A 57,671-nucleotide genomic window follows, 5' to 3' on the forward strand; every position below is an offset into this window, starting at 1 on the left:
CCCATAGCTGGAGTAACTGACCACCACTTCCAATTGATCTGAAAACTGCTTCTTGATCATGGTACAATGATTCAGGACATCACTGGCGCCGCCGCCATAAGCTCGGATCAGGCCGCCAGTCCCCAGCTTCACGCCGCCAAAATAGCGAATGACCACCACCAATATATCTTTGAGCTCACGATGATCAATGACCTCCAGAATCGGTTTTCCGGCGGTGCCGGAAGGTTCGCCGTCATCACTGGCTTTTTGACGCCGGGGATTAGTGTTAAGCACATAAGCCCAGCAGACATGGGTGGCCTTATAGTGCTTCTTGCGGATTTCAGCCAGAATCGCATCTGCTTCCGCTTCGGTTTCAATATGAAAAACCATATTGATAAAGCGGGACTTTTTGACTTCAATCTCCGTTTCATCAGAAATTAATACTGTTTTATAATCTTCCACACTTATACCTCTGTCACCTGATACTTTTCAAAAATATGGGTTGGAAAATCATCAGTCATTTCGATGGTCACCAAATTGCCATCTGTCTGATAATCGATCTCCAAAACCACCTTCATCTCATGCAGAAGTGCCAGAGATCTATTGTCATCATAAGGGATCAGCAGCTGCATTTCCCATTTTTCTCCTACCAGCACCCGATTGATAATTTCAAAGAGGCTCTCGATTGCCATTCCTTCTTTCGCCGAAATATACAGTGCGAGTTCCTCAACCGCCACCTGATTCTTTAGCAACAAGGCATCCTGTTCTTCCAGAGTCAGCTTGTCAATTTTATTATAAATCATTATGACTTTTTTATTACCGGCCCCAATATCTGAAAGCACTTGATTGACCACCTTGATCTGAGCTTCATAATTATGATTGGACACATCCACCACATGCAGTAGCAAATCAGCGGTTTCCACTTCCATCAACGTGGTTTTAAAGGCCTTAATTAAGTCATGGGGCAGTTTATCAATAAAGCCGACGGTGTCTGAGACCAAATACTCCCCATATTCGGAATCAACCTTTCGCAGGGTCGAATCGAGGGTAATAAAAAGACCGTCTTTAGTCACCACTTCACTTTGAGTCAGCCGATTAAACAGGGTACTCTTACCAGAGTTGGTATAACCAATTAAGCTGACCGTTTTAATTTTATTTTTGCTGCGCTGGACAGCGTTAAGCTGATTACTTTTATTGATCCGTTCAATCCGGGCTTCCAGCTCTTCTAACTGTTTGCGGATATGGCGGCGATCCGTTTCCAGTTTCTTTTCACCGGGACCCCGGGTACCAATACCGCCGCCAGTCCGGGACATTACAATCCCGAGACCTTTTAGATGACTCATCCGGTATTTCTGCTGGGCCAGCTCCACCTGAAGCTTGCCTTCTTTGGTTTTGGCATGACGGGCAAAGATATCCAGAATAATGGTGGTGCGATCGACAGTTTTGGTGCCGGTGGCAGCTTCAATGTTGGCAATCTGCCGGGAATTGAGTTCGTCATTGGCGACAACCAGGTTAATGTCATGATTCTGAATCACCTTGATCAATTCCTGGAGCTTACCTTTACCCACATAAAAAGTTGGATCGATCTGACTTTTTGACTGACAAACCACTTCCTCCACAATACCGCCGGCCGTCTTAACCAGTTGCCGTAATTCTTCCATCGAATCCACCAGTTCAATGCCCTTATTTCCCGGCAGATCCAATCCGATCAGTAATGCCCGTTCCTCTTCATCCTCAGTATCGAAACAGTTATTCGGGTCATCTTTAATAAACCGGTCAGCCAGCAGGATATAGTGTTCCAGCGGAAACTTATTCAGTTCCTTCAGCGTTTTGAAAAGGCCCTGACCATACTCCATGGTTCCTGCTTCCACCACCGGTACCCCAATGCTAAAGCTGGTCGGTATTTTTTCATCGACACCGATGGCAATAATGCACTGGAGGCTCTGTTTTTTAGCCGCCGAAAAATCTTCGGCCGACAGCCGCGGATTACCACCGGGATGGGTGTGAATGACCCGGTATTTATTGAGAGCCTTGACATGGTAGAGCATTTCCGCATTGCCGATATTAACGGTGGATGCATCACCAATATTTACCCATTGAACCCGGTTTTTATCATTGGTGCAGATCAACACCTCTCGTTTCGTAATCAGGGTCAGCCGTTTTAAAATTTCCAGAACGTATTCATCCAGAAGTACCTGATTTTCCATTTGATAACCAATCAGGTCGTTCAGTTCATTGATATAGCTTTGGCGAATGCCACTTTTATTATTATCTGCCATTATTTTTTCCTTTGATTTATTAGGGTGTCTTATTATAACACAAAAACCAGGCAAAAGGATTGCCTGGTTTTATGTTATAGACAAAGGGCTAGCGTAGTACCGACAATTGTTACATCATGTTGTGTGCCTCAAGGCGAACAGTTGCGGACAATTCGTGTTTGCTTACTCAACACTGATTTTGCAACTGTACGAATTGCGCAAAAGCAATGAGCTAATCACAAGCTTGCATGTAGTTGGCGACTGCTCGCGACTTATGAGAAAGTAGCGTAGCGAATTTCTCATAGTGTGCGCTTACAACAGATTAACAAGGGTCTGACCCCTTGGTCATTGGTCGATACGGGTGTTTAAGTTTCTCCTAGAGTTTGACCACTTCGGATTCGGCCACGGCGGTTTCCATCATCGCACCCATCATTTCCGCAATTTTTTCTTCGGAGCGGAGCATCTCCGAAACCTTGGGTTTGGTTTCCGGATGTTTGGGCACAAAAATGGTACAGCAATCTTCGTAGGGCAGAATCGAAGTTTCAAAGGTGCCGATGGTTTCGGCAATTTTGACAATTTCGGTTTTATCAAAACCAATCAGTGGTCGAAAAACCGGCAGCTCGGCTACCGCATTGGTAGCTCCCAGTCCTTCCATTGTCTGGCTGGCCACCTGCCCCAGACTTTCTCCGGTAATCAGCGCCTTGGCGCCTTCGTTGTGAGCAATCATCTCAGCAATCCGCATCATGTAACGACGCATGATGATGGTGGTTTGCCGTTCCGGGCACATCTCCACAATTTTGGTCTGGATCTCAGTAAAAGGCACTACAAAAAGTTTGATCTTGCCACAATACTGGCTCATGATTTTAGCCAGATCAATAACCTTTTCCTTGGTCCGGTCACTGGTGAAAGGGAAGCTGTGGAAATAGACCCCGATGACTTCCACCCCCCGCTTGGCCATCAGATAGCCAGCCACCGGACTGTCAATCCCGCCGGACAAAAGCAGTGCTGCTTTACCGCTGCAGCCCACTGGCAAGCCGCCGTTACAGGGGATAAACTGGTGATACATATAGGTTTGTTCGCGAACCTCCACCCACAGATTCAGGTCTGGGTTATGAAGATCCACCGTAATCCCTTCAATGTTGTCCAGAACTACTTCGCCCAGACGGCAACACAGATCCGGTGATTTAATCGGGAAGGTTTTATCCCCCCGCTTAGCGGTAATCTTAAAGGTTTTTATTCCTTCGGTGGACCGCACCTGTTCAATGGCATTTTCTTCAATTGTCTTAATTTCACTGTCAATAACAATGGCCGGACTGATGGACACAATCCCAAATACTTTTTGCACCCGTTCCATCGCCCGATCCAGATCTTCATCACTCACATTGACAATCAGACGTCCCTGAATTTTTTTAACTTTCGCCGATGGTAAACTTCTCAGGGTATTTCGAATATTTTTTGCCAATAATTCGATAAAATAATTTCGGTTCAACCCTTTCAGGGCAATCTCCCCATAGCGAACCAGAATAACATGTTCCATTAATTTTTTTGCTCCTGTCATCTATTTTTGTTTGGCTTAATCAACAGCCGCAAGCTACTGACTGCCTGGGCAATGGCGGCCACTGCTGTTTTAACATCATCGTTGGTAATGTCTTTTGAAAAGCTAATGCGAATGGTTCCTTCTTTGTATTCTTCGGCCAGCCCGATGGCTTTAAGGACATACTGTTTCTCCTTTTTATGCGACGAACAGGCTGAGCCGGTGGAAACAAATATTCCCTTGGATTCAAGGCTGTGCAGCAGTACTTCGCCCCGAACCCGGTTAAATGAAACATTAAGTACATAGGGACTGCCGTTAGGATCACCGTTGATTTTGATGTCATCAATTTTTGTCTCTAATTCATTGATAAAGTCAGTACGCAAGTTTCGGATCGCTTCATACTCTTCCATAAATGCGTCACTTCGTAAACGAATGGCTTCACCAAAGCCAACAATCCCCGGAACATTTTCCGTGCCTGAACGAAGATTGTTTTCCTGTCCACCTCCCCGTAGCAGGGGTTTAATGTCGATACCTTTTTTAAGATAAACGGCACCCACGCCTTTTGGCCCGAAAATCTTGTGACCAGACAGAGTCAGGGCATCGAGCATACTGGCCTTCACATCGATGGGAATTTTCATAAAACCCTGAACAAAGTCAGCATGAAAAATACACTTGGCATTAACCGCCTTAACGATTTTGCCAATCGCTTTGAGATCCTGAATGGTTCCCAACTCGTTATTTACCCCCATAATACTGACCAGAATGGTATCTTCATTCATAGCCGCTTGCAGCTTAGTTAAATCAATATGTCCCTGAACATCAACTCCTAGAACCACCACCTCTATCTGATGGTTCTGATAAAAGGTAAACACATCCAGTACCGAGGGGTGCTCGATGGCTGAGGTGATAATCCGCATCCGCTCCCGTTTTTTATTCTCCACCACCCCCTGAATAATCATATTGTTTCCTTCTGTCCCACCGGAGGTAAAATAGATTTCCTGGGTTTGACAGTTCAGGTTTTTAGCGATTAATTCCCGAACTTCCTTAATGGCTTGTTCACTGCGAATCCCTAGGCGATGGAGGGATGAGGGATTCCCATAATTGTTAATCAGGGTGTCCGTCATCTTTTGCGCAACCTGGGGATGAACCCTGGTAGTTGCTGCGTTATCTAGATATATTTCTTTCATTGTATCGTTCCTTCTCTCACACGATCCGGTCTTTGGCAATTTGAATTAGCATTCCTCATCCAAAAAAATCCGGCTTCCCACTGCTGAACGCTGGCCCTGATATTTCCCCTGATAGGGGTTTAATGCCATATCGTCCATTTGGGCAAAAACCAGCTGGCAAATCCGTCGGCCCTTTTCCAGTTTAATCGGTAAACGATTGGCGTTATAAAGCTCCAGGGTAATCTCTCCTTCAAAACCCGGGTCTACCCAACCGGCATTCTGAATAAATAACCCCATCCGACCGATTGAGCTGCGCCCTTCCACAAAGGCAGTCAGATTGCAGGGTAGCTTGATGTATTCCATGGTGGTTGCCAAAAGAAAAGAATTAGACGGAATAATGATTTCATCCGCTTCCATGGAAATATACTTAATTTCATCTGTCAAGGACATAGCCTCAAAATTATTTTCATCCAGCTTTAAAAAACTGGTTCCCAAACGAATGTCCACCGAGGCTGGCTGTACTTGCCCCTGTTCCAATGGATCAATGACCAGCTCCCCACTTTCCAGATATTTATAAATGGTTTTATCCGATAAAATCATAATTCCTCCAAAATTCAATAGGTCTGCAAAATTTTCCCACTAATTGTATTATTAATCGATGTTTCTGTCAATTTTTTGCAAAACGAGTCCTCTGCTTCATGAACATTATCGCTTCGACTGGATCACTTCGCCTCATGCCTAGAGATTGACAATGGTTACCCCAGAGCCGCCTTCGTTCATGGCCCCCAAGCGAAAATCTTCAATCAGCGGGTTTGTTTTTAAGTATTCATGAATAATCTCCCGGAGCCTGCCGGTGCCTTTACCGTGAACAATCACCAGCTGCTTGTTGCCTGAAAGCATCGCATCCCCAATCATTTTATCCACCAAAAACAAGGATTCTTCGCCATTTTTCCCACGAAGATCAAGCTTGGTCTCCATCACATGACGCTCGACCTTTTTAAAGGTCACCTTTTTTTCTTCCGGCTTGGCCAGGGTCGTTGAAATGCTCAAATCCCCGACATCAACCTTCAGCTTAATCATCTCAGACTGAACCATGGCTTTATTCTCGTTGGGAATCAGGTTTAACACCTCTCCCTCACGACGCAGGCTATTGATATAAACCTTCATCCCAACACGCAGGTCATCCATTTCTAAAGCCGCCCCCTGATAATCTTTAGGTCGGCTACCAAACTGATAGAGATTTTTCTCTTTTTCTTTGATCCGCTTGCGAATCGCTTCCAATTCTTTATTGTCTTTGATCGATGCAGTCGTCGTTTCCTGAATGGTTCGAATTTCCCGGTAAATCTCTTCGGTCTCGGCTCGGGTTTTCTTAACAATTTCCATTGCTTCTTCCTGGGCTTTTTGCAGCAGTGCTTTTTGTTCATTTTCAAATTTCTGCTTTTCCTGATCCATTTGGCGTTTCAGCGCTTCGGTTTCCTGCTTCAGGCGAATAATGGCATCATGCTCCGCTTCAGTGCGACGCCGCTTTTCATCAATTTTAATCAGGGTTTCTTCAAAGCGAATGGCTTCATTCTTAATCAGCTCCCGGGCATTTTCAATAATTTCCTCACCCAACCCCAGGCGAATGGCAATTTCAAAGGCATTGGATTTTCCCGGCACGCCGATTAACAGGCGATAGGTGGGCCGCAGCGTTTTGACATCAAACTCGACGCTGGCATTGACAACCCCCGGGGTGACCAGGGCGTATTCCTTGAGTTCGCTGTAATGGGTGGTGGAGACACTGGTTACCCGACGTAGATGAAGGGCATTTAAAATCGAAATGGCCAGAGCGGCTCCTTCGGTCGGGTCGGTACCAGCACCCAGTTCATCAAATAATACCAGTGAGTTATGATCAGCCTTATTCATAATTGTCACGATATTGGTCATGTGCGATGAAAAGGTACTCAGGCTTTGCTCAATGCTTTGTTCATCCCCGATATCGGCAAAGATATCCCCAAAAATCCGGGTTTTGCTGCCCTCCCGAACCGGGATAAACAATCCGGACTGTACCATCAAATTCAATAGTCCGATGGTTTTTAATGAGACCGTTTTTCCCCCGGTGTTGGGCCCAGTGATCACCATTGTATCAATGCCTGCGGAAAAATATATATCCGAGGCGACAACCTGGTCTTCAGGAATCAAGGGATGTTTGGCTCTAAGCAGCTCAATGGCCCCGGTTTCCGAGACACTGGTGCGGACTCCATTAATGGTCAAACCATACTTGCCCTTCCCAAACTGAAAATCCAGATCCACCAGCACATCATAATTGCAGATAATTTCATCCCGCAAATCAGCGACTTTCTGAGTCAGATCTTTGAGAATCCGGGTGATTTCGTGTTCTTCTTCGGTAACTAGAATTTTAATATCGTTATTCAGTTCCACCACTGCCATCGGCTCAATAAACAGGGTTGCTCCACTGGCCGATTTATCCAGTACAATTCCCGGCACCTGGCTACGGTATTCCTGTTTAACCGGAATGACATAGCGATTGTTCCGAATCGTCACGATTTTTTCCTGCAGGACTTTTTCATAGGTGGTAGAACTAATCATTTGATTCAGTTTTTCAGTGATCCGCTTGTATTTAAACTGCATCTCCCGTCGAATCCGGGACAGCTCACGAGAGGCGTTGTCGGCCATTTCTTCGGGTCCCAGGATTTTGCGGCTGATTTCTTTTTCCAATTCTTCACAGGGTTCCAGTGAGGTAAACAGATCCTTGAGCAAAACAAGGGTATCCATCTGGGTGTCCCCATGATAATAATTATCCATATCCCGAGCAATCCGCAGTAACGTGGCGATCGACAACAGCTCTTTCATTGACAGCATCGAACCAATGGCTGCACGCTTGACATAATCACTCGTGTTTGGTACATCTGCCAGCGGTGGCCGACCATTGCGAAGGATCATCCCCAGACTTTCATTGGTTAAATCAAGGGCTCGATTAACTGCTGCCAGACTTTCTTGCGGCAACAGATTCTTTGCCTGATCCTTCCCACCCTGAGTGACGCAATGTTCACCCAGGCTTTTTAATATTTTATGATATTCCAAGACCTTTAAGCTTCTTTGATCCATGTATTATTTCACTCCTCTATTTTACGCCTCGTCTAAAACTCCCCCGGGTGGTTCCTTCAGTTCCCAACCCTTCGGGAAGACCCCAATGCTTGTCATAAATTCCCTGTCGGTAATAACTGATGATGGTTCTTAACTTTTCGATATTTTCGTTATGGTAGTAGATGCGCCAGGTGTCAACGGACTTCAATTCAAGGATTTCTTCTCTAAAAAATAGCGTGTCGCCATTATAGACATGAATCAAGCCCTGATCATCCCGCTCCACCGGGAAACTGAAACCCCGCTCATCGAGCAGTTTACCGGACATCTCCCGATGACACAAACCAGTTGTTCCTTTTTTCTTTTCCAGACAATTTTTGCAGCCAAACAGGCATTTTTTACTGACCATCAGCTCCTGAACACCATAAACAGGTAACACCATATCAATCTCAGAATGCTCGGTAATTTCTTGTAACTCGGTTTCAATAAGTTCCGGCGATAACACGGCACCACCAACACCCCACTCTTTTAATGCCCGAGTTGCCAGGGTATTAAACACGTTAAACGACAAATCGGCCTCCACATAAGATGATGTTTTATTCAGCAGTTGCAACGCTTCATAATTACCAATTAAAAAGCCATCCTGATTCAACTCTTTTTTTAATAATTGTCGCACTTTTTTAGTCATCTGGTCATCCATAATTTTAGGCGTCTTCAATAAAACTTTAATTCCCCGATCCTTCAAGCGAGCAGTCTTTTCTATTACCCCTTCCCCCAACAAAGGTAACACAACCTGATCCAATCCATCCAATTGCATTAAAACGTCGTCCATCGGCATTTTTTCAAATGCTAATGAAACCTGTTTTTTTGCGCCAACTAATTGTAGTTTTTTAAACCGCTCCGATTTGACAAAAAGTTCTTTTTCCAATGGCACACTTGTAATGGTCGCATGTAACAAATCGGGATTGACCGCATTTTTTCGTGTGTCTGCCAGCTTCTGTGTCAGTTTAATCAGTACTTCTTTACGCAAGGTGTTTAACTGACTACGGGATAGAAAAACCTGATCATCCAATTCCATGGAAATGATACCAAGTTCGAAGCCAGTGCCACCGATCCGGGAAATTTGCTCCCGCACCATCGCCTCATCAATGGGATTTTTTAGTGGTGCTTCGGGATAAAAATCAGCACGATATGTGACTGCGCACCCCTGTGCAGAAGCGACTATTTCTGCCGGTTTATCGAGCTTCAGGAACAGTTTGAAATTGATTGTCGAGGCTGGCTGATCAAGCGAACGGGAGCCCCGTTTTGTAAGACTGTCCATCAAGTTTTTATCGAAATTTTTGTATAGCAGTGTTCCCGGCGAAACCCCATAGCGACAGGGAATGACCACGGTTTCGCCACCAGAACCCCGTTCACACCGGCGACCCGACGGAGTGAAAATCGCATCGACTCTGGTTCCTGTTTTGCCGTCCTCGCCAAAGGATAACCCATCCCCAACATTGAGTTGCACATCCTCATAAAGACGAATCCCCAGCGGTTGATAGGTGCTTTTATGATTTGTATTTTTGGCAGTTTTAGCAAGACTGACAACCTGACCAATTAAAACACCCCGGTTCTTACCCACCTGAGCATTGAGAATATCTGCTTCATTAAAAAGATGGCCCCGGGTGAAATCCCGGTTAAACACCTGCATGACGGCTCGATTATCGATGGTTTGATCAACCTCATCTCCGGCAGCAGCATCGATGCCTTCCCGATAAGCCCGGGTGATTCCATAAACATATTCCGGTGTTTTCATCCGTCCTTCTATTTTTAAAGAATCCACGCCAGAAGCGCTAACGACCGGAAGCGCATCCAAAATATTTAAGTCCTTGGGACTGATAAGATAGCCTTCCTTTACCAGACGAGCGTTCTCATCAAAGAGTTGGTAATGTTTCCGGCAGGGTTGGGCGCAGAGCCCCCGGTTACCGCTACGGCCGCCAATCATACTGCTCATCAGGCACTGACCGGAATAGGCATAGCACAAGGCTCCATGGGCGAATATTTTTAATTCAATTCTGGTTTTCTTTTTAATATCGGCCACCTGGGCTAATGCCATTTCTCGAGGCAACACCACCCGGGAAAAACCAAGTTTCTGAAAAAACAGTACCCCTTCCAACCCATAAACGGAAGCCTGGGTACTGGTTTGCAGTTTGAATTCCGGAAAATAATGTCGAAGTAGATAAATCAACCCGATATCCTGAACAATCAAGCCATCCAGGTTAAGGGTTTTTAAAAAATTAAGCGTGTTGACCACTTCTGCCATTTCACAGTTTTTGATTAAAATATTCAAGGTGACATAAACTTTCACCCCATGTCGATGACATAGGGTGACCGCCGCCTTTATTTCTTCGTCCGTCATGTTTTCGGCATTACGACGGGCATTAAAGGATTTGCCACCAAAATAGACTGCATCTGCGCCGCCGTTGATGGCTGCGATCACCGCCGCCATGGTTCCGGCCGGAGCCAACAGTTCTGGTTTCTTATTCATTTTTACCTCATGTTCCTATTAATCGCTGTTTCACGTATCATCTATGCAATTGATTATTATAACATATCGAGATAAAATAAAGAAGATTTGAAATTCTTTTAATCATTTACAATAAAGAAACTAATCTTCTTGATAAATCAGGGTAAAAAAAGTATGATAAGAAAAATGTTTTGTTCTGGTATGATTTTAGAAGTGAAACTGAAATGCAGAGAAAGGGGTCGTTCATGAAAATTTCGATCTTAACATTGGGAACTCGAGGTGATGTCCAACCTTTTGTCGCTCTGGGTCAAAAAGCCCTTGAACACGGACATCAGACCGTCATCTGTACCGGAAAAAAATTTAAACCCTTCGTTGAGGCAACTGGAATAGCATATCAGGAAGCTGCCAGTGATCTGATGGCAATGCTTGAAACCGCTGAAGGACAGATGGTTTTTAAACATGCCCTGCGCCATCCATTCCGTACCAAAAAATATCTCGATGAAGTGGTCAATCCAAATTTTCGAAAGACGTTGGATCAGTTTTATGAAGCCGCCAAGGGGACAGATGTGATCCTCTATCATCCCAAGGCCTTCGGTGCTCCGGATATTGCTGAAGCTCTTGACATTCCCTGTATCAGCATTCCCCCGGTACCAATCACCTTACCAATTGATGAATTCCCCAACCTGGCCATCTCTCCGACTAAAAATCTGGGAAAACACTTCAATCGCTGGACCTATTCGGTGATGGCTCAAGCCGAACGGTCAAGTATCAATGAAGTCAATGATTTCAGAGAAAAAACCCTACATCTGCCCAAACGAAAAAGCGGACTTTATACTTTTTCTCTAAACGATCAGGCGATTCCGATTATTTATCCCATCAGTAAGTCCTTATTTCCGGAAGTATCAAGCTGGGAGGGCCGGGTTCTGACGCCAGGCTTTTTTTATCTTGATTCCACCGCCGAGCAACTTGACTCCAGCCTCACGGCATTTTTAAGTGCCGGATCAGCGCCTATTATCATCTCATTTAGCAGTATGCCCCTTAAAACGCCTGAACAATTCATAAACTGCTTACAGGAAGCTCTTCTTGCCACCCATCAACGGGGCATCCTATTAACCGGCAACAGTGGTATTCGCTTTGATGCGGATGCCGATTTGCTGACCATCGACACAGCGCCCCATTCGCTGTTATTTCCCTATGCAAAAGGAATCGTTCATCATGGTGGTGTGGGAACGATGGCCGCCGCCATCAAAAGTGGCAAACCGCAGCTGATCATCCCTTTTTCGGTGGATCAACCCTTTTGGGCCAATCGCCTTTTTCGACAGGGGTATGCCCTTAAACCGCTCAAGGAAACTCAGATCACCACACGCGCTCTGATCCAACGCTTTATTCAATTTGACGAAGAAGCCGTTAAATCAAAGGCCCAGGCCCTCAAGACCATCATTGATCAGGAAAACGGAACAGAAACAGCCCTTACATTTATCGAGAACCATTGTCGAAGTAACAAAAAAAGTCATCGATAAAACAATTTTAGCGTGTTCCCCAACTAAAAAAAGCAGCTCCGGTTCTTCACCCAAGCTGCTTTTTTTGGTTGATGACATTATTCAATCATTTCATTCAACATGATAATCCTCAAACCCTCTTTTGACCTTTTTTATTTGGGTAAAGGCTCGTTTCATACCAATTGACTGAATCATTAAAAATATACCAAAGATGGCAAACGCAACCCCGACAATTATCACAATCAGATTGGCTGGACCCATCGGATTTATAAAGGCATAAATTCCAAAGGCAATAAATCCCACCCCAAGCACGATTTTTGCAATTCTGCCGGCAGATCCGGAATTTGCGGAAATAATCAGTAGAAAAATCCCGGTAATAATTGCCCAGATGCCGATAATGATAATAAAAAATGAGACGATCACATTGGGCACCAGTAAAAAAATAGCACAGATAATCAGATCAAAGATGCCTCTGCCCAGGCTAAAGCCAACCTCAGCACCGTATTTGCTACGCATCACCAGGGCTGAGATAATATAAATAATCCCCATGATCCCACGATAAACGCCAAAAACAAAGACCAACAGGGTAATGGCCTGATTGCTAAAAAAGATGGCAAAGATACTCAGTGCAACAAAACAAAGCCCATCCAGTAGCATCAGCCACCACTTGCCATACGACCGTTCCAACATATCAATACCCAGGGATCTCGCTTCACTTTGATTCATCTGACAACCTCCGTCATTTTTTTGCTATAATCTATCTTTACTCTTTTTCCAATGTTGCAACGACCCGATCAAAAACCTGACCCGCCCGAAGCTTAACCGGATTGCAGGCTTCCACCTCATCCCGATGGTGTTTTTTGATATAGTCACAATTCAGACTACCAAATTCTTTCTCAAATTCTTCCACTAGAAACTTAGCTGCTCGTGTCATTTTAGCCTGGTCTGATGGTCTTTCTTCAGTATATAAAGCGCCCAGAGCTGCCAGTGAACCAGAAAAGGCACCACAGGTTCTTTCAGAATAAAATCCAGCCCCAAAACCTTGGAGCAGTCGAAAACTTTCCTCCGGAATTTTTAACTCATATGTATCATTGGCCGCCCGTAACAAAACCTCGGCACAATTCATATGATACTGGGGTTGTTCTTCAACCGGTTTGTCTTTTCCAAAGGCATTATAACTATCAATCGCTTCTTTCATTTTCTCCTCCGTTTTTTACTTTGCGGGTGATTCGGGGTACATCCTTATTTCTGCGCTTTTTTGATATACCCCTAATTAATGACATAACACACGAATCAATAAAATTCTGCTTTGATCTACGGTTATTTTTATTTTATCGATCGTTTTTCAGTTTTTCCACCATGTCCAGTCGTTCCCAGGGCAAATCCAGATCTGGGCGACCAAAATGGCCATACGCTGCAGTTTGTTTATAGATCGGGGCTCGCAGACCAAGGTTTTTTATAATCGCTGCTGGTCTTAAATCAAAATGTTTTTGAATCAAGGCAATAATCCGATCATCTTCAATTTTTCCGGTTCCAAAGGTATCAACATAAATTGACACCGGTTTTGCCACCCCAATGGCATAAGCCAATTCAACTTCACATTTATCAGCCAGACCAGCGGCGACAATATTCTTCGCCACATGTCGGGCGGCATAGGCTCCAGAGCGATCGACCTTAGTGGGGTCTTTCCCGGAAAATGCCCCGCCACCATGACGACCGTAACCGCCATAGGTATCAACAATGATCTTCCGACCGGTTAATCCACAGTCTCCCTGAGGGCCGCCGATAACAAAACGACCAGTGGGATTAATAAAATATTTGGTTTCAGCATCCAATAATTTGGGATCAATGACCGCTTTAATCACTTTTTCGATCATATCTTTTTCAATGGTTTCTGATGAAACATCAGCGCTGTGCTGGGTCGAAATAACCACCGTATCAATTCGAGTCGGAATGCCATCATTGTATTCCACGGTTACCTGAGTTTTTCCATCAGGACGTAAATAATCAACAAGATTATCTTTGCGGATATCGGTAAGTCGCTTGGCCAGCTGATGCGCCAGAGAAATTGGCAATGGCATCAGTTCCGGGGTTTCATTGCAGGCAAAACCAAACATCATCCCCTGATCTCCGGCACCGGTAGCCAAATCCACCTCATTGGCCTCACCTTTTCGGGACTCCAATCCCTCATCCACACCCATGGCAATATCAGCCGATTGTTCATCAATGGCTGTAATAACTGAACAGGTATCGCAGTCAAAACCATATTTTGCCCGGTCGTAGCCAATCTCCCGGACGGTGTTGCGGACCAGTTTAGGAATATCGACATAGCAGGACGTCGTGATCTCACCTGCAACCAACACCAAACCGGTGGTAACCAATGTTTCACAGGCAACCCGAGCCATCGGATCCTGCTCGAAAATTGCATCTAAAACGGCATCAGAAATCTGATCACAAATCTTATCAGGATGCCCCTCTGTTACCGATTCTGAGGTAAATAATTTTTTCATTTTGTTCTCCTTTTTTATTCTGTAATGTCTATTTACCTGATACTTAAATCACGAAAAAAGCCTCGTCGGATGACGAGGCTAATGTTCACATTAAATCCCATCATTGCGAAAATATCGCAGGTATTGGCACCATGCACATGCTGGTTGCCGGGTTTCATCGGGCCTGTCCCTCCACCTCTCTGGATAGGTAAATATTCAATTACTTTTTCTAAATCATACACATCATTATTTTTTTTGTCAAGCATTTTATTACTGACTAAAGTTTTTGGCAAGTATGTCCACAATTTAATTTAGGCAAATCAAAATATCGCTACAAAACTTCACAGCCGCTATCAGTGATCACCACATCATCCTCAATCCGAATCCCGAGACCCCGTTTTTCCAGGTAAAGCCCCGGCTCCACTGTCATGACCATACCCGGTGCCAGGATCAGATCTCCGGCTGGCCGGACATCGTGGGTATCCAATCCCAATGGATGTCCAATTCCATGATAATAAAACTCTGTGATATCATTGTTTTCGGGAGCAAAACCGGCACGGCAGCATTTTTCCAGGAACAACTCTTTGGTCAGATTCTGGAGTTCTTTTAGTACAGCGCCCGGTCGATAGGCTGAGATCATTTCCTGTTGAACCGCATCAACAATTCGGTAGAGTTTTTCCTGGTCAGTTGTCATTTCCCCATTTATCGCAAAGGTACGGCTGATATCACCACAATAGCCCTCAACCCGAGCCCCCAGATCCAAAAGCACCAGCTCACCAGCTTTTAACGGACAACGATTGGACACATAATGTAAAACGGTGGCGTTTTTTCCCGCTGCTACGATGGTTTCAAACGCCACGCCTTCGGAGCCCTTTTTTTTGACAAAATACTCAAAAAAAGCCGCCAGTTCATATTCGTAGGTGCCTGGTTTGATCAAGAACTTCATCTCCTCAATACCTTGTCTGGTAATGGCATTGGCTCGTGTAATGGCACAGATTTCTTCTGGCGTTTTAATCAGTCGCATTGCTGCCAAAATCGGATGCAAATCCTTTATTTCACACTGCTTTAAGGCTTTTTGGAGCTCCTGATCTTCGGTTTTAAAACTTTGATGTTGGGGTGATTTAAAATCAAAATACAGAAACTGACTGGATGATTTCAGGCCAATCGCTTGGGGTAGCTCTTTGATATAAGAGACTTCATCAATACCTGAAACCGCTTTTGCTTCCACACAGGTGATCTTTTTACCCACCCACTTTTCTTTCAGTGGATCCGCGGCTTCAATAAAGAGCTGCCAGGACAGATCCCCGTGATGATCTTTGATCGCCACCAGAACGACCTCCGGCTCACGAATCCCGGTTAAATAATAAAAATTATTATTGGCAAAAAAGGGATAGTTGGCATCCTCCGTCATTGCGATTTCCCGGCCGGAAAACAGTATCGCCAGGCTATTGTTTTCCAATTGTTCTGCCAGCTTTTTTCTGTTTTCAATATAAAAACTTTGTGATAGTGCCATTATTATTCCTGCTTTCTAAAATAGAGACAGCCCACCGGCTACCAATGCAGTGACAATAATTCCTGCCGTTGCCGATCCCAAAGCAACTGAAATCATACTGTGTTTAAAATCCAGTCCGATGAGCGAAGCTGCCAGACACCCTGTCCAAACCCCGGTTCCCGGCAAGGGAATCGCAACAAAAATAAACAAGCCCCAAAACTCATACTGTGTCAGTTTATCCGATTTTTTCATTCCTTTGGCAATAATCCAATTGGCCATTTTCCCGAATATTTTAGTCCCCGACATCCATTTAAGAATCGCAGGAATAAACATCAAAATAAATGGCGCCGGGATAATGCTCCCGAGAACCCCCAATAGATAGGCTTGCAGATATGACATATTATACGCTAAAATTGCCAGGGGAATGGCCCCGCGCAATTCGACTATCGGAATGGCTGAAATAACGATGATCTCCAGCCAATCCGGCAAAAATGCCAAAAAATTAATAATTGCCTGTTGCATATAAACAAATCTCCTTTTAATCTCTCCAGTTAAGTGTTAGAATGACTATAGAATGCCATTAAGTCTCTATTGTACCTTTTATGAATGATTTTGACAAGCTTCGATTAAGGGAACACTTACTTTGGCATCATGATAAACACAGGAGCATTCAATGAAAAAAATTCTTGGCCCCCTACGTCGAGGGGTTGAAAAATATCAAATGATAAAGCCCGGTGACCGCATTGCTGTCGGTTTGTCCGGCGGTAAGGACAGCACAGCATTATTGGTCGCCATGAAGCGCTTTCAGCACTTTTCTCCGGTACCTTTTGAACTGGAAGGTATTACCTTGGATATGGGTTTTGAGGGCATGGATCTGACTCCATTGATCAATTTATGTGCCCATCTCGATATTCCCTATACCATTAAAAAAACTTCCATTGGCCCCATCGTTTTTGAAGAACGGCAGGAAAAAAATCCCTGCTCACTCTGTGCCCGGATGAAGCGGGGTGCCCTCCACGACCTGGCGATTAAACGGGGCTGCCGAACCATCGCTCTGGGTCACCACGCCGATGACGCGATTGAGACTTTTTTTCTCAGTCTGTTTTATGAAGGACGTATTAACACCTTCTCACCGGTGACTTATCTGGATCGAAAAGACATCACCCTGATCCGCCCCTTAATTTTTGTTAAGGAACGGGATATTGTCGGCGATCCGGAAATCAAAACCCTCCCGGTCATCCCGAGCACCTGTCCTGCCGATGGCCATACGAAACGGGAAGATATCAAAGTGATGATTAAAAATCTCCGCAAAACCATTCCGGATCTGGATGACCGGGTATTAGGCGCCATCCAAAATAAGGAACAGTTGAACTTGTGGTTTTAAACTCTAATTAATAATATTTTATTATAGTAACAAAAGAAAGCAGGTATAAAAATGAATGAAAAAATTCTCGTTGTCGATGATGAAGCGTCGATTGTTGATTTAATAAAACTGGAACTGGAATTTGAAGGTTATCAGGTGGAAACTGCCAGCGACGGTGTGGAAGCCGTCGAAAAAGCATTGGCGATTCACCCGGATCTGATTGTACTGGATATTATGTTGCCCAAGAAAAACGGTTATGATGTCTGTCGGGAGCTCTCCCCGCAACTCGGTGTTCCGATTATCCTTTTAACCGCTAAAACCGATATTATTGATAAGGTTTTAGGACTGGAACTGGGTGCAGATGATTATCTGACCAAACCTTTTGACAATCGGGAGCTGTTAGCCCGGATCAAAGCCCATTTGCGTCGTTCGAATATTACCATTGAGCCCCAGAAACAGGAATCGCTACTAAAAAATGGCGATTTGAGCATTTATGCCGATGAGCGGATGGTCATGCTGGACGGCAAAGAAATCCATCTCACGCCTAAAGAATTTGAATTGCTTTTTTTACTCGCCTCCAATCTGGAACAGGTTTTTCCCCGGGATACCCTGCTGGAAAAAATATGGGGATATGATTATTATGGCGATACCCGAACCGTTGATATGCATGTTCAGCGCATCCGCCGTAAAATTGACACCCAGGGCAATAAATACATCCAGACTGTTTTTGGAATTGGATATAAAATGAGGAAACTTTAATGCAACTAAGCTATCGGGTTCGAATGATTTTATACAACATTTTGCTTTTTGCTTTTGCATTTTTAATTGTTGTATTTTGCGTTTTTCAAGGAACCTCCTATTATTATATCAATCAAACTAAAGATGACTTACAAAAAACTGCCCAGGACTCCACCTTATTTATCAGCCAGGAGTTAAAAAATATCCAAAGCTCCGACCCTTTAAAAAATCGGTTTATCGGCAATAGTCTGTATCTCTCTAAAAGCATCTCTGAAAAAGAGAACCATCGGGTTCTGCTGTTTGACACAGAGGGCAATCGCATTGCGGACTCCGTCGAAGAAACGAGCATCAATAATATCCTTAGCACCGAACTTGAGCTTTCGTTGGCTGAGAATGCCCCGGTATTTACCCTCAAATCGATTAATGATGCCAGTATGGCTTATTTCACCGCCCCAATTACCATTGACAATACGATTGTTGGATACATTGGTTTTGTTTATTCGATGCATGAAATGGATACTTTTCTGCGTGTTGCCGGGATTCTTTTTGTGATTGGTGGATTGATTGGTCTGATGGTTCTAATCGTTGTCACCATGTCATTCTCGAAACACTTTTTTCAACCGATCAAAGATCTGACGAAAATCTCCAAAGAGATCAATCATGGCAATTATAATTTGACGATTTATTATAAGCACACCGATGAAATCGGCGACCTGACTCAGGCATTTAATGACATGGTTACCAATATTAACAATGTCATCCTGCAGCTGGAATCGGAGCGAAAACGGCTTGCCGGAGTTCTGGCATCGATTGATGATGGGCTTTTGGCCATCGATAAGAACGGCAATATCATCACCTCGAACAGTTACATTAAAACGTATTTCAACGTCAGCAATCCCAAAACGATTTATGACTTCCAATATCAGTCATTTTTGCGGGATATTTTTGATAGTCTTAAAAATGGCAAGGATCATATTTCTGAAGAAATTGACTGCAACAACCGGAATCTTTTGCTGATTGGCAGTCCGATCCGGGAAAAAGGTTTTGAAGAAAACTATATGATTATTATCCGTAACATGACCGCTGCCCGACATATTCAGGAAGAACAGCGAAAATTTATCAGCAGTGTTTCCCATGAACTGCGCACCCCGCTGACGACTATTATTGGCTATACGGATATGCTTACCCGTCGACAGGTGGCAGATCCGGAGATTATCAACCGCTCGCTTAACACCATCAACCGTGAAGGTCACCGATTATTGCGATTGGTTGATAATTTATTAAACGTGAATAAATTTGATAAAGCCGAGTTTGATTTTAAGAAAACGAATCTAAACATCGTTCTGCTGCTCTCCGACGTCGTAGAACAAATGCAGATTAAAGCCAGCCAGTCCGACATTGAAATTAATTATGTGTCTGACGAGCTTCCGGAAATTCTGGGAGATTACGATCGGCTTCAGCAGGTCTTTATCAATATTATTCATAACGCCATCAAGTACTCAAACCGCGGCGATATTATCGATGTTGTCTCCGCCATTGAAGATAACCACATCGTGGTATCCATCCGGGATTATGGTCCGGGGATTTCGGAAATCGAACAAAAGCGTATCTTTAATGCATTTTATCGGGTTGAAGAAGATCGCTCCCGGGGTTCTGATGAAGGTGGTTCCGGATTAGGTCTCTATATTGTCAAGCAGATTGTTGAAAAACACGAGGGGAAAATCGACATCGTCAGTCAGGTTGGCGAAGGTACCAATATTATTGTCACCCTTCCCATACTATCGGTTTTAATTTATGGAGGTGATCAAGATGAAAAAAACGCAAAATAAACTGTGCTTTTTTTGTTTCATCCTGTTAATCCTGATTACCAGCAGCGGCTGCCAGAACCTTTTTATTCCCACTAACGTTCCGGTTGTTTTACGCAATGATCCGGTCTCCAACAAGCCCTCCCCCCAGCAAATCAGCATTCAATCCTACACGATGGCGTCTCCCGGAGTGGTTCAGGACATCACCAATAGTGGCAACAATCTCGTTCTTTTCACCTTTGGTACGACCTATAACATCAACACCTATAATACCGAAACCATGCAGTTATCGGCTTTTGTCAATTCTGATAAAAAAGCCTTGAGTGCTCTGTACGATACCTTTGATACTGGCATCTATTATGCCGAGAAGCTGATTGATCCCATTACTGGCAATGTAGGTAGCCAGATTATCTGGTCAGATATCAATCAAAATACCACCCGGGTTATTTCCCTGCCCGAAGAAAATGTCATTCAACATTTTGGTATTGGCGATTCCGGTCAGGTGGTCTATGCCAACAACAACAACCAAATTGTCCTGGCCGACAGCGAGGGAAATCGAAAGGTTTACAGTGTCCTTAACAACTATAACATTTTGGCTGTAGACTTCATCAATCAGGAAAAGGGTTTTATCTTTATTGCCACCGATCCCCAAAACGAAGAGCGGACCAATTTATATTACGCCAAAATGAAAGATGATTCGAGCGAACTGGCTTCAACGATGATTGCCGAGAATGTGAGCAGTTTTGATATAAACGATTTAACCAATGAGGTTGTCTTTATTAAAAACAGCGGCGATGCTCAAACTATTCGTACCTGGAACACCAGTGCCAGTACCACAAATAGTATCGCCACTGGTAATTACAAGTCAGTCCGGTTTACCCCGAATGGGGAACGGATTGTCTTTACCCAAACGACGCCAAATTCCGATTCTTTACTAAAATCAATCTGGATCATGGATGCCAACGGTAAAAACCCACTCCAGCTTACTGCACCTCTTAATATCAATTCTGAGATTATCTGTCATCCTTACAAGTCGGTGCTTTTTTTCTCAGTCGAAAAAAGCTCTGACAGTATCAGTTCTGCTGATGAACACACCCTATCCCAAACCTATCAGCTTACTTACAAAATTGACTAACCAAACTTGTTCCATTAAAAAAGCGACCATATTTAAAATACGGTCGCTTTTTGCGCTTCACTGTACGGTTTTACATCATTTGAACCCGCCCCTGATAGACAACCCCACGTTTGGGGTCAACTGAGATCAGCTTACCATGTTCCAAAATCTCCAATGCTTTAACAACATTTACAATAACCGGAATATCATAATGAAGTCCGGCAATGGCACCTTCCGAACTGAGTCCACCTTCTTCAGTGATAATTGCTGAAGCCAATGGCAAGATCTGGCTCACCTCTGGTGTCAGGGTTTTTACCACTAAAATATCGCCTTCCCGGAAATCATCCAGGTTAGCCGCAGTAATAAGCTTGGCATGGCCAGTCACAGGTTTTTTGCCAATTCCCACCCCATTGATAATCGCATTTCCAACGGTATGAACTTTGATCATATTGGTATTTCCCTGAACGCCCAGTGGTACACCGGCAGCGACCACTGCCAGGTCACCAAATTTGACATAGCCCTGTTCGACAGCCTTTTTGACCACATCCATAATCATTGTATCGGTGTCACCAAACTCTGGCGTGTAGATACAATTGACTCCCCAAACCAGGGCCAACCGACGAACGGTTGTCACCTTATCGGTTACCGCCAGAATGCCACAATCCGGGCGGTATTTAGAAATCATCCGGGCGGTGTGTCCGGACGAGGTTGCCGCAATAATAGTCTGAGCATCCAGCTGTTCAGCAATCTGGCAGGCCCCCTCGCTAACGGCATTGGTAATGGTCAGCTCGCCATGATCGGGTTTCTTCCGGCGGGCATACTCCTCTGAATCTTCGCTTTTTACCACAATATTGTACATCGTCTTGACGGATTCAACCGGATAGGATCCAGCTGCGGTTTCGCCTGACAGCATCACAGCATCGGTTCCATCAAATACCGCATTGGCCACGTCGCCAACTTCAGCACGGGTTGGTCTGGGATTACGCATCATTGAATCCAGCATCTGCGTGGCTGTAATAACCGGTTTGCCCAGTAAATTGCATTTTCTGATAATCGTTTTTTGAACCAAAGGAACATCTTCAGCAGGAATTTCTACCCCTAAATCCCCTCTGGCGACCATGATCCCATCTGAAACATTAAGTATCCGGTCAATGTTCTCAACACCTTCCTGATTTTCAATTTTAGAAATAATGTCGATGCGCTCCCCGCCATTACGTTCCAAAACTTTTCTGATTTCCAGTACATCATGAGGCTTTCTGACAAAGGATGCCGCCACGTAATCAACCTTCTGCTGGATTCCAAAAATAATATCACTACGATCTTTTTCAGTCAATGCCGGCAATTCAATGCTCATCCCTGGAAGGTTAATACTCTTTTTGCTGCCCAGCGTTCCACCATTTAAGACGTTGCAAACCATCTCCGTGTCAAAAACGTCTTCTACTTCCAGTTGAATTAAACCATCATCAATCAGAATGCGACATCCTGGTGATACTTCATTGGGAAGATTTTCATGGGATATGCTGAATCGCTTTGCATCACCCTGAATTATTTCAGTCGTTAATGTTACCTTTTCTCCAGCCACCAATTCCACTTTTCCAGCACTTAGTTCTCCGGTCCGGATTTCCGGGCCTTTGGTATCCAACATAATCGCCACCGGAATTCCCAGCTCTTTCCGCACTTCTTTAATCCGCTGAATTCTTGCGGCATGTTCTTCATGGCTACCATGAGAAAAATTCAATCGCGCCACGTTCATACCATTGAGAATAAGTTCTCGCAGTATTTCTTTTGTATCTGCTGCTGGTCCTAATGTACAGACAATTTTCGTTTTTTTCATTTTCTACCTCTTTTCATATTTAATCTATATTATAAAACAACGGATGAGGCCGTTAAATCTCTACCAACATCGTTATTCGTTTTGTTGCAATCCTAGACTTATCTATTTTATTTAATTTCGAAGGAAATACCATAAACAGTGATACCAATGGTTCATTTTAAATTGATAATACCGAGGCCATATCGTAAATATCCTGACGAAAGATTTTTGGCATTTGCAGCGCTTCCTCAATGGGAATGCCCAAATACGACCCACAGCGCTGGGCCATCACCGTTCCGGTTTCTTTTTTGACAATGCTTAACACCGCATTATATCCCATAAAGCTGGCGAGATTCCGGTCCATATTGGAGGGTGAACCGCCTCTCTGGATATAACCTAAATTAGTGCCCTTGGTTGTAACCTGGGTTTTCTCCTCAATCTTGACGCAATAATCCCGGTAATTGCCGCACCCCTCTGCCAGCATTACAATACTGTGAAGTTTACCCCGATCTTTGCCCTGAAGCAAACGCAGGCAGATGGCATCCAGATCAGTTTCAACCTCCGGCAGAATCAAGGCTTCAGCCCCTCCGGATAATCCAGCAAACAGGGCGATATCTCCACATTTTCGCCCCATTACCTGAACCACATTAATGCGATTATGCGAGTAGGTGGTGTCTCTGATCTTACTGATGGCATCAAGAGCGGTTGTCACAGCGGTATCAAATCCAATAGTATAATCAGTAAAGCCCAGATCATTATCAATGGTACCAGGAATTCCCACCACACTCGCCCCCAGTTTCTGAAGTGCCAAAGCACCATTCATACTACCATCACCACCGATGACAATCAGGTGCTCAATCCCATACTCCTCGAGCACGTTGGCACTTTGCCGCACCCCGGCATCCGTTGCAAAAAAATCACTTCTGGAGGTTCGTAAAACAGTTCCGCCCCGTTGCAGAATGTCAGCCACCGAGTAAACACTAAGGGGTGTAATGTCCCCTTCCAGTAATCCGGAATAGCCCCGATTGATTCCGTACACCTCGATCTTATTATAAATTGCGGTCCGTACAATGGCTCGAATACAGGCATTCATTCCGGGTGCATCGCCTCCACTGGTCAAAACTCCAATTCTCATTTTTACTTTACCTCCACATTCTTTATTCCTAAAATTTGGCCTAATTCTGTGATCAGTTTTTCTTCAGGAGTAACCCATAAATCTTTATTGGCTCCAAAATGTTTATTTTCGTTTTTCAGATATAACACCACCGGTACCGGCCCCGGATATCTTATTAGAATCGATTTAACTGAATTTATCAAGGTCTTTTCTGTTAAATCCCCTAAACTTAAAATCAGTTTTTGACGGTTCTGCACGCCGCCATTGGTTGCATAAGTAGCAATTTTTTCTTTAACTTCAAGGGTTTCTCTGTTTTTAGGCGGCTCTCCGATGGGATAGATTTGCGCCGCAATCACCGAGGTTCGAGCTTCCTCATTGTAATTGATCCGGCCCTTGATCACTACCGGCTGATCAGGTTTTAAATAGCGCCGATATTCATCATAGGTTTTGGGAAAAACCACAACCTCTATCCGTCCATACAAGTCTTCCAGGGTTATAAACGCCATCAATTGACCTTTTTTTGTCATCATGGTTTTTAATTCCACAATTAACCCACCGATACTGACCTGTTGTCCATCTCTTATCCCAGCATCTTTTAAATCCTGATAACTGTCGACCAGATTCGAAAACAAGCTAACTGTTTTTTTAAGGACATCCTCATATTTTTCCAGCGGATGGCCGGTAACGTAGAGGCCTAAAACCTCCTTTTCCATCGCCAGTCGTTCCTCTTTGGAAAACGGCTGTTTTTGAGGGAAATGATCTTCTTTCAGGTTGGTCAGTTCTTTTGAACCGCCCAGTCCAGCCAGATCCAACAAGGACATCTGCCCAGAGATCCGGTCTTTCTTTTCCCGCTGTACCTGATCAACAATCAGTTCCGCCGTAGCCAACATCTGTGCCCGGCTACTGCCAATCGCATCAAATGCACCACCTTTGATAAGACTTTCGATACTCCGCTTATTGAGGGATTTGAGATCCACCCGTTCACAGAAATCACGAAGATTTCGGAAATCCCCTTTAGCTTTTCGGGCTTCAATGATGGCAGCGATGGCGTTTTTCCCCAGACCTTTAACCGCCCCCAATCCAAAACAGATGGAATTGCTGGAAACGCTGAATTTTTCATAGCTGGCATTAATACTGGGTGGTAATACATGAATACCCATTTTTCGGCAATCTTCAATATATTTTGCAACTTTTTTCTCGTCATCCATAATACTGGACATCAACGCCGCCATAAACTCGGTAGGATAATAACACTTCAACCAGGCCGTTTGGTAGGCAATCACTGCATAGGCCGCAGCATGGGATTTATTAAAGGCATATTTGGCAAAATCTTTCATTTCTTCAAAGATTTTTTTAGCAGCCGATTCGGAAACACCACGTCGAATAGCACCATCAATGACAACTTTTCCTGTTTCATCCACCTCACCATGGATAAATACCTGACCCTCAGCCTCCATCACACTGCTCTTTTTCTTCGACATCGCCCGCCTGACCAGATCACTTCGTCCCATCGAAAAGCCAGCTACGTCGCGAAAAATCTGCATAACCTGTTCCTGATAAACCATACACCCATAGGTAACGTTTAAGATCTTCTCAAGGATGGGATGATCATAGGTTATCTGCGATGGATTTTTTTTATTCTCAATGTAGCGGGGAATCTGGTCCATGGGGCCAGGTCGATACAGTGAAATCCCGGCGATAATATCTTCGAAGCTGTCCGGTTGAAGATCCTTGATGAACTGCTGCATTCCCCGGCTCTCCAACTGAAAAACACCCAGGGTATCCCCTTTCGAGAGCATTTCATAAATCTTGATATCATCCATTTCCAGACTGTCCAGATCCAGCCGCTTGCCGCTGCTATGTTCAATGTTCTCCAGTGCATCACGAATAACCGTTAAGGTTCGCAAGCCCAGGAAATCCATTTTCAGCAACCCCAGATCTTCCAGCAAGCCCATCGGAAACTGAGTTGTGATCACATCATTATTGCGAAACAGCGGAATATACTCCACCAGCGGCAAATCCGAAATAACAACTCCAGCTGCATGAGTGGAGGCGTGTCGGGATAAGCCTTCTATGGATTGAGCCGTTTTTACCAGTTTAGCAATATCTGCATCCGTTTCTTCCATTTTTTTAAGTTCCGGGTTTTCTTTAAGTGCCGCTTCAATGGTAATATTCACCCCGGGGTGAATGGGTATTTCTTTAGCCACCCGATCGACCAGATTATAAGGCATATCCAATGCTCGACCGACATCCCGAAGGGCTCCACGGGCTGCCATGGTTCCAAAGGTTATAATCTGAGCGACCCGTTCTTCCCCATACTTATGCACCACATAATCAATGACTTCCTGTCGACGCTCGTAACAAAAATCCACGTCGATATCCGGCATCGTAACCCGCTCCGGATTGAGAAAACGTTCAAACAGCAATTGGTACTTAATCGGATCGATGGTCGTAATCCCCAAGCAGTAGGCAACCAAACTGCCAGCGGCACTTCCCCGTCCTGGTCCAACCATAATCTGATTATCTTTAGCATATTTGATAAAATCCCAAACAATCAGAAAATAATCATCAAAGCCCATATTGTGAATGGTTTTTAATTCGAAAACCAGACGATCCTGCAACTCGCTGGTAAGCTTTGGGTATTTCTTTGACAGCCCTGTCATGCAGAGTTCTTTTAAAAAGTTTTCAGCTGTTTTCCCGGGAGGTAATTCAAATTGGGGCAGATGCGTTTTTTCCAAATCAAAACTGACTTGACAACGTCTGGCAATCCGGTTGGAATTTTCAATGGCTTCTGGCATGTCCGAAAAGAGCTTGCTCATCTCTTCCGGACTCTTTAAATAGAACTCGTTATTGGGAAAACGCATTCTTTTTTCTTCGGAAACGGTCGCAGCAGTTTGAATACAGAGAAGAATGTCATGGTTTTCACTGTCTTCTTTTCGAACATAATGGACATCATTGGTCGCAACCAGCGGAATGTTCAATTTTTTTGACAATTGAATCAACCGTTCATTAATCAGTGCCTCTTCCCGTAGTCGATGATCCTGAACTTCCAGAAAGAAATGATCCTTACCAAAAATATTCTGGTAAAGCAAACAGCGGGCTTCAGCGCCAGTCAAATCATTGTTTAAAATCATTTGTGGAATTTCACCAGCAATACAGGCTGACAGGCAAATAATCCCCTCACTGTGATCCCGCAAACAATCATGATCGACTCTGGGTTTATAGTAAAATCCATCAACGAAGCCTTTTGAGACAATCTTCATGAGATTTTTATACCCAAGATTGTTCTCTGCTAACAGAATAAGATGCGCCCGCTCCTTGTCGTAGACCGGATCCTTTTTTTCAAGACCTCTGGGGGCTACGTAAACTTCACACCCGATTATAGGGTGGATTTTCTCTTCAAGGCAGGCCTTGTAAAAATCGATGGCACCAAAAAGCACCCCGTGATCGGTTAGCGCAATACTGTCCATCCCACTTTGCGCAACCGCTTTTACCAGTTCATTGATTCGACCAAAGCCGTCGAGCAAACTATATTCGCTATGTACATGAAGATGTGTAAATTGTTTTTCCATCTTTTTTTCCACTCTACTGTTAAAATTAAGTTTCATAATTATTTAACTATTTCCGATTTCTTTAGATTTTATTATAGCATAGATTCTTAAAAATAAATAGACATTTTGTCCCGGTCGGATGATATTGATCCCAGTTCTCCCTGTCCATCATCTTTCCTACATTATATACTATTTTTCAGTGATTATTAAATTTCATTTGAAATGATTCGTTGTAATCTTAAATTTTCTTGTTATTTTTTTAACGTTGTTTTTTTGCCGGTAATCCTTTACATTATTTCCGAGTTATGTTATTATGTGTTCGTAAATAATTTTACGATTGTTTACGAAATGTTTTACTAATTTCATATATTGGCAGGAGTTATGGAGGGCCGTACTTTCGTTTTTACATTAAGAGAATATGTAAATCTGTTAGTATGTGCTTTTTTTGTTTGCTTTCATTCCTTTCCTTCTGGTTTCATTATGTTTCTCAAACATAATTAAATAATAATTAAATAAATAGGGGGTTATACTTATGAAAAAGTATATCTTATCACTGGATGCAGGAACCACGAGTTCAAGAGCGATTTTATTTAACCATGACAGCGAAATCGTTAGTGTTGCACAAAAAGAATTTACTCAGATCTATCCAAAAGCCGGTTGGGTTGAACATGACGCCATGGAAATTTGGGCTACCCAAAGTGGTGTTGTTACTGAAGCAATGTCAAAAATTGGCGCAACCGCTGAAGAGATTGCTGCTATCGGTATCACAAACCAACGTGAAACAACTGTCGTTTGGGACAGAAAAACTGGCGAACCTATTTATAATGCCATTGTCTGGCAATGCCGTCGTACTGCATCTTTCTGTGATGAATTAAAAGCCCGTGGTCTGGAAGACTACGTTCGTGAAAACACCGGTCTTGTAATCGATGCATACTTCTCCGGAACAAAAATCAACTGGATTTTAAATAATGTTCCTGGTGCTCGTGAAAGAGCAGAAAAAGGCGAACTGGCTTTCGGTACTATTGATACCTGGTTAATCTGGAAATTAACTGATGGTAAAGTACATGTAACTGATTATTCAAATGCTTCCCGTACTATGGCATTTAATATTAAAACCCTCAAATGGGATGAAAAAATGTTAAAAGAACTGGATATCCCTGCTTCTATGTTACCAGAAGTTCGTCCATCCTCTGATGTCTACGGCACAACTTCTCTTTATGGCACTGATATTCCAATCGCTGGTGCTGCTGGTGACCAACAGGCTGCCCTTTTCGGACAAGCTTGCTTCGAACCTGGAATGGCTAAAAACACCTATGGAACCGGTTGCTTTATGTTAATGAACACAGGTGACAAACCAGTTAAATCCAACAGCGGTCTGGTTACAACAATCGGTTGGGGACTTGATGGCGAAGTGGAATATGCACTTGAAGGTTCAATCTTCATCGCTGGTGCCGCCATTCAATGGTTACGAGACGAAGTCAAATTAGTCGACTCTGCTCCAGATAGCGAATTCTACTGCAATAAAGTTGCCGATACACACGGTGTATACATGGTTCCAGCTTTTGTTGGTCTGGGTGCTCCTCATTGGGATATGTATGCTCGTGGTGCAATCCTGGGCTTAACCCGTGGTGCCAATAAAGCGCATTTAATCCGTGCCACTGTTGAATCGCTTGCTTATCAGACAAAAGATGTTCTGGATGCAATGGAAAAAGACTCGAACATTAAATTGGCTGCATTAAAAGTAGATGGTGGCGCTTGCGCTAACGATTTCTTAATGCAATTCCAGGCTGATATCTTAGGCGTTCCTGTTGATCGTCCTTCGATCGTTGAAACAACCGCTATGGGTGCTGCTTACCTGGCTGGTCTGGCTGTTAAATTCTGGGATGGAAAATCTGCTGTAACAAATGCCTGGAAACTTGACCGTTCATTCAAACCAGCAATGGATGCCGATGTTCGTGCAAAATTATATGCCGGCTGGTTAAAAGCTGTAGAATGCTCTAAAGGCTGGGAAGACGCAGAATAATCTGTTGTCTTTAAAAAATTTTTTTTAATTTCAATTGTTGGGGTGTTTTTGACACCCCAACAATTCAGATTTTTCTCTTTCCTATTTTTGTGATTGTGTTATAATGAATTTACAAATACAATCCGACCGGGAGGAGTTTTATGTCGACGAGAAAATGTCTTCTCATGTTTCAGAACAACCCCATCATTGTCGCTGTTCGTAATCCTAAGGATATTTACGATGCCATCCACTCACAATCACAAATCATCTTCCTGCTGACTGGCAACGTATATAATCTGAAAAAGATGGTGGAACTTTGTATCAAAGCCGATAAATATGTGTTTACCCATCTGGATCTGATCAAAGGTTACTCACAGGATAATTATTTTATAAAATATCTAAAAGATGAGATTAAACCCACAGGGATTATTACCACCAAAAACAATATTATCACTCGGGCAAAACAGGAAGGTCTGATGACGGTTCAGCGTCTGTTTCTATTGGATTCTTCAGCCATGGATATTTCAATCAATTCGGCCAAGAAAATTAAGCCCGATGCCATCGAAATTCTGCCTGGCCTGGTTCCAAAACTGATCACAGCCGTTAAAAAAGAGATAGATATTCCAATTGTTACTGGGGGATTCATAGAGACAGAGGAAGAAGTTCGTTCTTGTCTAGCTGCTGGCGCATTATCAGCCAGCACATCTCACAAGCCATTGTGGGATAAAATCGAGCTTATTCGGGCAGAGCAGCGATTGCTACACAAAGAATAAGTAAAAATAAAATACAAGGCAACGGAGAGCCATACTGTTTTCTTAAATGAATCCATATTTAAGAAAATTGTATGGCTTTTAATTTTTTATAGTTCTTAGGAGGAATATATTATGTATGATATCGCCATTATTGGAGCTGGCATTGCCGGTTCCTACATTGCTCGGGAATTAACCCGATACAAACTGGACATCGTTTTACTGGATGGAGAAAATGATGTTGGAAATCAGATTACCATGGCCAATTCTGCCATTGTCCATGCCGGATTTGATGCTCCAGCTTCAAAATTAAAGGGAAAATTCAACGCTCCCGGAAACATCATGTATGAAAAGGTCTGCGAAGATCTGGATGTTCCCTTTAAACGTTGCGGCTCTCTGGTTGTTGCCCACAATGAATATGAGATGGCAACCATTCAGGAACTGTATCAGAATGGTCTGAAAAATGGTGTTCCCGGACTCCAGATTTTATTTAAAGATGAAGTCCATGCCATGGAACCCAATCTGAATGAAGATATATGCGGTGCCTTATATGCGCCTACCGCAGGTATTGTCTCGCCGTTTGAACTATGTATTCACGCTGCTGAAAACGCTGTCGACAATGGTGTAACCCTGAAAATGAACCATATGGTCAGTGATATTAAAAACCACCATGGCTATTTCGAAATCATTACCAATGCCGGTAATGTGGAAGCTAAATATGTCATCAATGCCGCCGGGTTATTTGCTGACAATATATATGCAATGGTCGGTGAACCCTATTTTAAACTTCTGGCCCGAAAAGGACATTATTTTATTTTTGATAAAGAAGCCGGCTCGCTGGTTAACAGCGTAATCTTCCCCTGTCCATCTAAAAAGGGCAAAGGAATTCTGGTGGCTCCAACTGTTCATGGAAATCTTTTGATTGGCCCAGATGCCGAACCGGTTTCTTATAAGGGCGACATTGCCACTACTGGCGAACGTCTCGATTATATCAAAGAAAACGCCCTGAAAAACTGTCCTGATCTGCCGTTTAATAAGATCATTCGCTCCTATGCCGGTCTGCGTAACACTCCGGTAAGAGACACCTATACTACGACAGATGGAGACTTTATCATTGAAGAATCACCAGTGCGTGGCTTTATCAATGTTGCTGGTTACGAATCACCCGGTCTCACCTCAATTCCGGCCGTCGCTCACCATGTGGTTGAAAACATTGTCAAGCCAATGATCCCTCATCTTGAAGAAAACCCGGATTACAATCCAAAAGTCCGCAAACATCTGCGTTTCGATGAAATGACCGAAGAAGAAAAAGTAGAAATTATCAAAGAAGATCCGAAATATGGTAAGGTCATCTGTCGCTGCGAAACCATTACCGAAGGCGAAATCATTGATGTGATTCACCGTAGCGCCGGTGCCCGAAGTGTTAAAGCGGTAAAAAAACGAACCCGCGCCGGAATGGGCCGTTGTCAGGGAGGTTTCTGTTCACCCCGTGTTGTTGAAATTTTGGCCAGGGAACTTAATGTTCCATTGGATGATGTAATGTATGATCAACAGGATTCTGCCTATATCCTTTCCGGTCACACAAAATCTGTTAAGGAGGAAGCATAATCATGATTTATGATGTTGTAATTTTAGGCGGCGGCCCTGCCGGGCTAGCTGCTGCTGTTGAAGCTAAAAACGGTGGAGCCGAAAATGTTCTGATCCTCGAGAGAGACCGGGAACTCGGTGGTATTCTTAACCAATGTATCCATAACGGTTTTGGTTTACATACCTTTAATGAAGAATTAACTGGCCCTGAATACGCCGAACGTTATATTCAGAAAGTCAAAGATCTTAATATCCCCTATATGCTGGATACCATGGTTCTTGATATGCACGACAATGGCGATCTTAAGGCCATTCACGTCATCAATGAAGAAAACGGGTACATGATTATTGAAGCCAAGGCTGTCATTTTAACCATGGGTTGTCGGGAACGAACTTCCGGAGCGATTGGAATTCCTGGATACCGTCCTTCCGGCGTCTTTACTGCCGGTACGGCCCAACGGTTTATTAACATGGAAGGCTTTATGCCCGGTAAAGAAGTGGTCATTCTCGGGTCTGGTGATATCGGACTGATTATGGCCCGCCGAATGACCTTGGAAGGAGCCCATGTTCAGGCAGTCTGTGAGCTGATGCCCTACTCCAATGGTTTGGTTCGTAATATTGTTCAGTGCCTGGATGACTATGATATTCCCTTAAAATTAAGCCATACCATCACCTTTATCCACGGTAAGGATCGTCTGGAAGGTGTCACCGTTGCTAAGGTTGACGAAAAACTCAAAGTAATCCCTGGTACTGAAGAATACATTCCCTGCGATACCCTGTTGCTGTCTGTTGGATTAATCCCCGAGAATGAAATTACCCGCAATGCCGGGGTTGTCATGGATAACCGCACGAACGGTGCCATTGTCGGTGAACTGCGTCAAACCTCGATGCCTGGTGTGTTTGCCTGTGGCAATGTTGTTCATGTTCATGACCTGGTGGATTTTGTCAGCGAAGAAGCCGTTCTTGCCGGTAAGGGTGCCGCAAAATTCATCAAAGGCGAGCTTGATAATGAGATTACCTTCACCACCACCAACGGCGATGGCATTGGCTATGTTGTTCCCCAACAAGTTGCCATGAAAAATGTTGAAGACAAGGTTACCTTCTATATGCGGGTTCGTCAGGTCTTTAAAGATAAGGTCGTAAACGCCTATATCGGTGATCAGTTAATCGCCACCAAAAAAGAAAAGAAATTACTGCCCGCTGAAATGGTAAACTTTAAAATTGCAAAAGATATTTTAGCTCAATATCCCGCCGGAGAAATCCGATTTGTCGTAGAGGAGGCCAAATAATGAAAAAAGAAATGACCTGTATTGTTTGCCCCATCGGGTGCCAAATGACGATTGAAGAAAAAGCTGATGGTACCTACGAGGTCACCGGTAATACCTGTAAACGTGGCCCTAAATATGCCATCAATGAAATGACTAACCCCACCCGGGTAATTCCTACCACCGTGGTCATCAAAAACGCCATGCTACCCCGTCTGCCTGTTAAGACGGCGGAACCGATTCCGAAAGGCCAGATTTTTGATGCCATGGCTGTAATTAACCAGGTGGTTGTGGAAGCCCCCATTAAAACCGGAGATGTTGTCATCAAGGATCTTTTAGGTCTTGGTATTGATGTGGTCGCCACCAGAACCATGGACAAATGTTAATCCCATTGATCTAAGCATTTCAAAGAGTCTGAAGATAATCTCACCGATTATTTTCAGCTCTTTTTTTTCTCACTCATATTTTTCACTCACTATATTCGTAACAACAAAATATTAATTTGTTACAAAACAGACATTGAATTACGACCATCTTTTATGATATGTTTAACTATACAAATTCTCTATTTTAAAGGTGCCTTTTCATGTATAAAAAAAAACTACACCCTTTTAATAAAAACCTGGCAGTTTTCATTCTAATTCCCTGTGTCATTATTATCATCGTCCTGTTTATTCATTATCAAAGCGTCGCCAGAGAAAACGCTAAGGTAACTGAAGGAATTCAGGCCCTAACCACCTTAGAAAACCGTGACCTTTATAGCATGGAAGAAAAAATTGATTATATGAAGCGCAAAGCCGTCGATTCTGGAGATTATTCCGCTTTGTTTGGTAATGCAGTTGTTTTTGGTGATTCCATCGCTGAAGGTCTCGGTTTGTACGGCTTTTTAAGCCCAACCTCATTAGTGGCGGTAATGGGAAAATCCACCGAAACCAGTCTCGAAGATATCCCCAATCTGGTTAATCTGGCTCCCCGTTATGTTTTTTTTGAATTGGGGCTTAATGATATCAGTCATCCCGACAATACATTGGAATCCTTTATCAGTCATTATGAAAGAATCATCGATGCGGTACGTCTGCAATTACCCAATACCCAAATCTATATTTGCAGTATCTTCCCGGTTACTGATGAAGCCCTGAAAGAAAACCCAGAGTTCAGTCAGATCGAGAGCTATAATACCGCCCTGGCTGAAATGGCCAAGCGTAAAAATGTCCACTATATTGACACCTATACCTATTTAAAAAATAATCCGCAATATCATGATCAGGACGGGATTCATGTGATCCGAGAATTTTACCCTATCTGGATGGATACCCTGGTCAATAACAGTGATCTGAAAAATCTGTTATAGAATTGGAAGCTTATGAAAAAATATGCTGTACTGCTAGTTATTTTAATACTGATTCTTCCCTGTTTTGGCTGTCAAACTGCTGAACAGGCTCCCTTATCACAAGTAGAAACTGATCTATTGGCTGCTTCCCAAAACCTTAACGGAATGACAAAAGGCGATGGTAAAGCCTTAAAACGGTATTACGGTCTCAATATCAACGACTTTCAAGAAGTGTTGATTTACGTTCCGGCCAATTATATGGACGTTTCCGAAATTCTGGTGGTAAAAGTTGCCGACTCAGCTCAATTGGATCTGGTTGAGGCTGCTGTCGATACCCGAAACACCATGCAACAAGAAAGCTTTAGCGGCTACGGACCTGATCAGGTTGCCCTGCTTGAAAATTATGAGCTCAAAATTGTCGGCAACACGCTTTTTTATTGCGTGTCACCGGATGCGACCGTACTAAAAGACACTTTTGTCAAAAGCATAAAAACTATTCAGTAAGGAGCGACCATGGTATTTAGCAGCATCTTATTTATATTTGGCTTTCTACCCATTGCACTGGGTCTCTATGCCGTTGTCCCCAAACAGGGAAAAAACCTGATCTTGCTTCTGGTCAGTCTGTTTTTTTACGCCTGGGGCGAACCGGTTTATGTATTCCTAATGCTATTCACCATTGTCTTCGACTTTGGTATGGGGATCTTCATGGAAAAAAAGCCCCATTACTTTCGTAAGCGGATTTTTATTTTTACCGTCATTGTAAATCTGAGTTTTCTGTTCTTTTTTAAATACTGGGGTTTTCTGTTGGATACCATTAACCAACTTTTTAGTTTGAGTATCCCATATACACCTTTACCCTTGCCGATTGGGATTTCTTTTTATACCTTTCAGATACTATCTTATGTGGTTGATATATATCTGGGTAAGGTTCCGGTTCAAAAAAACATTGTTTCCTTTGGCTTATATGTCACCATGTTTCCCCAACTGATCGCCGGACCCATCGTCCGTTATAAGGACATTGATGACCAGCTTTCAGATCGGGTGATGAATCAGGAAAAGTTTGGAATTGGCGTAGAACGTTTTATCCAGGGACTTGGTAAAAAAGTCCTATTGGCCAATAACATTGGTTATGTCTGGACCCTTATTTCGGCCATGGATGTGGGCGAAATGTCCGTCCTCACGGCCTGGATTGGAATTATTGCATTTACCTTTCAAATCTATTTCGACTTCAGCGGTTATTCGGACATGGCCATTGGTTTGGGGAAAATGTTCGGTTTTGAATTTCTGGAAAATTTCAATTACCCCTATATTTCCAGAAACGTGTCTGAATTCTGGCGACGCTGGCATATATCACTGGGCACCTGGTTTCGCGAATACCTTTATATTCCACTCGGTGGAAATCGTGTTGCCATCCCCAGATTATTTCTCAACCTTAGTGTCGTCTGGTTGTTAACGGGGCTCTGGCATGGTGCCAGCTGGAATTTTGTCATCTGGGGCGGCTATTACGGGCTGATTCTTTTTGCCGAAAAAGTATTTTTAAGTCATTTTCTCGAAAAACTGCCCACGTTCATCCAGCACGCATATACGCTACTATTGGTCGTGATCGGCTGGGTCTTTTTTGCCAGTCCAGATATGGGATATGCCCTGTCTTATCTCCGAGTGATGTTTTTTATTGCTGGTTCATCCTTAATTGATACCACCAGCCTTTATTACCTGTATACCAGTCTTATTCTATTTTTAATTTGCGGTGTCTGTTCAACTCCCATCGTCCATCAGCGTTATACTAAACTGATTCGTAGTGAGAAAAACTGGGTCGTACCTTTTGGTCTGGGACTGAACAGCCTGATTATGTTTTTATCCATCGCTTATTTAGTTACAGAAACATATAATCCCTTTTTGTATTTCAGATTTTAAGTGAGGCCTTATGCGAAAACAAGATAACCACCGGGATCACGATCAATACTCCCATTCACTCTTCTATAAAAAATACATCAACTTATTGGGTCTGCTTTTCATCGGCAGTCTTGTCTTTTTTCCCCTGGCTTCACTGATTTTGCCGGATACCAAGCTATCTGCAAATGAAAACCGGATTTTAACCCAATTTCCCCGTTTTTCAGCGGATAGTGTGATGGATGGACGCTATATGAAAAAAATGCAGAAATATACTGCTGATCAACTAATCGGCCGGAATTTTTGGATTTACACCAAAACCAGCACCGACCGCATCATTGGAAAGAATATCTCGAACGGGGTATTTTATGGCAAAAATTCTACGCTGATTGAAAACTTCGATCCCTTACCGTCTGATACAACGGACCAGACAAAAACTGCACTTAACACGTTCGTCGAAAAACATCCCGATCTAAATCACTTTTTTATGTTGGTTCCCAATGCGATTAGTGTCACTGATGACAAACTGCCGGCATATGCTCCTGTTTTGGACCAAAACACCTATATTGACAGCTTTACTGCCAGTTTAAGTCAGCAGCTAACCATCCTTGATCCCCGACCAATTCTTAATCAGAATTTGGATCAACAGTTATACTATAAGACGGATCATCATTGGACTACTCTGGGGGCCTGGCTGTCATTTCAAGGCGTTGCCAATGCCATGGGAATCACCCCCGAACCGGATGCTTATGCAGTTTATCCAGTCAGCCATTCATTTTCTGGAGCCCTGGCATCCAAAAGTGGCTACCTGACCTTTGTCACGGACACCATTGAAGTCTACATCCCTAAAAATGAAGACACCTATTCCATAGTGAATTTTATCGAAGAACAAAAAAAATCAACTTCACTATTTGATAGCGAAAAACTCAACAAAAAGGATAAGTATGCCGTTTTTCTATCCGGTAACCATCCATTGATTAAAATAAAAAATCCGGTAGCCAACAGCAAAAATCTGCTGGTTATCAAGGATTCTTATGCCAATGCTTTCATCCCCTTCCTAACACCATTTTATAGCGAAATTACCGTTATTGATCCCCGCTATTACTATGATAGTATCGATGAATTGATTGCAGATGCTCAGATTACCGATGTACTATACCTGTTTAATGCCAACACTTTTTTCCGGGATACCACCTTGGAACCGTTTTTAAATGATGACTAACATTAAAAAGGGTTCCACCAGTCTGGCGGAACCCTTTTTTGACATTAATTGCGGTACTCATATTTTAATTTGATTTTATCACCCCGAAAGACTACTTTTGAATATTCAAAAGGTTTATCTTCCTTATCAAAAAGAATATCTTCCAAAACAAGCAATGGATATCCCTGCGGTACTTTTAGCAGGTTACTTTCTTTTTCTGAGGCTGTGACCGACTCGAACGTTTCAATAACACGGCTGGGTTTCAAATTACACTCTTTTTCCAGAAGTACGCAAAGTTGTTCTTCTTCAAGCGCATGCTCACTGAGATTCTTTCCTAAATCAAAAGGAATCCGAGAATAATGAAGACTGATCGGCTCACCTTTTAAAAACCGCAACCGCTGAATTTCAAGTATTGGTGCGCCTTGTGGACATTGCAAGCGCTTTGCAACAGATATAGAAGCCTCTTTTTCTGTAACATTTAACAGCTCCGTGGTGATCTCATACCCCATTCGTTCCAATTGTTCTCTAAATCCCATATAAGCCAGTGACTCTGTCATGATCTTGGGTTCTGCAACAAAGGTACCTTTTCCAGGGACTCGATAGAGAACGCCATCCTGTACCAGCTGTGAGCATGCTGAACGTATTGTCATTCGACTGACACCGTAAATACGGTTCATCTCACTCTCAGATGGTATCGCTGTATTTGGCTTCCAAATGCCTTCTTCGATGTTATTGCGGATTAACTCTTCCAATTGTATGTACAATGGTTTTGGGTTTTCTCGCTTTATTTTGTACATATCAATACTTCCTTCCATAAAACTCTTTTGTGCAGCTTATTTAGCAAAATATCTCTCATTTTATCATAGACGCAATCTAATTGAAAGAGTGATCCACTAAATTCGGTTTATTTCTGTTTATTTTAATTTTGCAATCTGTGAATAGATGCTATTATCATTTAGTGCACTATACAAATTTTTGTATATATCATAAATGTCGTTATACTTCTTAACGTTTTCAGGTACGGGCTCAATGGTCTCCAGATAATGAACCATTGAATTGACACCTTCAGCAGCATCGTTAAACCACCCGGCACCAACACCTGCTATAACTGCCGCTCCTACAATGGTGGCATCAGGGATTTCCAGTTTGCGAATTGGAACCCCAAACATATCTGCAATAATCTGGCGCCATGATCCAGATTTTGTCGCTCCGCCGGTAATCGCAAGTTGTTTTAAAACCAATCCGGATTTCTTCATGGTTTCATACATGTCCTTACTTTCCAAGGTAATACCTTCCATAACCGAACGAATCATATCACTCTTAGAATGTGCGAACGTAAGTCCCGCAAAAATCCCTTTTGCTTCAGGATTCCAATAAGGATAACCAGATCCGGTCAAGAATGGCATGAAAAGAATTCCCTTTGATCCGACCGGACTTTTTTGAATATGATAATCCATTACTTCATACGGATCAATCCCCGTTTTTTTTCCGAATGCAACTTCAATTTCAGCCAACTCATCCCTTGCCCATCGATAGCTGCTGGCAGCACCCAGTTGGATTCCCTCAAGATTATATAATCCCAATGACGCCGATGAGGTTGCCATTACTCCTGGAACGTCTTCCAAGACCAAATTTTTTGTACCAACCACTAAAAGTCCGGCAGTCCCCAGTGTTAACGATGCATAACCATCCTCAATAACGCCTGCGCCGATTGCTGCGCATTGTTGATCTCCACTACCGGCAATAAGTAGTGTACCGACTGCCAGACCCGTCTTTTCCGCCGTGGCAGGTGTCACTTTTCCGACAATATCACCAGGTTTGACGAGTTTGGGAAATTTTGCTTTATCAAAACCAAAAGCATCAATAATGTTGTCAGCCCAATTCATTGTATTCGGATTAAGATAACCAGATGTACAGGCATTAGTCACTTCGCAATAAAAATCATCTGCACCAAAACAATATTGGATATATTCCGGCATCATCGCCACATACTTGGTTTTTTCATATAATTCTGGTCGTTTCTTCATTAACCATAACAATTTGATAAATGTAAAGGTAGGTGCCATTGGCATACCAGTGCTTCTAAAAAAAGTATCGGGATCCACCAGTTCCATGGCTTCTTCTAAAACCTCAGCACCACGATTATCCTGCCAGCCATAAAAAATATTATCGATCGCCTGATTATTATTATCGACCAGTGTAAATGTTGCCCGTTGGCAAGAAAATCCAACTGCCTCAATTTCCTTTGGATCAACGCCTGATGATGTAACTGCTTGTTTACAGGCTTTAAAGGTTTCCTCAACCAGTAAATCCACATCCTGCTCAACCCAGTTGGGGTTTGGATAGTTGCAGGGATACTCTCCATATCCTTTGCCATAGATCTGGCCTTTTTTGTCAAGAATCATGGCCTTTGTGCCAGTTGTTCCCACATCAATACCGATTAAATACTTACCCATATTCAAATTCTCCTTTAATAATAAAAATTAACTTCTAAACCATGAATTAATTTAATATTATGCTTAGTAAAAGGGAATTTTGCTCAGCAATGTGATGAAAATGATCGCTTTGGCTTAGCCATTGTATTGGGGTACCACTCCAATCTCACGCATTTGATCAAAGGCGTCGATTATCGCAACCGCAGCGCGTGTACCGATAAGATCAGCTCCAGCCAATATAAATACATAGGCATTTTGAGGACGTGGGAATTTAACCCCGGCAACCTTAAGCTTAACATCGGTTTCAGCCAACGTCTTTTTCATAATCAAAAATTGTTCCATACTGGGTCCTTCGAATTGACCGGTTGAGGTTTTGGCATAATCAATGCCAACTTCTGCAATCAGTTTGCAGGCTGCCGCTATTTCTTCGTCACTTAAAAAACAGGTTTCAATAATGCACTTGGTGATATGCCCCTGAGCTGCAGTTTTGAAATCCATCAATTCACCTTTGATCACATCGTATCGTTTGTCTTTCAAAGCCCCAACATTCATGACAAGATCTAATACGGTGCAACCCGCTTTTACTGCCTGTTCCGTTTCAAAAGCTTTAACGATTGATGCCGATGCGCCAAAAGGAAAATCCAATCCTGTTCCAATATGAATGTCTGTTCCTTTCAGTTCGTCCACCACTACAGGGGTCCAATAGGGAGTAGCCGAATAAAATGCCGCACAGTTATAGGCTACTGCCTCTCGACAACCAGACCGAATATCAGCTTCAGTGGTGTTTTTTGGCAACACTGAGTGATCGAAACACTTTCCCACGGCTTTTTTATCCATTTTTGATAAATCAACCATACCATCTTACCTCCTAGTTAAATTTATAAAACAACTTTTTCAAGTTCTTCCATACGATCAATAACATAGGTTGGACTTAATGACCTTACGTCCTCAGGAGAGCCATATCCAAAAGTGACACCACAAACATCAATGCCTGCATTCGTACCAGTAAGATAATCGGTTTTGGTATCTCCAATGAGAATCGCCTGAGTTTTTCGGCAATTATAATACGAAAGAATCGAATGAATACAATCAGGATGCGGTTTGGGATTTTTAACATCATCCGCCGTTACTAATATGTCAAAATAATCATAAAGCTTTAGTGTTTTTAGGATTTTTTCGGTTGCACTTCTGATTTTAAAGGTAGCCACTGATAATGCTTTGCCCACATGTTTATAGTAGTCCAATACCTCTTCCACACCCGCATACGCATAGGTTTTTTTATCACAGTTCTTGGTGTAGTAATCAATAAATAAAGGCAGTATTTCCTGGTCAATCAAAATTTCTTTATCCTTGCCGAGGGTCTTTATTAGTACATTTCTTGCCCCCCCGCCTATACAGCTCCGAATAAAGGCATCATCTTTCTGCTCAAAACTATACCGCTCAATGATATACTTTATCGTCTCGATGATATCTGGACAAGAATCTACCAAGGTTCCATCTAAATCAAAAATCAGATACTGCTATACCTTCGGTTCCTTGTTTTTTATTATCATAACCCGCCTCCACTAAAACTTTCTAATTAATTAACAACCATTCACAGCTTACTCAAAAGCTCATTGCTGTTAAAATATTCCAGGGTAACGCCACACTCGCCGATGTTTCTGACATTTTTATCGGTTTTTTTATAGTCAGCGTGATAGTCAGACCCACCAGAAATGATCTTAACCCGATCTGAATACACTGACTTAACTTTAGTAATGATCTCTTCTTTTGATAAGGGGCCATTATATGTGGTCTTATCATAGGTATAACAGGCTTCAATACCATCTAATCCGGCATCAATCAGTTTATCAATGTACGCTTCTCGAGACATCAAGCCATCTTTGGTCATGACCGTCTCATCGATCAGATAAGGATGTGCCAAAATGGCAATCCCACCACTTTCATGGGCAATATTGATAATATCAATCGGGTCAGGTTTTTCCCGTTTCACACTGAATGCCGGGTTATTTCTGATTAATAACTTTGCCTCACTCCAGGTTTTAGTATAGCCCTTCTCGGCCATCAAATTGAAAATTACTTTTTTCTGGACATCTTCGGGGTTCCGGGGTATATCATTATAATTGATAACCTCATCCCAGCTGATATCAATGCCATTATCCGCCAATACACTTAATAGTTTCTGATAAGAGTAGATTTTGCTGTTAACGATTTTTTGATTTATTTCAATTATCTTTGGATTTGTATAATCACATCCCAATACCACAATGTGAACATCCTCTACCAGTGTTTCGCAGGAGAATTCGATTCCCAACAGGAGCTTCATTCCTTTTTTTTCTGCATAAACAACAGGATCCACCATCACACCATTGACTTCGATACGATCCGGTGGAAGAATATCATGATCGGTGATCACAATTACCTTCATCCCTAGTGCTGCCGCATTGCAAATAAATTCTTTAGGCGAATCCGCTCCATCTGATCGTGTCGTGTGACTATGTAAATCTACGATATAATTTGGTTTTATTGTCATCATTTTACCTCTCTAATCCATCTGAATAAATTAAACAATTTATCGTTGCAATTCTTTTTTAGTAAATACTTCATATTATTGTGCTACCATGAAAAGCACTTTCATAAAGACAGTTAACTAATCAATGTTTTTTGAAAAAGTTTAGCCTCCTTCGCATCAACAAAAATCATGGTAACCAACTATCATTATAACTCATCATACACACTCATCACGAGTTATAATTACCTTGTTTAATTATACCACATTTCTTAAAAAAACGATGACAAAAAAAGAGTTACTAACATGTATCTTTATCTAGAATCATTAAAGCCCAACTTCAAAAGTTGGGCTTCATTTTCACATCGTTGTCAACGACATAATGCTTAAATTTGTCCAAGTATATCTCGAAGTTTCATCTATCTACTGAAAATCTATGATCATATCGATTTCAGAGAAAATCGTTATTTCGGCGCTTGGATTGATTCACTTGTGATCGAACCAATTATGACGTGCTATGACAAAGGACTATTTCAGCAAGTCCATATAAACATAAAACAGGTCACTGCCAATTCGTTTTTCAGGTATGTCTTCCACCAGTGATCATTAATGAATCTCCGGTTATAAAACTTGAAAGATCTGATGCAAAGAAAAGTGCTACATTAGCAACTTCTTCCGGATCTCCCATTCGGCCCATTGGTATGGCCGCTAATCGCGCTTTCAGTTCTTCAGGTTTCAAGTGTTCAAAATTTCGTTTGATCATTTGAGTATTAATCGTCCCCGGTGCCAGTGCATTGACACGGATGCCGTATTGAGCTAGAAATTTGGCGCCATATTTTGTCAGCGCCAGAACTCCGGCTTTTGATGCACCATAATCGGGGCTGGTACTACCGCCGGTGATACCGGCAATTGAACCCATATTGATAATACTACCACCACCATGATCTTTCATGTAGGCGGCAGCAAATTTCATCCCAAGAAAAGTTGAACGCATATTGACCGTTACAACCTGATCCCAATCATCCGTAGATGTATTGAACAAATCATTGGCTTTGGCAATGCCGGCGTTATTGATCATCACATCCAGACCGTTCCATTTCTGAGTGGTTGTATCAATCAGTTTTTTTACATCTTCTTCCTTGCTCATATCCCCTGCCATCAATAAAACATTTGCCCCGAGGGCTTGCGCTTCTTGGGCTAATGTTTCCGTTTGCTCATCAATGCGTAACGCATTGATTGCAAGTCCACGGCAACCGGCTTCTGCCATTTTCAATGCGATCGCACGGCCAATCCCTTTAGCTGCACCAGTAACAATCACTACTTTGTTTTCCATACTAACATTAACCATATTTTCTTCTGTCCTTTCTAAATGATTTGTATGACAATATGATGTTAAAACATGATGTATGAATCTATCCTTTCAAAGCAATTATTTTAAACAAAGGCGCTAACTCAGCTTGGCAGATCAGATCGCTGCATGAAACCAAAACACCTTGACCGCTTCAGAATCCTGATCTTTTTTTATCGTATGTTCAACACCAGCTGGAACAATGAATGCCGTTTCTGGTTCGAGTTTAAACTCCTGATCTGCAACCCTGGCCCATCCGGTTCCGGACAATACGAAAAATCCTTCTTGGTCATCATGAGAATGAGTCTCCGGATATTCTGTTCTTATATGTTGACTGACACCGGTTTTGCACCCGCTAACACAACCATTTTTTTCATTGACAAGATATTGACTGATATAATCCGGCCGCATAATTTCATCAACATCCTTCAAATATACCTGGTATTGCATCTCTGTTAGGAAACTTTTTTTATGTTGCGAGTGCAGACCAGATCAACCCCAGTTCCGGCGATGTTGGCGACCACAACGTCTCCGACACGGACAGGTGATTCAATCTCCAATTCACTGATTTCTTTCATGACTGCATAGATTTTTTCTTTCTTGACAGGATCTTTGGTCTTAACTGGGACAAAAGGTAGATCACCGGATTTTATCTTGACGGTTGTTGTAATAATTCGTTTCGGTTCAGTAAACTCGTTTTTGGCATATTCTAGACCGATTTTACAACCATAATCCGATATTTTATCAATTTCCTTTCCACTGTGTTCAACGGTCAAATTGCACCCTTTCGGACAACCGATGCAAACTAATTTTGTTACTTCCATGCTTTTTTCCTCCATCTTTATTCTGCCAGTTCCCGGGCAATCGAAATATTTATTGATGAAGTATCCTTCGTCACAAATTCACGGGGTAAATTGAATGTCACCATTGTTCCGGGTTCAACAATTGATTTTTTTATACTCATCAACGTTTTATCTTCATTATCTTTGACAATTAGACGAACGTCCTCATCCGGATTTTTGACTCTCAGGAAAAATTTAACTGTTTTCTCCTTGTTATTCAGAGCATCAATATGTTGCGGAACCACATAACCAATGTTTTGGTCATGGGTAATAATTACATCCTTTTCAGCTTCAGCAGCCTTCTGATTGATCAGATCGGCGGCAGCTCGACCAGCAATCTCGGCCTCCTGAGTTACATTATCGACCAGATCGTGGACATGCAGCACATTACCGCAAGCAAACACCCAGGGAATGTTGGTAATCCGTTTTTCATTTACCACTGGTCCTCTGGTGACCTTATCGATTTCACAACCCAGTTTATTGGACAATTCATTTTCCGGAATCAGTCCCACCGACAGTAGCAAGGTGTCGCAACTGATGTACTGTTCAGTCCCCTTGATCGGTTTGAGGTTTTGATCGACCTCGGCAATGGTTACGCCTTCAAGTCTTTCCTTACCATGAATTTCAACAATCGAATGGCTTAAGAGCAGCGGGATATTGAAATCATCGAGACACTGTACTTTATTTCGGATTAGACCCGTTGAATAAGGCATTAATTCGATGACTCCTTTAACATTGACGCCTTCTAAGGTTAAACGTCTTGCCATAATCAAACCGATATCACCTGAGCCCAAAATTACAACTTCCTTGCCCGGAATAAAGCCTTCGAGATTAACATAGCTCTGCGCAGTCCCGGCGGTCATGACTCCAGCTGGACGACTGCCCGGTATGGTGATCGCCCCACGGGTTCGTTCCCGACACCCCATTGCCAAAATCAGGGCTTTGGTGTTAATTTCAAACATACCGTCTTCACGGTTGACCGCAATAACTTTTTTATCGTCGAGGATTTCCATTACCATCGTGCCCAGTTTCACGTCGATATCTGACTTTTCGACTTCTTCAATAAATCGGCTGGCATATTCCGGTCCAGTCAGCTCCTCCTTGAAATACTGTAAACCAAAGCCATTATGTATACACTGCTGCAGAATCCCGCCAAGATAAGGCGCTCTTTCGCAAATCAAAATTTTTCTAACATTATTTTTTCTGGCTTCCAATGCGGCTGCCAAACCGGCAGGGCCGCCACCGATGACAACCAGATCATATTCTAATTTTTTCATTTTTTTGATCTCCTTCTGCTAAAGGTATTTCTTTGTTTCTGGAAGCAAGCACGAAGGATTCTTTGCCTTTTTGAGTCACCTCAAGTGGGGAGATATTTAACTCGTGGCTGAGAATATCGAGAACTTTAGGTCCACAGAAACCACCCTGACAACGCCCCATCCCGGCACGAACCCGGCGTTTTATGGCATCCATGTTGGTTGCTGGAACCGGTCGGTGAATCGCATCCTTGATCTCACCCTTGCTGATTGATTCACAGCGACAGATAATTTCACCATAATCTGGATTCTTTTCAATAAGAGCATTTCTTTCTTCATAGGATAATTCCGTTAACATAACTGGTGTTTTTCGTCCTTTTTCGTAGTTCGCTTTTGGTGAAAAGTCCAGCTCCAGATTCTGCTCTCGAACCAGTTCCTCGACCATCGCAGCAATTGCTGGTGCCGAGGTTAAGCCCGGTGACTGAATACCTGCCACGTTAATCATACCTTTTACGGTTTTCGCCGCTTCAATAATGAAGTCTTCATTGCTGCTGGCTGCTCTCAGACCAGTAAAGGTAGTAATCACATCGCCCATTCTTGGCAATTCCGGAAACAGGTGTGAAATTGTACTGGTATAAATCTGATCGAGGGCCTCGGCTGTTGTGCTCAGATCCGTTTTATCCTCGAGCGCTTCGGCATTGGAGCCTGCCAGAATATTACCATCAATCGTCGGTACTACAATCATTCCCTTTGAAACCTTCGTTGGTGCTGAATAGATGGTGTACGTCAGGATATCCCGCCATTTTTTATCATAGAGAAAATACTGTCCTTTTCGGGGTTTAATTTCGAAATCAATTTCTTCGGTCATCGCTGCAATTTTATCGGCATATAAACCGGCTGCGTTAATGATTACTTTGGCTTCGATATCGCCTTTATTTGTTTTAACACCTTTTACAGTTTTGTTTTCAATCATAATATCCAGAACTTCTGTGTCCAGCATCACCTTCGCTCCGTTGATTACGGCGTTTTCTGCTAAAGCGACTGTATATTCAAAAGGATTGATGATTCCAGTTTCGGGTTCGAACAGGCCATATTTTGCTTCTGGATTCAAGTGGGGTTCCATCTCATGTAATTCTTTCTGATTTAATAGTCTCATCCCCTGAATGCCATTTTTTATTCCGTTTTCCATGGTTTTCTTCATTTTTTCTAGATCGGACTCTTCAAATCCCACTGTGATTGACCCCAGCGGTTTCACTAAACCAACGTCCAGATCTTCACATAATTGCTTAATAACTTTATTTGCTGCTAATGCTAATTTGCCTTTTAATGTGCCACCATCAATATTAAAACCGCTATGAACCATTGCCGAGTTTGCTTTACTCGTTCCCATACACACATCGCTTGCCTTTTCCACCAGTATGATATCCAGATTATATTTTGCCAGTTGATGTGCAATGGAAGCACCAATTACACCACCACCAATGATTAAAACCTCTGTTTTCATGGTGTCACCTCCATATTCTTAATTTTCTTTTTTATGTTAGGCAACGTTTACATGAGATACATGTCAACGTTGCCCAAATTTAGTTTAATTCGTATAATTTTTAACGATCATTTGCCCAACAAAGGTTGGAATTGATTGCCCGTTTCCAGCCTTTGTAGAGGTCTGAACGTAAGCCTTCATCCATTTGTGGATGGAATACCTGGTCAACTGTTCGTTTCTGAACGATTTCATCCTGATCTTTCCAGAAGCCAACAGCTAATCCTGCCAGATAGGCAACCCCGGCAGCAGTTGTTTCAGTATTGTCCGGTCTTTCAATGTCCACATTGACGATGTCGGCCGTAAATTGCATCAACAGGTTGTTGTTGCAGGCTCCACCATCAACTTTAAGGATTGATAATCTTTCGCCCAAATCTTCTGAGAAAGCATCGAACATATCACGGGTTTGATAACCGAGTGATTCAAGTACTGCTCTGATGATATTGTTTTTAGTGGTGCCCCGTTCAATCCCAACAATTGCGGCACGTGCGTAAGAGTTCCAGTATGGTGCGCATAATCCGGTGAATGCCGGTACAAAATATACGCCACAATTGGCTACTTTTTTTGTTTTCATTGCAAAGAATTCAGAGTCAGGGGATTCATCAAGCATGTCCATTTCATCCCGCAGCCACTGAATTGCCGAACCAGCTGAGAAAGCAACGGCTTCGAGGAGATATTCTACTTTTCCATTTAAACCCCAACCGATCGTGGTGGTTAAACCGTTGTTTGAGAGGAAGGGTTTTTCGCCAATGTTTACGGTCATAACCCCAGCAGTACCATAGGTGAACTTAGCCATCCCTTTTTTGAAACAACATTGTCCAAAGGTTGCAGCCTGCTGGTCGCCGGCATCGCCGGTAATTGGAATCGCCCGTTTAAAGATTTTAGCCGTAACACCAAAATCGCTGCTGCTTTCCTGTACTTTTGGCAGCATACTGGCGGGAACAGTAAAGACTTTTAATAATTCTTCATCCCATTTCAGTTCGTTGATGTTGTATAATAGTGTTCTTGATGCGTTACTGTAGTCGGTAGCGTGGGTCTTGCCATCGGTTAACTTCCACATAATCCAGGTGTCAACGTTTCCAAAAATCAGATCGCCTTTTTCAGCACGTTCTCTGGCACCTTCAACGTTGTCAAGGATCCATTTGACCTTGGTAGCTGAAAAATAAGAATCGATCATTAAGCCGGTTTTATTTCTGACGATACCTTCAATTTGAGGATCATCGGCTTTTAACTGGTCACAGTATTCCGCTGTTCTGCGATCCTGCCAGACAATGGCATTATAAACTGGTTCGCCAGTATTTTTGTCCCACACGATAGAAGTTTCCCGTTGATTGGTGATTCCGATAGCGATGATTTCTTCTTCTTTAATGTTGGATTTTGCCATCGCTTTTTCAATAACTTCGCCTGTAACGGCCCACATTTCCATTGGATCCTGCTCTACCCAGCCTGAGTCTGGATAAAACTGTGCAAATTCTTTTGCATGAACGCTGACAATATCTCCGTCATGGTTAAAGAAAATCGCCCGAATACTTGTAGTCCCCTGATCAATACTTAAAATATACTCCTTCATCCGTTTTTACCACCTTTTCATTTATTAAAATGCAGAAGATTGCATTTTTTCGATTTTGATTTTTCCATTTCCTGGCAAACACTCACCTGATTTGTCGACTGGATCTGGAAATTTGAGTACGTATTTTTTGTATGATATTCCTAATCTGTTTTTTTGTTAATCCCAAAAGATATTAAAGATCATCGTGATAAAGTGTCTTTACGCCGCTTCATTACGAAAATTTTTAACGCTAGTACATAAGAATTTCAAGCAATTCCTGCGAAGTTAAGTTGGTGATGTAATCACTGACTTCACAATAGCTGAGCACTTCCTGCAAATCTTCTTTTCTTAATCGTTTCCCTGTTAAGAGTTTTTCCAATTGACTAATGTTGCTGGGTCCCAATAAATCCCCATCAATTGTAATCGAATCGATAATACCATTTTTTGCAACGCTCATCGCCAGCGCTAATTTGCCACCTCCAAAGTTGCGGACTTTTTGTATTTTGTAATGCGGGGCCTTGCCATATGTCCAATCCCAGGTCAGGTATTTTGAATCTTTCAGTGCCTCAATTGCTCTGTAATCCTTTTCAGTCAGTTGTAAAAAAACAGTCGTTTCTTTCGCACTAACGCTAGCCATCAGATGATCACAGAACTGATTAACACTCATTGACTTGAGCAAGTGCTCACTGATATTGGTAACCTGACTCCTGACCGATTTTACCCCGCCACCCTGAACAACCTCATCTTTTACAGCCAGTACTTTGCGTACAAAATCTAAATCGGAATTAAAAAGGAGTGTTCCGTGATGCAACATCCGACCATTTTTAACCGTCTGTGCAGTTCCCGAAAACTTCCGGCCATTAATGACCAAATCGTTACGATGGTTACATTCGGCCTGAACACCAAGCAGATTAAGCGCATCAAGAATCGGTTCGGCAAATTGTTTAAAATCAATACTGTATCTGCTGTCACAATCCTGAATAAAAGAATAGTTCAGATTTCCGAGGTCGTGATAAACTGTGCCACCGCCGGTATTTCGCCGGGCGATTCGAGTATTCATTTTACTGGCATATTGAAGATTAATCTCTTTCATTACATTCTGATTTCGGCCAATTACAACCGCGTTGTCGTTCTGCCAGAGCATAAACAAACCTTTATCTAGTTTAACATTCGAGAAAATATATTCTTCCAATGCTAGATTATAGTAGGGATCAGTGGATTCACTGCAGTATAAATGCATCATCAACACACCTCGATTAGTTTTAATCACTTGTACAAAGATTTGGTATTAAAACCAACTCAATTAGAAATAGTTATTCAGTTTTATCGTTTTTATTCAACACACAGACATCCTGTGACACATTCTAAGTGAGTTTGCCGGGGATGCTTCTCAGCTTTCAAGTCGACATCTACAGCATCCCCACAAATTCTTTAACTATATTACTTGAAGACAAAACTAAATGTGGATGGCATGTCCCACCACAGCATGTGCAGCTTCCATGATCGCTTCCGATACTGACGGATGAGGATGCACCACTTGCGCAATATCATCAGCAGTAAATTCAAGATCGATATATGAAGCCGCCGCACTGATCAACTCAGTGACATGAGCCCCAATAAAATGCACGCCTAATATCTCATTGTATTTAGAATCTGCAACTATTTTGACAAAACCGCCCGTCTCATTCATTGCGACGGATTTTCCATTTGCCACCATCGGGAAGGTTCCTACTTTAACATCATAACCTGAATTTTTGGCTTGATCTTCTGTCAAACCAACACTTGCAACTTCAGGGTAGGTGTAAGTACAGCGTGGCATATTCGCATAATCGAATTGTTTAACCGGTTCTTTAAGAATGGCATGAACGGCTGCCAGGGCTTGAGCTGAAGCTACATGGGCAAGAGCCAGTTTTCCCGTCACATCACCAATAGCGTAAATCGATGGACAAGTCGTTTTTAGATTATCATCCACTTGTACGTAACCACGATCAGTGAGTTTGATACCTGCCTTTTCCAATCCGATACCTTCAACATTTGGTCTGATCCCGGCTGAAACAAGTAGTCGGTCACAGGTAATGGTTTCAGTTTTTCCTTTTTCATCAATGACCAATTTTAGCTTGCTTCCTTCAGCTGCAACTGAACTAACCTTTGTTTCGAGTTTATATTTGATGCCGCGTTTTTTGAAGGATTTTTCCATCTCTTTGGAGACATCTGCATCTTCGTTCGGCAACAGATGTGGTAGCATTTCGATCACCGTTACTTCGGCACCATAACTGTCCCAAATACTGGAAAATTCCATTCCGATAGCACCCGCTCCGATGACGACAATCTGATCGCCCTCTTTGACCTCAGTCAACTGTAGTGCTTCCTTTGACGTCATGATGTTGGGATTACTGTAATCAATTCCAGGAATGCGGAACGCATGCGACCCGGTAGCCAAAATCATATTTTTGGTTTCGAGTATTTCTCCAGTAGGCATGATTTTAAGACTGGCACCATTGATCAGGTTGGCTTCGCCCTTAAAAACAGTGACTTTGTTTTTCTTCATTAGGCTCTTGATACCCATCGTTAATTTGCCACTAACTTCCCGACTGCGCTTCTGAGCTGCTGCATAATCTGCCTTGATACTATTAGTGTTTAAAGTAATTCCATATTTATCGGCTTCCTTAACTGTCCGAAGGACTTCGGCGTTTTTTGCCAACGCTTTGGTAGGAATACAGCCCCAGTTCAGGCAAACACCGCCGAGATCGGCTTTTTCAACTAAAGCAGTTTTTAGGCCTTTCTGGGCAGCGTAAATCGCTGCCACATAGCCCCCCGGACCGCCTCCGATAACTATTAGATCAAACTTGTTCATTCTTTATCTCCTGTACTGAATCACGGGGTCATTCGTTGACCTTTTGGAGTTCTTAATGGTGTTACATCAGAATTTTCATCGGATCTTCCAGCAGTTTTCCGATATAGGCTACAAACTGAGCTGCATAATCGCCATCAACAATGCGGTGATCAAAGCTCAGTGTGATGTTCATCATCGGTCGGATGACGATTTCGTCATCGATAACGACTGGTGTTTTGACCGTTGCTCCCACTGCCAGGATGCCACATTCAGGTGGATTGATTACCGCACGGAAACTTGCAATTCCCCGTGAACCCAAATTACTGATGGTGAAGGTAGCACCGGACAGATCGCCCTGGATATTTTCCTGATCTTTGGTTCGATTAACCAGACCGGAGAAATCCTTAGCCAGTTCGACAACGCCTTTGGCGGCGACATTCTTTAGTACTGGTACCATTAAACCTCGGTCTGTATTTACTGCAATACCAATATTGATATCTTCCATTTCATAGATTTCAGTGCCGTCTGCTGCCAATTGGGAATTCATCATCGGGAATTCCTGTAAAGCCCGTGAGCAGGCCTTGGCGAACATTTCATTGAAACCAACCTTAATATCAGCCAGTTCGTTGACACGATTTCGCCATTCGATTGCTTTTGTCATATCGACAGCAACCGTCAATGCTGCCCATGGTTTGGTAACCACACTTTCAGTCATACGACTGCCAATCACCCGGCGAACACCGGTATAAGGAACGGTATTGCGAATACCCGCAGCGGGAGCAGCTGTTGCAGCCACCGGAGTTGATACTACTGGCTGAGGTGCTTCCTCATAAGCGAGAATGTCGGCCTTGGTGACACGAACCCCACTATATTTGACGTTTGCCAGATCAATGCCCATATCTTTGGCCATTTTCTTGGCCAGTGGTGAAACCGGAACCCGTCCGGTTGGCGATTTTTCTACTACTTCAGCGGCTGGAGCTGGAGCTGCGGCTGGGGCCGCTTCAGCCTCAAGCGCAGCTGGTGCTGCACCACCGCCACTGATTTCAGCCAGTAGGCTGTCAATATTTTCTCCCGGAGTTCCTACGATTGCCAGTGGCTTATGGCATTCCACGTTATCTCCCACCTGGGCAATTATTTTTAAAACTGTACCAGTCTGATCGGCGGGAATATCCTGAACATCTTTATCGGTTTCGGCCGCAAGCGCCATTTCGCCAAATTTTACTTCATCACCTTCGTTTACATACCATTCCGTGACCGTACCGTCTGTCATGTTAACGCCGATCTTTGGCATATTCATTAGTTTTGCCATAATAAACACTCCTTCACAATTTATTCAAATGTTTTGCGTACTGCTGCGATAATGTCTTCTTTCTTTGGTGTACATAATGCTTCCAGACCCTCATTATATGCAACCGGAGAGTTTTTACTACCAACACGTTGCGGTGGTGCATCAAGTAAATCAAAACCACGGTCAAGGATTTCACCGACAATTTCTCCAGCAATCGATCCTCTTAATGGAGCTTCCGTTACGACAACAACACGGCTGGTTTTTTTAACTGAATCCATGACGGTTTCATAATCCAGTGGCAGTAGTGAACGTAAATCGATGACTTCACAGCTGATCCCGTCTTTTTCAAGTTCAGCAGCGGCGGCTTCGGCCACGTAGGTCATGTAAGAATAGGTAACGATTGTACAATCGGTTCCCTGTTTACGAATATTAGCTTTTCCAATTGGAATGGTGTATTCACCATCTGGAACTTCGCCTTTAATGGAATAATTACGTTTATGTTCAAAGCACATGACCGGGTTATTGTCCCGGATTGCTGATTTGAGTAGTCCTTTCATATCGTAAGGAGTGGACGGTGCGATAACTTTCAGGCCCGGCACATGAACAAACCAGTTTTCATTGTTTTGAGAATGCTGCGCCGCAACCCCGCCGCCGACACCAAAAGGTGCACGAATAACGATTGGCACATTTGCCTGGCCACCAAACATATAGCTTGTTTTAGCTGCTGTATTAACGATATTGTCCATTGGCAGAGTCAGCCAGTCGCAGTACAGAATTTCGACCAGTGGACGCATTCCGGCAATCGCCGCACCTACGCCTAAACCCGTGAATGCTGCTTCTGAAATCGGCGTATCGATAACCCGCTTTTCACCAAATTCGTTCATCAGTCCTTTGGTAATTCCAAATGGATTACCGCGAAGGCCGACGTCGCAACCCATGATAAATACATCTTCATCCCGTGCCATTTCTTCACGTAAAGCCTGGGTAATCGATTCTCTAAGTGTTATGATTGACATATTATTTTCTCCTAATCTTTTTTAATAATCCCGCTAATCGATCCTGCGTCTATTTGATAACTTCGCCATCTGCGTAAATATAATCATAGAAAGTATCAAGAGAGGGTTCATGGCATTGATTGTCTGCATAATCGATGGATGCTTCTACCTGTTTCATAGCATCCGCTTCAATCGCATCCAGTTCTTCTTGTGTTGCAATTTTATTTCCAACTAAGAATTCACCCATGCGTTTAATTGGTTCGATCTCCCAATATTTATCACAAACTGACATGTCGCGGTACCAGCTATCATCAGTAGCATGATGGCCGAGCATCCGCATCGTTTTACATTCAATAAAAGAAGGTCCTTCACCCGCTCGAGCTCGGGCAATAGCCGTTTTTGCGGTATCCCAGATCTGATAGATGTTGAAGCCATCAACCCGACAACTGGGAATCCCGAAGCCAGTGCCTCGTTTATAAAGATCCGGTTCGCCAGTTACCCGGGCAATATCGGTAGCAATGGCCCACTGGTTGTTTTCACATACAAAAACGACTGGTAACTTCCATGCAGCGGCCATATTCATGGCTTCACAGATCGATCCGGCATTAGATCCACCATCGCCAAAGAATACCACGGTTACGTCATCAGTTCCCTTGATCCAGCTTTTTAAGGCACTACCAACCGCTGGCGCTGTGGCAGCACCAACAATTCCGGTGGCCCCAAGCATCCCAATGCTCATATCACTAATATGCATTGAACCACCGCGGCCTTTATTATAGCCTTCTTCTTTGCCAAACAACTCAGCCATCATTTTATTGATGTCGCCACCTTTAGCGATCAGATGACCATGACCACGATGTGTTGATCCAACATAGTCGCTCTTTTTCAACTGTGTGATTATACCAGTTGCAATCGCTTCTTCAGTAATATAAGGATGGTAGTAACCATGCACTTTATTGGCCATCCACAGAGGCTTTACCGCTTCTTCAAACTTACGCATTAACCACATAATGCTGTACATTCTCAGTTGTTCTTCCCGATCCAGTCCTTCTGGGACATACATCTCTGCATAAGCATCAAATTCTTTTTTGATCTCTTCAATGCAATTGGTATTTTTCATGATTGTTCTCCTTGTATTTTTATCATCATTACTCTGATGTAGATGGTATTTTTGCATGCCATTTCTACAAAACGGAATGCGTATCTGTGAAAGTTCAGCATGATACCAGAATACTGAGCTTTCACAGATTCATTTTCATAATTTAACACCCTTTTAGTTATTTGTGTATTGACTTAAATCGAGCTTTTGCTTAGTCAAGCAGCCCAAAGAAACGGATATGTTCGGTCACGACTTTCTTGACCTGTTCTTTCGTGAAAGCATCCAGTTTCAGTGGGTCATTCTGATCGGGATGATTCTTGGTATAGTCAACCATGCCCTGACAATAGCCAATTTTTATGGCTGTTGATATATTTACCTTGGAAGCGCCCAATGCTATTAAACGATGAAACATTTCATCAGTAAGTCCAGTTCCACCATGGAGTACCAGTGGACATGGTGAAAATTCATTTATCGCTTCGAAAAGATCATAATCGATACTGATTTCACCTTTATATACTCCGTGAGCTGTTCCTACTGCAGGCGCAAAGGCATCAATCCCGGTCTCTTTGAGATAAATGCGACAATCATCCGGATTGGCATGAGCATGATTGCCCTCCAAAACGACAATATCATCTTCAACCCCAACAATTGCTCCCAACTCCCCCTCAACAGTAACGTTTCTGGTTTTGGCATAAGCCACAATCTCACTGGTATTTTTGATGTTTTCGGCAAGCGACAGCTGCGAACCATCATACATGACAGAGGACCAACCGCCATCGATACAGGCTTTGGTAAAATCGACATCCGTGGAGTGATCAAGATGAATGGCCACATTTACCCTAGCGTTATCGGCAATCGGTTTTAAATAGTCCATCATCTCACTTATGCCAAAAGCTTTTACCGTTTTTACTGAAGTTTGCAGAATAATTGGCTGATTCAACTCTTCTGCTGCTTCAACTGCAGCTTTTGCTGTCAGATAGTTTACAATATTGAATGCACCAACCGCATAGCGGTTTTTTCTGGCATCTTCAAGTATTGTTTTCATGTTAACATAACTCATGATCATCATCTCTCTTCTTTAAAATTTCACGACATCATACATAAATATGATAGGTTATGACCACCTGGAATCAGTATAGCACAACTCGCTTAAAAAATAAATGATCTCTTAAATCTTTTCTTATTTTTGTCCGTTAGCGGCATTCATAAAGCGTCGTTGATAGGATACTACCTGATTACATGAGGTGAATCGGGCCAGATAATTCGGCTCGGCTGTAATCACGACACGATGGATTAGATCTTCAAATTCTTTTTCCATCAGCAGTTTATCGATATCCGGGTAGTTCAATTCACCTTCCATACTGCAAATGATCAATCTGGAATCATCGAGGTTTGTGTTTTTAAAGAGTCTTAAATTATGACGAACGCCGTCTAACCCATCAGAACCTTCAGCATCATCAAAATGACGATATTTCAAAATAGCTTCAGCCATTTTCTTCACGGAAATCAGATCCATATTGGCCTGGTCCATCGCAATGTAATCTTTTTCCAGGAACATGTCGCGAATCGCTTCAATGCACTTAACATTTCCGGTGGCATTGAATTGTTTTAAACTCAAATCCATCATTTCGGATTGCATCAGACGATGCCGAACAAAACTATTGACAAAATATGGTTTAGCCTGCAGCGCCAGAGCAGTTTGATAGGGTTCAAACATCAGGGTAAAGTTAACGCGATAACCATTTTCTTGTAACATCAGTGCCAAGTTATGTCCGCGGAAAGCACTTTCCGTTGTGACATCGGTACAGGCTCTGCTTAGTTTTTTATCACCAGAAAGAAGTTCGGAAACGTTTTCTTTCGTGACCGGTCCAGTATGAGGCACTTTTATGACAACTCGATAGTCCGTCAACATTTCTCTGAATTTTGCAGCTTCTTCCAGCAGTTCAGAATCCGACTTCCCAAAAGGATCGTTCAGTTCGACGCTAATGTCTGATCCCGGCCCAAGAATTCGACCAATTTCTTCCATAACCTCATCCCGTGTTTTAAATAGGTTACCAACATTAGCTTTGGGATTATTAATAAACAAATCGTAAATGATACCAGGATTGCAAGTCAGATTGGCAATCATTTTACTGATTGGTGCAACCTCATAAGGATTCGCTGAATCAGCTGAGTATAGCACATTAGTTGGTCGTTTCTTGCCATTCTTTTCATAAGAAATGTCGCGGATCAGATCTGCCCGGAGCACACCATTGGCTTCCAGACGACATTCTATTTTAAAACCATCAGGGGTTTCATTATCTGGTGTTTTAAAAGTCGAAATAACCCGTTCAAATTCCTTGGTTACACCGATTTTTTTGACATGTTTTTTTAAAAAATCGTATTCCTCCAGCGGCAAATTAAAATCAAGAACTCGAGCTACATCCTTCTTCTGATCTTCAATTACCA

The 57,671-nt window shown here is 42.8% G+C and carries 47 protein-coding genes and 1 riboswitch (2 of these 48 running past the window's edge); of the genes, 14 read left to right on the forward strand and 33 right to left on the reverse strand.

Annotated elements, in window-relative coordinates:
* From Q7P33_RS05600 to Q7P33_RS05630, 7 genes are all read right to left on the reverse strand, one after another.
* Nucleotides 1-441, reverse strand: partial view of a YigZ family protein gene (locus tag Q7P33_RS05600; protein ID WP_303868244.1) — the 5' portion only. The gene continues 195 nt to the left of window position 1, outside the view; the window shows 441 of its 636 coding nt (coding positions 1-441); its start codon is at nucleotides 439-441; its stop codon lies off the left edge, out of view.
* 2 nt (nucleotides 442-443) lie between these two features.
* On the reverse strand, nucleotides 444-2,258 hold the full coding sequence (gene hflX / locus Q7P33_RS05605) for a GTPase HflX (protein WP_303868245.1): 1,815 nt from the start codon (nucleotides 2,256-2,258) through the stop codon (nucleotides 444-446).
* Between the two features lie 355 nt (nucleotides 2,259-2,613).
* Complete coding sequence (gene thiI, locus Q7P33_RS05610) at nucleotides 2,614-3,774, reverse strand: tRNA uracil 4-sulfurtransferase ThiI (RefSeq protein ID WP_303868246.1); 1,161 nt, start codon at nucleotides 3,772-3,774, stop codon at nucleotides 2,614-2,616.
* Between the two features lie 17 nt (nucleotides 3,775-3,791).
* A complete protein-coding gene (locus Q7P33_RS05615) occupies nucleotides 3,792-4,958 on the reverse strand; it encodes a cysteine desulfurase family protein (protein WP_303868248.1) in 1,167 nt (388 codons plus the stop codon).
* Between the two features lie 45 nt (nucleotides 4,959-5,003).
* Complete coding sequence (gene dcd / locus Q7P33_RS05620) at nucleotides 5,004-5,537, reverse strand: dCTP deaminase (protein ID WP_070370070.1); 534 nt, start codon at nucleotides 5,535-5,537, stop codon at nucleotides 5,004-5,006.
* A gap of 138 nt (nucleotides 5,538-5,675) precedes the next feature.
* Complete coding sequence (locus Q7P33_RS05625) at nucleotides 5,676-8,045, reverse strand: endonuclease MutS2 (protein WP_303868250.1); 2,370 nt, start codon at nucleotides 8,043-8,045, stop codon at nucleotides 5,676-5,678.
* Nucleotides 8,046-8,061: 16 nt separating this feature from the next.
* Nucleotides 8,062-10,551, reverse strand: a complete 2,490-nt coding sequence (locus Q7P33_RS05630) for a U32 family peptidase (RefSeq protein WP_303868251.1) — start codon at nucleotides 10,549-10,551, stop codon at nucleotides 8,062-8,064.
* A 224-nt stretch (nucleotides 10,552-10,775) separates the two neighbouring features.
* On the opposite strand from Q7P33_RS05630, the gene Q7P33_RS05635 reads away from it, so the two are divergent.
* On the forward strand, nucleotides 10,776-12,050 hold the full coding sequence (locus tag Q7P33_RS05635; protein ID WP_303868253.1) for a glycosyltransferase: 1,275 nt from the start codon (nucleotides 10,776-10,778) through the stop codon (nucleotides 12,048-12,050).
* Between the two features lie 90 nt (nucleotides 12,051-12,140).
* On the opposite strand, the gene Q7P33_RS05640 is transcribed toward Q7P33_RS05635, so the two are convergent.
* The 5 genes from Q7P33_RS05640 to Q7P33_RS05660 form a co-directional block, all read right to left on the reverse strand.
* The gene (locus Q7P33_RS05640; protein WP_303868256.1) at nucleotides 12,141-12,755 is read right to left on the reverse strand and encodes an HdeD family acid-resistance protein; all 615 of its coding nucleotides are present in this window, start codon (nucleotides 12,753-12,755) and stop codon (nucleotides 12,141-12,143) included.
* 37 nt (nucleotides 12,756-12,792) lie between these two features.
* The gene (locus tag Q7P33_RS05645) at nucleotides 12,793-13,227 is read right to left on the reverse strand and encodes a C-GCAxxG-C-C family protein (protein WP_303868258.1); all 435 of its coding nucleotides are present in this window, start codon (nucleotides 13,225-13,227) and stop codon (nucleotides 12,793-12,795) included.
* A gap of 133 nt (nucleotides 13,228-13,360) precedes the next feature.
* Nucleotides 13,361-14,539, reverse strand: a complete 1,179-nt coding sequence (metK, locus tag Q7P33_RS05650; protein ID WP_303868260.1) for a methionine adenosyltransferase — start codon at nucleotides 14,537-14,539, stop codon at nucleotides 13,361-13,363.
* 94 nt (nucleotides 14,540-14,633) lie between these two features.
* Nucleotides 14,634-14,729: riboswitch (SAM riboswitch) on the reverse strand.
* A 120-nt stretch (nucleotides 14,730-14,849) separates the two neighbouring features.
* Entirely contained in the window at nucleotides 14,850-16,031 is a 1,182-nt protein-coding gene (locus tag Q7P33_RS05655) for an aminopeptidase P family protein (RefSeq protein WP_303868262.1), read from the reverse strand.
* Nucleotides 16,032-16,046: 15 nt separating this feature from the next.
* Nucleotides 16,047-16,532, reverse strand: a complete 486-nt coding sequence (locus Q7P33_RS05660) for a small multi-drug export protein (protein WP_303868264.1) — start codon at nucleotides 16,530-16,532, stop codon at nucleotides 16,047-16,049.
* A gap of 151 nt (nucleotides 16,533-16,683) precedes the next feature.
* Between Q7P33_RS05660 and Q7P33_RS05665 the strand changes: the two genes are divergently transcribed.
* The 4 genes from Q7P33_RS05665 to Q7P33_RS05680 are packed head-to-tail and all read left to right on the forward strand — an operon-like array spanning nucleotide 16,684 to nucleotide 21,051.
* Nucleotides 16,684-17,394: a tRNA 2-thiocytidine biosynthesis TtcA family protein gene (locus tag Q7P33_RS05665; RefSeq protein ID WP_303868267.1), complete on the forward strand. Its 711-nt coding sequence runs from the start codon at nucleotides 16,684-16,686 to the stop codon at nucleotides 17,392-17,394.
* Nucleotides 17,395-17,445: 51 nt separating this feature from the next.
* On the forward strand, nucleotides 17,446-18,132 hold the full coding sequence (locus Q7P33_RS05670; protein WP_070370080.1) for a response regulator transcription factor: 687 nt from the start codon (nucleotides 17,446-17,448) through the stop codon (nucleotides 18,130-18,132).
* Nucleotides 18,132-19,940, forward strand: coding sequence for an ATP-binding protein (locus tag Q7P33_RS05675; protein ID WP_303868269.1), 1,809 nt, complete (start codon nucleotides 18,132-18,134; stop codon nucleotides 19,938-19,940). Before Q7P33_RS05670 ends, Q7P33_RS05675 begins: the two co-directional genes overlap by 1 nt.
* Nucleotides 19,921-21,051 carry a hypothetical protein gene (locus Q7P33_RS05680; protein ID WP_303868270.1) on the forward strand — a complete coding sequence of 377 codons (1,131 nt, stop codon included), beginning with the start codon at nucleotides 19,921-19,923 and terminating at the stop codon, nucleotides 21,049-21,051. The genes Q7P33_RS05675 and Q7P33_RS05680 overlap by 20 nt, the downstream gene beginning before the upstream one ends.
* A gap of 70 nt (nucleotides 21,052-21,121) precedes the next feature.
* Here Q7P33_RS05680 and pyk read toward each other — a convergent pair whose 3' ends face one another.
* The 3 genes from pyk to Q7P33_RS05695 all read right to left on the reverse strand — a co-directional run bounded on the left by pyk (nucleotide 21,122) and on the right by Q7P33_RS05695 (nucleotide 27,529).
* Nucleotides 21,122-22,864: a pyruvate kinase gene (pyk, locus tag Q7P33_RS05685; RefSeq protein WP_303868271.1), complete on the reverse strand. Its 1,743-nt coding sequence runs from the start codon at nucleotides 22,862-22,864 to the stop codon at nucleotides 21,122-21,124.
* A gap of 157 nt (nucleotides 22,865-23,021) precedes the next feature.
* A complete protein-coding gene (locus Q7P33_RS05690; RefSeq protein WP_303868272.1) occupies nucleotides 23,022-23,978 on the reverse strand; it encodes an ATP-dependent 6-phosphofructokinase in 957 nt (318 codons plus the stop codon).
* 2 nt (nucleotides 23,979-23,980) lie between these two features.
* Nucleotides 23,981-27,529 carry a DNA polymerase III subunit alpha gene (locus Q7P33_RS05695; RefSeq protein WP_303868274.1) on the reverse strand — a complete coding sequence of 1,183 codons (3,549 nt, stop codon included), beginning with the start codon at nucleotides 27,527-27,529 and terminating at the stop codon, nucleotides 23,981-23,983.
* 511 nt (nucleotides 27,530-28,040) lie between these two features.
* On the opposite strand from Q7P33_RS05695, the gene glpK (Q7P33_RS05700) reads away from it, so the two are divergent.
* The 9 genes from glpK (Q7P33_RS05700) to Q7P33_RS05740 all read left to right on the forward strand — a co-directional run bounded on the left by glpK (Q7P33_RS05700) (nucleotide 28,041) and on the right by Q7P33_RS05740 (nucleotide 37,553).
* Entirely contained in the window at nucleotides 28,041-29,531 is a 1,491-nt protein-coding gene (gene glpK / locus Q7P33_RS05700; RefSeq protein WP_303868276.1) for a glycerol kinase GlpK, read from the forward strand.
* Between the two features lie 140 nt (nucleotides 29,532-29,671).
* On the forward strand, nucleotides 29,672-30,283 hold the full coding sequence (locus Q7P33_RS05705; RefSeq protein WP_303868278.1) for a glycerol-3-phosphate responsive antiterminator: 612 nt from the start codon (nucleotides 29,672-29,674) through the stop codon (nucleotides 30,281-30,283).
* Nucleotides 30,284-30,394: 111 nt separating this feature from the next.
* Nucleotides 30,395-31,867, forward strand: coding sequence for an NAD(P)/FAD-dependent oxidoreductase (locus Q7P33_RS05710; protein WP_303868282.1), 1,473 nt, complete (start codon nucleotides 30,395-30,397; stop codon nucleotides 31,865-31,867).
* Nucleotides 31,868-31,869: 2 nt separating this feature from the next.
* The gene (locus Q7P33_RS05715) at nucleotides 31,870-33,135 is read left to right on the forward strand and encodes an NAD(P)/FAD-dependent oxidoreductase (RefSeq protein ID WP_303868283.1); all 1,266 of its coding nucleotides are present in this window, start codon (nucleotides 31,870-31,872) and stop codon (nucleotides 33,133-33,135) included.
* Nucleotides 33,135-33,497 (forward strand): DUF1667 domain-containing protein, encoded by a 363-nt coding sequence (locus tag Q7P33_RS05720; protein WP_303868293.1) that lies wholly within the window; start codon nucleotides 33,135-33,137, stop codon nucleotides 33,495-33,497. The genes Q7P33_RS05715 and Q7P33_RS05720 overlap by 1 nt, the downstream gene beginning before the upstream one ends.
* A gap of 200 nt (nucleotides 33,498-33,697) precedes the next feature.
* Nucleotides 33,698-34,462, forward strand: coding sequence for a GDSL-type esterase/lipase family protein (locus Q7P33_RS05725; protein ID WP_303868295.1), 765 nt, complete (start codon nucleotides 33,698-33,700; stop codon nucleotides 34,460-34,462).
* Between the two features lie 12 nt (nucleotides 34,463-34,474).
* Nucleotides 34,475-34,945 carry a DUF4358 domain-containing protein gene (locus tag Q7P33_RS05730; RefSeq protein WP_303868297.1) on the forward strand — a complete coding sequence of 157 codons (471 nt, stop codon included), beginning with the start codon at nucleotides 34,475-34,477 and terminating at the stop codon, nucleotides 34,943-34,945.
* Between the two features lie 9 nt (nucleotides 34,946-34,954).
* A complete protein-coding gene (locus Q7P33_RS05735) occupies nucleotides 34,955-36,355 on the forward strand; it encodes an MBOAT family protein (protein ID WP_303868298.1) in 1,401 nt (466 codons plus the stop codon).
* A 10-nt stretch (nucleotides 36,356-36,365) separates the two neighbouring features.
* On the forward strand, nucleotides 36,366-37,553 hold the full coding sequence (locus Q7P33_RS05740; protein WP_303868299.1) for a DHHW family protein: 1,188 nt from the start codon (nucleotides 36,366-36,368) through the stop codon (nucleotides 37,551-37,553).
* A 44-nt stretch (nucleotides 37,554-37,597) separates the two neighbouring features.
* On the opposite strand, the gene Q7P33_RS05745 is transcribed toward Q7P33_RS05740, so the two are convergent.
* The 18 genes from Q7P33_RS05745 to Q7P33_RS05830 form a co-directional block, all read right to left on the reverse strand.
* Nucleotides 37,598-38,347 (reverse strand): GntR family transcriptional regulator, encoded by a 750-nt coding sequence (locus Q7P33_RS05745; RefSeq protein WP_303868301.1) that lies wholly within the window; start codon nucleotides 38,345-38,347, stop codon nucleotides 37,598-37,600.
* A gap of 99 nt (nucleotides 38,348-38,446) precedes the next feature.
* Entirely contained in the window at nucleotides 38,447-39,988 is a 1,542-nt protein-coding gene (locus Q7P33_RS05750) for an FGGY-family carbohydrate kinase (RefSeq protein WP_303868302.1), read from the reverse strand.
* 114 nt (nucleotides 39,989-40,102) lie between these two features.
* Nucleotides 40,103-40,822 carry a deoxyribose-phosphate aldolase gene (gene deoC, locus Q7P33_RS05755; protein ID WP_303868303.1) on the reverse strand — a complete coding sequence of 240 codons (720 nt, stop codon included), beginning with the start codon at nucleotides 40,820-40,822 and terminating at the stop codon, nucleotides 40,103-40,105.
* Nucleotides 40,823-40,845: 23 nt separating this feature from the next.
* Nucleotides 40,846-41,481, reverse strand: coding sequence for an HAD family hydrolase (locus Q7P33_RS05760; protein WP_303868363.1), 636 nt, complete (start codon nucleotides 41,479-41,481; stop codon nucleotides 40,846-40,848).
* An 80-nt stretch (nucleotides 41,482-41,561) separates the two neighbouring features.
* Entirely contained in the window at nucleotides 41,562-42,503 is a 942-nt protein-coding gene (locus Q7P33_RS05765; RefSeq protein ID WP_303868304.1) for a PHP domain-containing protein, read from the reverse strand.
* A 553-nt stretch (nucleotides 42,504-43,056) separates the two neighbouring features.
* Complete coding sequence (locus tag Q7P33_RS05770) at nucleotides 43,057-43,809, reverse strand: SDR family NAD(P)-dependent oxidoreductase (RefSeq protein WP_303868306.1); 753 nt, start codon at nucleotides 43,807-43,809, stop codon at nucleotides 43,057-43,059.
* A gap of 132 nt (nucleotides 43,810-43,941) precedes the next feature.
* Complete coding sequence (locus tag Q7P33_RS05775) at nucleotides 43,942-44,274, reverse strand: cupin domain-containing protein (RefSeq protein ID WP_303868307.1); 333 nt, start codon at nucleotides 44,272-44,274, stop codon at nucleotides 43,942-43,944.
* Between the two features lie 5 nt (nucleotides 44,275-44,279).
* A complete protein-coding gene (locus tag Q7P33_RS05780; RefSeq protein WP_303868309.1) occupies nucleotides 44,280-44,648 on the reverse strand; it encodes a DUF1667 domain-containing protein in 369 nt (122 codons plus the stop codon).
* 17 nt (nucleotides 44,649-44,665) lie between these two features.
* The gene (locus tag Q7P33_RS05785; RefSeq protein ID WP_303868310.1) at nucleotides 44,666-45,943 is read right to left on the reverse strand and encodes an NAD(P)/FAD-dependent oxidoreductase; all 1,278 of its coding nucleotides are present in this window, start codon (nucleotides 45,941-45,943) and stop codon (nucleotides 44,666-44,668) included.
* Complete coding sequence (locus Q7P33_RS05790) at nucleotides 45,924-47,423, reverse strand: NAD(P)/FAD-dependent oxidoreductase (protein WP_303868311.1); 1,500 nt, start codon at nucleotides 47,421-47,423, stop codon at nucleotides 45,924-45,926. The genes Q7P33_RS05785 and Q7P33_RS05790 overlap by 20 nt, the downstream gene beginning before the upstream one ends.
* A 100-nt stretch (nucleotides 47,424-47,523) precedes the next feature.
* Nucleotides 47,524-49,029, reverse strand: coding sequence for a glycerol kinase GlpK (glpK, locus tag Q7P33_RS05795; protein WP_303868313.1), 1,506 nt, complete (start codon nucleotides 49,027-49,029; stop codon nucleotides 47,524-47,526).
* A gap of 229 nt (nucleotides 49,030-49,258) precedes the next feature.
* On the reverse strand, nucleotides 49,259-50,278 hold the full coding sequence (locus Q7P33_RS05800; RefSeq protein ID WP_303868315.1) for a lipoate--protein ligase: 1,020 nt from the start codon (nucleotides 50,276-50,278) through the stop codon (nucleotides 49,259-49,261).
* A gap of 186 nt (nucleotides 50,279-50,464) precedes the next feature.
* Nucleotides 50,465-51,862, reverse strand: a complete 1,398-nt coding sequence (gene lpdA, locus Q7P33_RS05805; RefSeq protein ID WP_303868317.1) for a dihydrolipoyl dehydrogenase — start codon at nucleotides 51,860-51,862, stop codon at nucleotides 50,465-50,467.
* A 61-nt stretch (nucleotides 51,863-51,923) separates the two neighbouring features.
* Entirely contained in the window at nucleotides 51,924-53,150 is a 1,227-nt protein-coding gene (locus Q7P33_RS05810; protein ID WP_303868319.1) for a dihydrolipoamide acetyltransferase family protein, read from the reverse strand.
* 20 nt (nucleotides 53,151-53,170) lie between these two features.
* The gene (locus Q7P33_RS05815; protein ID WP_303868321.1) at nucleotides 53,171-54,145 is read right to left on the reverse strand and encodes an alpha-ketoacid dehydrogenase subunit beta; all 975 of its coding nucleotides are present in this window, start codon (nucleotides 54,143-54,145) and stop codon (nucleotides 53,171-53,173) included.
* Nucleotides 54,146-54,194: 49 nt separating this feature from the next.
* Entirely contained in the window at nucleotides 54,195-55,244 is a 1,050-nt protein-coding gene (locus tag Q7P33_RS05820; RefSeq protein WP_303868323.1) for a thiamine pyrophosphate-dependent dehydrogenase E1 component subunit alpha, read from the reverse strand.
* A 190-nt stretch (nucleotides 55,245-55,434) separates the two neighbouring features.
* Nucleotides 55,435-56,292: a ketose-bisphosphate aldolase gene (locus Q7P33_RS05825; protein WP_369693286.1), complete on the reverse strand. Its 858-nt coding sequence runs from the start codon at nucleotides 56,290-56,292 to the stop codon at nucleotides 55,435-55,437.
* 111 nt (nucleotides 56,293-56,403) lie between these two features.
* On the reverse strand, nucleotides 56,404-57,671 hold the 3' portion of the coding sequence (locus Q7P33_RS05830; protein ID WP_303868325.1) for a transaldolase family protein. Its footprint extends 49 nt past the window's final position; the window shows 1,268 of its 1,317 coding nt (coding positions 50-1,317); the start codon falls outside the window, past its right edge; its stop codon occupies nucleotides 56,404-56,406.

This window comes from Acetobacterium wieringae (assembly GCF_026646375.1).
Lineage (GTDB): Bacteria > Bacillota > Clostridia > Eubacteriales > Eubacteriaceae > Acetobacterium > Acetobacterium wieringae_A.

Coding starts and splice junctions, on each gene's coding strand:
- hflX (WP_303868245.1), bottom strand. CDS start 2,258: ATGGCAGATAATAATAAAAGTGGCATTCGCCAAAGCTATATCAATGAA.
- thiI (WP_303868246.1), bottom strand. CDS start 3,774: ATGGAACATGTTATTCTGGTTCGCTATGGGGAGATTGCCCTGAAAGGG.
- Q7P33_RS05615 (WP_303868248.1), bottom strand. CDS start 4,958: ATGAAAGAAATATATCTAGATAACGCAGCAACTACCAGGGTTCATCCC.
- dcd (WP_070370070.1), bottom strand. CDS start 5,537: ATGATTTTATCGGATAAAACCATTTATAAATATCTGGAAAGTGGGGAG.
- Q7P33_RS05625 (WP_303868250.1), bottom strand. CDS start 8,045: ATGGATCAAAGAAGCTTAAAGGTCTTGGAATATCATAAAATATTAAAA.
- Q7P33_RS05630 (WP_303868251.1), bottom strand. CDS start 10,551: ATGAATAAGAAACCAGAACTGTTGGCTCCGGCCGGAACCATGGCGGCG.
- Q7P33_RS05635 (WP_303868253.1), top strand. CDS start 10,776: ATGAAAATTTCGATCTTAACATTGGGAACTCGAGGTGATGTCCAACCT.
- Q7P33_RS05640 (WP_303868256.1), bottom strand. CDS start 12,755: ATGAATCAAAGTGAAGCGAGATCCCTGGGTATTGATATGTTGGAACGG.
- Q7P33_RS05645 (WP_303868258.1), bottom strand. CDS start 13,227: ATGAAAGAAGCGATTGATAGTTATAATGCCTTTGGAAAAGACAAACCG.
- metK (WP_303868260.1), bottom strand. CDS start 14,539: ATGAAAAAATTATTTACCTCAGAATCGGTAACAGAGGGGCATCCTGAT.
- Q7P33_RS05655 (WP_303868262.1), bottom strand. CDS start 16,031: ATGGCACTATCACAAAGTTTTTATATTGAAAACAGAAAAAAGCTGGCA.
- Q7P33_RS05660 (WP_303868264.1), bottom strand. CDS start 16,532: ATGCAACAGGCAATTATTAATTTTTTGGCATTTTTGCCGGATTGGCTG.
- Q7P33_RS05665 (WP_303868267.1), top strand. CDS start 16,684: ATGAAAAAAATTCTTGGCCCCCTACGTCGAGGGGTTGAAAAATATCAA.
- Q7P33_RS05670 (WP_070370080.1), top strand. CDS start 17,446: ATGAATGAAAAAATTCTCGTTGTCGATGATGAAGCGTCGATTGTTGAT.
- Q7P33_RS05675 (WP_303868269.1), top strand. CDS start 18,132: ATGCAACTAAGCTATCGGGTTCGAATGATTTTATACAACATTTTGCTT.
- Q7P33_RS05680 (WP_303868270.1), top strand. CDS start 19,921: ATGAAAAAAACGCAAAATAAACTGTGCTTTTTTTGTTTCATCCTGTTA.
- pyk (WP_303868271.1), bottom strand. CDS start 22,864: ATGAAAAAAACGAAAATTGTCTGTACATTAGGACCAGCAGCAGATACA.
- Q7P33_RS05690 (WP_303868272.1), bottom strand. CDS start 23,978: ATGAGAATTGGAGTTTTGACCAGTGGAGGCGATGCACCCGGAATGAAT.
- Q7P33_RS05695 (WP_303868274.1), bottom strand. CDS start 27,529: ATGGAAAAACAATTTACACATCTTCATGTACATAGCGAATATAGTTTG.
- glpK (WP_303868276.1), top strand. CDS start 28,041: ATGAAAAAGTATATCTTATCACTGGATGCAGGAACCACGAGTTCAAGA.
- Q7P33_RS05705 (WP_303868278.1), top strand. CDS start 29,672: ATGTCGACGAGAAAATGTCTTCTCATGTTTCAGAACAACCCCATCATT.
- Q7P33_RS05710 (WP_303868282.1), top strand. CDS start 30,395: ATGTATGATATCGCCATTATTGGAGCTGGCATTGCCGGTTCCTACATT.
- Q7P33_RS05715 (WP_303868283.1), top strand. CDS start 31,870: ATGATTTATGATGTTGTAATTTTAGGCGGCGGCCCTGCCGGGCTAGCT.
- Q7P33_RS05720 (WP_303868293.1), top strand. CDS start 33,135: ATGAAAAAAGAAATGACCTGTATTGTTTGCCCCATCGGGTGCCAAATG.
- Q7P33_RS05725 (WP_303868295.1), top strand. CDS start 33,698: ATGTATAAAAAAAAACTACACCCTTTTAATAAAAACCTGGCAGTTTTC.
- Q7P33_RS05730 (WP_303868297.1), top strand. CDS start 34,475: ATGAAAAAATATGCTGTACTGCTAGTTATTTTAATACTGATTCTTCCC.
- Q7P33_RS05735 (WP_303868298.1), top strand. CDS start 34,955: ATGGTATTTAGCAGCATCTTATTTATATTTGGCTTTCTACCCATTGCA.
- Q7P33_RS05740 (WP_303868299.1), top strand. CDS start 36,366: ATGCGAAAACAAGATAACCACCGGGATCACGATCAATACTCCCATTCA.
- Q7P33_RS05745 (WP_303868301.1), bottom strand. CDS start 38,347: ATGGAAGGAAGTATTGATATGTACAAAATAAAGCGAGAAAACCCAAAA.
- Q7P33_RS05750 (WP_303868302.1), bottom strand. CDS start 39,988: ATGGGTAAGTATTTAATCGGTATTGATGTGGGAACAACTGGCACAAAG.
- deoC (WP_303868303.1), bottom strand. CDS start 40,822: ATGGTTGATTTATCAAAAATGGATAAAAAAGCCGTGGGAAAGTGTTTC.
- Q7P33_RS05765 (WP_303868304.1), bottom strand. CDS start 42,503: ATGATGACAATAAAACCAAATTATATCGTAGATTTACATAGTCACACG.
- Q7P33_RS05770 (WP_303868306.1), bottom strand. CDS start 43,809: ATGGAAAACAAAGTAGTGATTGTTACTGGTGCAGCTAAAGGGATTGGC.
- Q7P33_RS05775 (WP_303868307.1), bottom strand. CDS start 44,274: ATGCAATACCAGGTATATTTGAAGGATGTTGATGAAATTATGCGGCCG.
- Q7P33_RS05780 (WP_303868309.1), bottom strand. CDS start 44,648: ATGGAAGTAACAAAATTAGTTTGCATCGGTTGTCCGAAAGGGTGCAAT.
- Q7P33_RS05785 (WP_303868310.1), bottom strand. CDS start 45,943: ATGAAAAAATTAGAATATGATCTGGTTGTCATCGGTGGCGGCCCTGCC.
- Q7P33_RS05790 (WP_303868311.1), bottom strand. CDS start 47,423: ATGAAAACAGAGGTTTTAATCATTGGTGGTGGTGTAATTGGTGCTTCC.
- glpK (WP_303868313.1), bottom strand. CDS start 49,029: ATGAAGGAGTATATTTTAAGTATTGATCAGGGGACTACAAGTATTCGG.
- lpdA (WP_303868317.1), bottom strand. CDS start 51,862: ATGAACAAGTTTGATCTAATAGTTATCGGAGGCGGTCCGGGGGGCTAT.
- Q7P33_RS05810 (WP_303868319.1), bottom strand. CDS start 53,150: ATGGCAAAACTAATGAATATGCCAAAGATCGGCGTTAACATGACAGAC.
- Q7P33_RS05815 (WP_303868321.1), bottom strand. CDS start 54,145: ATGTCAATCATAACACTTAGAGAATCGATTACCCAGGCTTTACGTGAA.
- Q7P33_RS05820 (WP_303868323.1), bottom strand. CDS start 55,244: ATGAAAAATACCAATTGCATTGAAGAGATCAAAAAAGAATTTGATGCT.
- Q7P33_RS05825 (WP_369693286.1), bottom strand. CDS start 56,292: ATGATGATCATGAGTTATGTTAACATGAAAACAATACTTGAAGATGCC.